The 57233-nt window shown below is 61.5% G+C and carries 54 protein-coding genes and 1 pseudogene (1 of these 55 only partly in view); 42 read left to right on the top strand and 13 right to left on the bottom strand.

All coding sequences use genetic code 11. The annotated features are described in order from the left end of the window. Nucleotide 1 precedes the first annotated feature (1 nt). The 5 genes from BMW76_RS24855 to BMW76_RS24875 are packed head-to-tail and all read right to left on the bottom strand — an operon-like array spanning nt 2 to nt 4571. Complete coding sequence (locus tag BMW76_RS24855; RefSeq protein ID WP_090870018.1) at nt 2-778, bottom strand: enoyl-CoA hydratase-related protein; 777 nt, start codon at nt 776-778, stop codon at nt 2-4. Nucleotides 779-821: 43 nt separating this feature from the next. Next, nucleotides 822-1586: a glucose 1-dehydrogenase gene (locus tag BMW76_RS24860; RefSeq protein WP_090870020.1), complete on the bottom strand. Its 765-nt coding sequence runs from the start codon at nt 1584-1586 to the stop codon at nt 822-824. 38 nt (nt 1587-1624) lie between these two features. After that, entirely contained in the window at nt 1625-2878 is a 1254-nt protein-coding gene (locus BMW76_RS24865; protein WP_090870022.1) for a CaiB/BaiF CoA transferase family protein, read from the bottom strand. A 2-nt stretch (nt 2879-2880) separates the two neighbouring features. Beyond that, nucleotides 2881-3357 (bottom strand): MaoC family dehydratase, encoded by a 477-nt coding sequence (locus BMW76_RS24870; RefSeq protein WP_090870024.1) that lies wholly within the window; start codon nt 3355-3357, stop codon nt 2881-2883. A 50-nt stretch (nt 3358-3407) separates the two neighbouring features. Next, nucleotides 3408-4571: an acyl-CoA dehydrogenase family protein gene (locus tag BMW76_RS24875; protein WP_090870026.1), complete on the bottom strand. Its 1164-nt coding sequence runs from the start codon at nt 4569-4571 to the stop codon at nt 3408-3410. Nucleotides 4572-4687: 116 nt separating this feature from the next. Here BMW76_RS24875 and BMW76_RS24880 point away from each other — a divergent pair, with 116 nt between their 5' ends. The 16 genes from BMW76_RS24880 (at nt 4688) to BMW76_RS24955 (ending at nt 20218) form a co-directional block, all read left to right on the top strand. Next, entirely contained in the window at nt 4688-4903 is a 216-nt protein-coding gene (locus tag BMW76_RS24880; protein ID WP_090870028.1) for a hypothetical protein, read from the top strand. A gap of 49 nt (nt 4904-4952) precedes the next feature. After that, on the top strand, nt 4953-5318 hold the full coding sequence (locus BMW76_RS24885) for a Zn-ribbon domain-containing OB-fold protein (protein WP_090870030.1): 366 nt from the start codon (nt 4953-4955) through the stop codon (nt 5316-5318). Between the two features lie 60 nt (nt 5319-5378). After that, nucleotides 5379-6530, top strand: a complete 1152-nt coding sequence (locus BMW76_RS24890) for a thiolase (protein WP_090870032.1) — start codon at nt 5379-5381, stop codon at nt 6528-6530. Between the two features lie 141 nt (nt 6531-6671). Continuing rightward, nucleotides 6672-7472, top strand: coding sequence for an enoyl-CoA hydratase/isomerase family protein (locus tag BMW76_RS24895; protein ID WP_090870033.1), 801 nt, complete (start codon nt 6672-6674; stop codon nt 7470-7472). A gap of 11 nt (nt 7473-7483) precedes the next feature. Beyond that, nucleotides 7484-8290 (top strand): enoyl-CoA hydratase/isomerase family protein, encoded by an 807-nt coding sequence (locus BMW76_RS24900; RefSeq protein ID WP_090870035.1) that lies wholly within the window; start codon nt 7484-7486, stop codon nt 8288-8290. 17 nt (nt 8291-8307) lie between these two features. Beyond that, complete coding sequence (locus BMW76_RS24905) at nt 8308-9123, top strand: enoyl-CoA hydratase/isomerase family protein (protein WP_177200483.1); 816 nt, start codon at nt 8308-8310, stop codon at nt 9121-9123. A gap of 44 nt (nt 9124-9167) precedes the next feature. Continuing rightward, entirely contained in the window at nt 9168-10022 is an 855-nt protein-coding gene (locus BMW76_RS24910; RefSeq protein WP_090870039.1) for an SDR family oxidoreductase, read from the top strand. 3 nt (nt 10023-10025) lie between these two features. After that, nucleotides 10026-11168, top strand: a complete 1143-nt coding sequence (locus BMW76_RS24915; protein ID WP_090870041.1) for a CaiB/BaiF CoA transferase family protein — start codon at nt 10026-10028, stop codon at nt 11166-11168. Nucleotides 11169-11211: 43 nt separating this feature from the next. Next, nucleotides 11212-12411, top strand: coding sequence for an acyl-CoA dehydrogenase family protein (locus BMW76_RS24920; RefSeq protein ID WP_090870043.1), 1200 nt, complete (start codon nt 11212-11214; stop codon nt 12409-12411). Nucleotides 12412-12442: 31 nt separating this feature from the next. Next, nucleotides 12443-13597: an acyl-CoA dehydrogenase family protein gene (locus tag BMW76_RS24925; protein ID WP_090870045.1), complete on the top strand. Its 1155-nt coding sequence runs from the start codon at nt 12443-12445 to the stop codon at nt 13595-13597. A gap of 32 nt (nt 13598-13629) precedes the next feature. Next, nucleotides 13630-14796 carry an acyl-CoA dehydrogenase family protein gene (locus tag BMW76_RS24930; protein WP_090870047.1) on the top strand — a complete coding sequence of 389 codons (1167 nt, stop codon included), beginning with the start codon at nt 13630-13632 and terminating at the stop codon, nt 14794-14796. 18 nt (nt 14797-14814) lie between these two features. After that, complete coding sequence (locus tag BMW76_RS24935) at nt 14815-15621, top strand: enoyl-CoA hydratase (protein ID WP_090870049.1); 807 nt, start codon at nt 14815-14817, stop codon at nt 15619-15621. 19 nt (nt 15622-15640) lie between these two features. Continuing rightward, complete coding sequence (locus tag BMW76_RS24940; RefSeq protein WP_090870051.1) at nt 15641-16510, top strand: MaoC/PaaZ C-terminal domain-containing protein; 870 nt, start codon at nt 15641-15643, stop codon at nt 16508-16510. 54 nt (nt 16511-16564) lie between these two features. Further along, on the top strand, nt 16565-17773 hold the full coding sequence (locus tag BMW76_RS24945) for an acyl-CoA dehydrogenase family protein (RefSeq protein WP_090870053.1): 1209 nt from the start codon (nt 16565-16567) through the stop codon (nt 17771-17773). A 9-nt stretch (nt 17774-17782) separates the two neighbouring features. After that, complete coding sequence (locus BMW76_RS24950) at nt 17783-18916, top strand: acyl-CoA dehydrogenase family protein (protein ID WP_090870055.1); 1134 nt, start codon at nt 17783-17785, stop codon at nt 18914-18916. Nucleotides 18917-18988: 72 nt separating this feature from the next. Continuing rightward, nucleotides 18989-20218: a cytochrome P450 gene (locus tag BMW76_RS24955; protein ID WP_090870057.1), complete on the top strand. Its 1230-nt coding sequence runs from the start codon at nt 18989-18991 to the stop codon at nt 20216-20218. A gap of 93 nt (nt 20219-20311) precedes the next feature. Here the strand turns inward: BMW76_RS24955 and BMW76_RS24960 are convergent, their stop codons facing one another. After that, nucleotides 20312-20971: a TetR/AcrR family transcriptional regulator gene (locus BMW76_RS24960; protein WP_090870059.1), complete on the bottom strand. Its 660-nt coding sequence runs from the start codon at nt 20969-20971 to the stop codon at nt 20312-20314. A gap of 1345 nt (nt 20972-22316) precedes the next feature. Between BMW76_RS24960 and BMW76_RS24970 the strand changes: the two genes are divergently transcribed. From BMW76_RS24970 to BMW76_RS24990, 5 genes are all read left to right on the top strand, one after another. Next, complete coding sequence (locus tag BMW76_RS24970) at nt 22317-24014, top strand: DUF1302 domain-containing protein (protein ID WP_090870063.1); 1698 nt, start codon at nt 22317-22319, stop codon at nt 24012-24014. 14 nt (nt 24015-24028) lie between these two features. Next, nucleotides 24029-25378 carry a DUF1329 domain-containing protein gene (locus BMW76_RS24975; RefSeq protein ID WP_090870065.1) on the top strand — a complete coding sequence of 450 codons (1350 nt, stop codon included), beginning with the start codon at nt 24029-24031 and terminating at the stop codon, nt 25376-25378. Nucleotides 25379-25549: 171 nt separating this feature from the next. After that, nucleotides 25550-26884, top strand: a complete 1335-nt coding sequence (locus tag BMW76_RS24980; RefSeq protein WP_245763368.1) for a DUF1329 domain-containing protein — start codon at nt 25550-25552, stop codon at nt 26882-26884. Nucleotides 26885-27016: 132 nt separating this feature from the next. After that, on the top strand, nt 27017-28081 hold the full coding sequence (locus tag BMW76_RS24985) for a WD40/YVTN/BNR-like repeat-containing protein (protein WP_090870067.1): 1065 nt from the start codon (nt 27017-27019) through the stop codon (nt 28079-28081). Between the two features lie 12 nt (nt 28082-28093). Next, a complete protein-coding gene (locus BMW76_RS24990; protein WP_090870069.1) occupies nt 28094-30577 on the top strand; it encodes an efflux RND transporter permease subunit in 2484 nt (827 codons plus the stop codon). A 137-nt stretch (nt 30578-30714) separates the two neighbouring features. Here BMW76_RS24990 and BMW76_RS24995 read toward each other — a convergent pair whose 3' ends face one another. Together BMW76_RS24995 and BMW76_RS25000 are read right to left on the bottom strand one after the other, a co-directional pair. Next, complete coding sequence (locus tag BMW76_RS24995) at nt 30715-31497, bottom strand: SDR family oxidoreductase (RefSeq protein ID WP_090870071.1); 783 nt, start codon at nt 31495-31497, stop codon at nt 30715-30717. 32 nt (nt 31498-31529) lie between these two features. Continuing rightward, nucleotides 31530-32540 (bottom strand): zinc-dependent alcohol dehydrogenase family protein, encoded by a 1011-nt coding sequence (locus tag BMW76_RS25000; RefSeq protein WP_090870073.1) that lies wholly within the window; start codon nt 32538-32540, stop codon nt 31530-31532. Between the two features lie 137 nt (nt 32541-32677). On the opposite strand from BMW76_RS25000, the gene BMW76_RS25005 reads away from it, so the two are divergent. From BMW76_RS25005 to BMW76_RS25075, 15 genes are all read left to right on the top strand, one after another. After that, entirely contained in the window at nt 32678-33427 is a 750-nt protein-coding gene (locus BMW76_RS25005; RefSeq protein WP_090870075.1) for an electron transfer flavoprotein subunit beta/FixA family protein, read from the top strand. 2 nt (nt 33428-33429) lie between these two features. Next, on the top strand, nt 33430-34362 hold the full coding sequence (locus BMW76_RS25010; protein ID WP_090870077.1) for an electron transfer flavoprotein subunit alpha/FixB family protein: 933 nt from the start codon (nt 33430-33432) through the stop codon (nt 34360-34362). A 158-nt stretch (nt 34363-34520) separates the two neighbouring features. After that, complete coding sequence (locus BMW76_RS25015; protein ID WP_090870079.1) at nt 34521-35876, top strand: aromatic ring-hydroxylating oxygenase subunit alpha; 1356 nt, start codon at nt 34521-34523, stop codon at nt 35874-35876. After that, on the top strand, nt 35876-37585 hold the full coding sequence (locus BMW76_RS25020; RefSeq protein WP_090870081.1) for an FAD-binding protein: 1710 nt from the start codon (nt 35876-35878) through the stop codon (nt 37583-37585). Before BMW76_RS25015 ends, BMW76_RS25020 begins: the two co-directional genes overlap by 1 nt. Nucleotides 37586-37601: 16 nt before the next feature. Beyond that, nucleotides 37602-38588, top strand: coding sequence for a thiamine pyrophosphate-dependent dehydrogenase E1 component subunit alpha (locus BMW76_RS25025; protein WP_090870084.1), 987 nt, complete (start codon nt 37602-37604; stop codon nt 38586-38588). Beyond that, a complete protein-coding gene (locus BMW76_RS25030) occupies nt 38585-39577 on the top strand; it encodes an alpha-ketoacid dehydrogenase subunit beta (RefSeq protein ID WP_090870086.1) in 993 nt (330 codons plus the stop codon). The genes BMW76_RS25025 and BMW76_RS25030 overlap by 4 nt, the downstream gene beginning before the upstream one ends. A 47-nt stretch (nt 39578-39624) precedes the next feature. Then, nucleotides 39625-39855: a biotin/lipoyl-containing protein gene (locus BMW76_RS25035; RefSeq protein WP_090870088.1), complete on the top strand. Its 231-nt coding sequence runs from the start codon at nt 39625-39627 to the stop codon at nt 39853-39855. 51 nt (nt 39856-39906) lie between these two features. Further along, nucleotides 39907-40722 (top strand): 2-oxo acid dehydrogenase subunit E2, encoded by an 816-nt coding sequence (locus BMW76_RS25040; protein ID WP_090870090.1) that lies wholly within the window; start codon nt 39907-39909, stop codon nt 40720-40722. A gap of 33 nt (nt 40723-40755) precedes the next feature. After that, the gene (locus tag BMW76_RS25045) at nt 40756-42288 is read left to right on the top strand and encodes a class I adenylate-forming enzyme family protein (protein WP_090870092.1); all 1533 of its coding nucleotides are present in this window, start codon (nt 40756-40758) and stop codon (nt 42286-42288) included. A gap of 33 nt (nt 42289-42321) precedes the next feature. Further along, entirely contained in the window at nt 42322-43215 is an 894-nt protein-coding gene (locus tag BMW76_RS25050) for a crotonase/enoyl-CoA hydratase family protein (RefSeq protein ID WP_090870094.1), read from the top strand. Between the two features lie 48 nt (nt 43216-43263). Next, nucleotides 43264-44043, top strand: coding sequence for an enoyl-CoA hydratase/isomerase family protein (locus BMW76_RS25055; RefSeq protein WP_090870096.1), 780 nt, complete (start codon nt 43264-43266; stop codon nt 44041-44043). 69 nt (nt 44044-44112) lie between these two features. Then, nucleotides 44113-45315 (top strand): acyl-CoA dehydrogenase family protein, encoded by a 1203-nt coding sequence (locus BMW76_RS25060; protein ID WP_090870097.1) that lies wholly within the window; start codon nt 44113-44115, stop codon nt 45313-45315. A gap of 2 nt (nt 45316-45317) precedes the next feature. Further along, nucleotides 45318-46460 (top strand): acyl-CoA dehydrogenase family protein, encoded by a 1143-nt coding sequence (locus BMW76_RS25065; RefSeq protein ID WP_090870099.1) that lies wholly within the window; start codon nt 45318-45320, stop codon nt 46458-46460. A 17-nt stretch (nt 46461-46477) separates the two neighbouring features. After that, entirely contained in the window at nt 46478-47311 is an 834-nt protein-coding gene (locus tag BMW76_RS25070) for an SDR family oxidoreductase (RefSeq protein WP_090870151.1), read from the top strand. Next, complete coding sequence (locus BMW76_RS25075) at nt 47308-47886, top strand: nuclear transport factor 2 family protein (RefSeq protein WP_090870101.1); 579 nt, start codon at nt 47308-47310, stop codon at nt 47884-47886. The genes BMW76_RS25070 and BMW76_RS25075 overlap by 4 nt, the downstream gene beginning before the upstream one ends. A 22-nt stretch (nt 47887-47908) precedes the next feature. On the opposite strand, the gene BMW76_RS25080 is transcribed toward BMW76_RS25075, so the two are convergent. The 5 genes and pseudogenes from BMW76_RS25080 to BMW76_RS41990 form a co-directional block, all read right to left on the bottom strand. Beyond that, nucleotides 47909-48757, bottom strand: a complete 849-nt coding sequence (locus BMW76_RS25080) for an SDR family oxidoreductase (protein ID WP_245763369.1) — start codon at nt 48755-48757, stop codon at nt 47909-47911. Next, nucleotides 48691-49011, bottom strand: a complete 321-nt coding sequence (locus BMW76_RS25085) for a 2Fe-2S iron-sulfur cluster-binding protein (protein WP_090870104.1) — start codon at nt 49009-49011, stop codon at nt 48691-48693. The genes BMW76_RS25080 and BMW76_RS25085 overlap by 67 nt, the downstream gene beginning before the upstream one ends. Before the next feature lie 22 nt (nt 49012-49033). Next, nucleotides 49034-50296, bottom strand: coding sequence for an NAD(P)/FAD-dependent oxidoreductase (locus tag BMW76_RS25090; RefSeq protein WP_090870106.1), 1263 nt, complete (start codon nt 50294-50296; stop codon nt 49034-49036). 125 nt (nt 50297-50421) lie between these two features. Then, a complete protein-coding gene (locus BMW76_RS25095; protein ID WP_245763372.1) occupies nt 50422-50967 on the bottom strand; it encodes a TetR/AcrR family transcriptional regulator in 546 nt (181 codons plus the stop codon). 3 nt (nt 50968-50970) lie between these two features. Then, nucleotides 50971-51138, bottom strand: a pseudogene (locus tag BMW76_RS41990) (TetR family transcriptional regulator); the annotation flags it as partial. 165 nt (nt 51139-51303) lie between these two features. On the opposite strand from BMW76_RS41990, the gene BMW76_RS25100 reads away from it, so the two are divergent. The 6 genes from BMW76_RS25100 to BMW76_RS25125 all read left to right on the top strand — a co-directional run. Next, nucleotides 51304-52548, top strand: a complete 1245-nt coding sequence (locus tag BMW76_RS25100) for a cytochrome P450 (RefSeq protein WP_090870110.1) — start codon at nt 51304-51306, stop codon at nt 52546-52548. A gap of 114 nt (nt 52549-52662) precedes the next feature. Continuing rightward, the gene (locus BMW76_RS25105; RefSeq protein ID WP_090870112.1) at nt 52663-54264 is read left to right on the top strand and encodes a GMC family oxidoreductase; all 1602 of its coding nucleotides are present in this window, start codon (nt 52663-52665) and stop codon (nt 54262-54264) included. Continuing rightward, a complete protein-coding gene (locus tag BMW76_RS25110; RefSeq protein WP_090870114.1) occupies nt 54261-55031 on the top strand; it encodes an enoyl-CoA hydratase/isomerase family protein in 771 nt (256 codons plus the stop codon). Before BMW76_RS25105 ends, BMW76_RS25110 begins: the two co-directional genes overlap by 4 nt. A gap of 38 nt (nt 55032-55069) precedes the next feature. After that, nucleotides 55070-56236, top strand: a complete 1167-nt coding sequence (locus BMW76_RS25115; protein ID WP_090870153.1) for a serine hydrolase domain-containing protein — start codon at nt 55070-55072, stop codon at nt 56234-56236. Between the two features lie 8 nt (nt 56237-56244). Continuing rightward, nucleotides 56245-57102, top strand: a complete 858-nt coding sequence (locus BMW76_RS25120; RefSeq protein WP_090870116.1) for an FAS1-like dehydratase domain-containing protein — start codon at nt 56245-56247, stop codon at nt 57100-57102. Between the two features lie 64 nt (nt 57103-57166). Next, nucleotides 57167-57233: the start of an HpcH/HpaI aldolase/citrate lyase family protein gene (locus BMW76_RS25125; RefSeq protein ID WP_090870118.1), read on the top strand. Its footprint extends 755 nt past the window's final position; 67 of the gene's 822 nt are visible here — the first part of the coding sequence; the start codon lies at nt 57167-57169; the stop codon falls past the right edge of the window.

The following is a 57233-nucleotide window of genomic DNA, read 5'->3' on the forward strand; positions in this document are numbered from 1 at the left end:
CTTATTTCACGTACTTGCGGAACTCCGGCTTGCGCTTTTCGCGGAAAGCATTGCCTCCTTCCCTCGACTCGTCCGTGTCGTAATACATCGCGAGCGCCTGCATCGCGAATGCGCCGATGCCGCGAATATTCTCGGTGTCGATATTGAAAGAGCGCTTTGCCAGCGCAATGGCGGTGGGGCTCATCTGCAGAATCTCGTCGCACCACTTCTTCGTTTCAGCGTCGAGCTGCTCGGGCGGTACGACGGCATTGACGAGACCCCAGTCGAGCGCCTGCTTCGCGCTGTATTTGCGGCACATGTACCAGATTTCCCGTGCTCGCTTCTCGCCGATGATGCGCGCGAGGTACGCGGTGCCAAAACCCGGATCGACCGAACCCACCTTCGGACCGACCTGGCCGAAGATCGCGGTCTCGGAAGCGATCGCGAGGTCGCAGATCGTCACGAGCACGTTGCCGCCGCCGATCGCGTAGCCGTTCACTCGTGCGATTACGGGCTTCGGAATATCCCGGATGATGCTTTGCAGCTCTTCGATCGGCAGGCCCACCGTGCCGCGCCCGTTGTAGCCGTCGCCGGACTGGTCACCGCCCGTGCAGAATGCCTTTTCGCCGGCGCCCGTGAGCACCACGACGCCGATATCCTTGTTCCATCCCGCGAGACCGAAGGCCTTGATGAGCTCTTCACAGGTGTTGGCGTTGAACGCGTTATAGACGTTGGGGCGATTGATGGTGATCGTCGCGACGCCATCCGCCTCCTTGTAGATAATGTCCTTGAATTCCATGTCGTATTCCAATGTGTTTTGAAGAACAGGTTCGCGGTGCCGTTTAACCGGCCATCGTCAAACCGCCGGACACGCTGATGACCTGGCCGCTGATGAACGCGGCGTCGTCGCTCGCGAGGAAGGCAACCGTGCCGGGGATGTCGCCGGGTTCACCCATGCGGCCAAAAGGCACGGCCTTCACGAGCGCGGCCTTGATGCGCTCGCCTTTCTCGCCTTGCGCGAGATTGTCGAGAAGCGGGGTCGCGGTGGGGCCTGGGCAAACAACATTGACGGGAATCTTCTGACGGGCCATTTCGCGCGCCATCGTCTTCGTGAATGCGATGAGACCGCCCTTGCAGAATGAGTACACTGCTTCCATTGAGGAGCCCACGCGACCCGCATCCGACGAGATATTCACGACGCGGCCACGGCCACGTTCGGCCATGCGTCGCAGCACGGCATGGTGCATGTTCAGCGGCCCGTATAGATTGATCGCGACCACCTTGTCCCAGAACGGCTTCTCGGTTTGCAGAAAGAAGGCACCCATGTCCCAGCCCGCGTTGTTCACGAGAACCTCGATCGGACCGAGCTCTTCCTCGACTTTGGCCACTGCGGCATGCACGCCTTCGTGATCCGTGATGTCGACGCGGTACGCACGCGCCTTGCCGCCCGCCGCCTCGATTTCCGCCGCGACACGGGCAGCGCCTTCTTCGTTCAGGTCGAACAGCGCGACGGTCGATCCTTCCTCGCCGAATCGTCTGCTGATCGCGGTTCCGATCCCGCCTGCAGCGCCGGTGACGACGACGACCTTCTCCTTGAGCCCCTTCATTGATTCCCTCCGTGATGTGCGAGGCGCTTTCGCGCCAGTTAGTCCTTGCTCAGCGCTTCCGTAACGGCTTCGCCTTTTCCCGTGGCACGGGCGACGAGCGCGCCGGCTTCGCCCGCGCTGTAGCCCGCTTCGATCAGGACTTCGATGCTGTGTTCGCCGAGATTCGGCGGCAGATAGCGAACGTTGCCGGGCGACTCGGAGAAGTGCACCGGGATCGAGGTCATGACCATGTCGCCTTCGGTCGGGTGATCGAAACGCTTGAAGAACCCGGTCTCCTTGATATACGCGTCATGCATCAGATCTTTCAGGTCGCGCACGGGACCGTGCGGGACATCCGACGATGCGAAAATCGCGTTCCATTCCGCCGTGGTCTTGTTGCGAATGGCATCGCCGACGATGCGGTACAACTCGTTAATGTTGCGCATGCGTTCTGTCATGTGGCAGAAGCGCGGATCGTCGAGCAGATGCGCCGCATCGATCGCGCACAGCACGCGGCGCCATTGCTCGTTGTTGACCGCGAGCAGGCAGATGTGGCCGTCTTTCGTCGCATAGGGCCGGCGATACGGCGAAAACATGCGCGGATAGCCAAGACCCGTGCCGTCATTGGAGCCCAGCGCGCCTTCCCAAAGATGCTCGAAGAGATTGAATTGCAGCATCGTCTCGAACATCGGCACGTGGACGAGTTGGCCGAGGCCGGTACGCTCGCGGTGGAAAAGCGCCATGCTGATCGACGACGCCAGCACGTAACCGCAGAACTTATCGACGATCACGGTGGGAAAGTAGCGCGGTGAGCCGTCGGCGTCGCGGTTCATCGCCGCAATGCCGCTTTCGCCCTGGATCACGTCGTCGAAAGCGGGGCGGTCCTTGTAGGGGCCGTCGATGCGATAGCCCGCACCCGACGCGTACACGATGCGCGGGTTGCGCGCCCGCACTGCTTCGTAGCCGATGCCGAGTCGCTCGGCTGCGCTCGGTCGCATGCTGTGCACGATGACGTCGGCCGTCTCGACAAGCTTGAGCAGCGCTTCGCGGCACTCGGCATGCTTGAGGTTCAGGATCACGCTCCGCTTGTTGCGGTTCATGATCGTATAGAAGACAGCCATGTCGGGGTTGCGGCCGGGACCGTTCTTGCGGTTCTGGTCGCCTTCGGGCGGTTCGATCTTGATGACGTCCGCACCCATGTCGCCGAGCAGCTGCGTGGCGACTGGACCGAGCACGTTGATGGTCAGGTCGATCACGCGGACACCGGCTAACGGGCCCGTGGCACGTTCGAGAGGTTGTTGTGGATTTTCCATGCTCAGGCCTTGTATTCCTTGCCCTTCACGAGTCTGAGCGGCGTGTACACCATCACTTCCGTGCCGTCCTGCTTGATCACGCGGTTACGCGTGCGTACCAGGCCAAGCCCTGGGCGCCCCTTGCTGGGCCGGCATTCAATGACTTCGCATTCCACATGAATCGTGTCGCCCACGTAGGTGGGGCCCTTGATATCCAGTTCCATGTTAAGGAACGCGAAGCCGACACCCTGCATGGTGGCCTGCGTGAGCAGCCCTTCCATGAGCGTAAACACAAGCGCCCCAGGCGCGACGCGCCCTTTGATAGCGGACTGCTCCCTTAGAAATTCGGTGTTGGTAAACAGCACCTCAAGCATGCCGGTAACGGAAACGAAATTCACGACGTCCGTTTCAGTGACTGTCCGGCCCACGGTCTTGAACTTGCGTCCAACGGGCAGGTCCTCCCAGTGAATTCCCAAACCAACCGTTTCGATTTCTTCCATTACCTGTCCTCTGTTGTTGTAGCTCTCGCTTGTTAGCCCGGCTGTCGTTGTCAGGTTTTCTTGACGCGGCCCAGTACGCTGTCCGCGACGATGTTGCGCTGGATCTGGTTAGTGCCTTCGATGATCTGCACAACTTTTGCATCACGGAAATAACGGTTGATCGAATATTCGTTGGAGATGCCGGCTGCGCCAAATAGCTGCACGGCGTCGGTCGCTACCTTCATGGCGACATCCGATGCGAACATCTTTGCCATCGCAGCCATCGGAGCGAGTTCGCGTCCGCTTACGCCCGCGTCGACGAGCGATGCGGTGCGATAGACGAGCTGGCGCGCGGCCTCCGTCTGCGTAACCATGTCGGCGATCATCCAGCGCACGCCCTGGAAGTTGCTGATGGTCTGGCCGAACGCCACCCGGTCCTGAATAAACCTGACGGCGTGATCGATCGCGCCCTGAGCGATGCCAACTGCGCGTGCCGCAACGATGGGACGGCTCGTGTTGAGCGCTTCCATTGCCACCTTGAATCCCTGGCCGCCCTCCGGTCCGAGACGGTCTTCCGCACGAATGAAGGCGTCGTCGAAGTAGAGAGGGCACGACGCCACGCCTCGCGCGCCCATCTTGTCTTCTTCGTTGCCGATCGTGAGACCGGGCGTGTTGCGATCGACGATGAAGAGATTGATCCCCAGCGGCTGCCCTTCCTCATCGAGCGTTTTTGCCGCGACGAGAATGAAGTCTGCGATATGCGAGTTCGTGCACCAGATCTTTGAGCCGTTGAGCACATAGCCGCCGTCCTTGCGGCGCGCCGTGGTGCGAATGCCAGAAACATCTGAGCCGCTTTGAGCCTCTGTAATGGAGAGCGCGCCACGCAAGTCCCCGGAGGCGAGCCCGGGCAGCAGACGTGCTTTCTGCTCTTCCGTGCCCCCTTCGAGAATGGCGCCAAAGGGCGTCCATTGCACGACCAGCAAATAGCCGGTGTTGTAGCAAACCCGCCCGAATTCCTCGACCGCGATACAGGCCGACATCACGCTGCCTGCGCCGCCATACGCTTCGGGGAAGGGCAACGTGAAGAGGCCGAGTTCCTTGAGCAGTGCGTACATGTCGTGCGGATACTCGGCCGTGCGGTCGATCTCATCGGCGCGCGGCGCCACGCGCTCCCTCGCGACGCGACGGATGAGATCGCGGATCTGAACCTGGTCGTCTGTTAGTTCGTATGTCACTTGGAGCTCTCTTACTGGCGGTTTTCAGGGCCGGACCCAGATGCGTCTTTCGGAGTGGGCAAACGTCGCCCCGCTGTCCACTCCCGAGTCATCCGGGGGCTTCATAATATTGAACAATGTTCGATAAAGTAAACGATGCGCCTGGCAACCGTCAAGCGCTGAAAGCGGCTGCCGCGGGTTTGTCCGAGGTGCGTCCGGAATTTCGCCGGGATGTACTGTCAGCCTTGTGGGGCGGGGCGTGGCAGGGCTTTCCCGCCGTTGACAAAGTGTTTGCGATGCGTTTAAGATTTGGAACAGTGTTCGGTTATTTGTTCGATTTTGGCCCGACGTAACGGCTCGATTCGCGGGAGCCCGAGGCAAAACGATTTGGAGGAGCGGGGAATGGAGTCTCTTTGTCCTGAAGTCGACTATCAGAAGTTTCTGGCCGAGGGCCGCTTGATGATCCAGCGCAGCCGCGGCAGCGGCCGCTATGTGTTCTATCCGCGCGTTGCCGAGCCGGTTACCGGGGCGCGCGATCTGGAGTGGGTCGAAGCCTGCGGGAAAGGCACGGTTTATTCCACCACGGTCGTGCGCCAGAAGTCGCCCACGCCGAGCTACAACGTCGCAGTGATCGATCTGGAAGAAGGTGTGCGCATGCTCAGCTGTGTGGAGGGCATCGAGCCAGAGGCTGTGCGCATTGGCATGCCCGTGCAGGCGAAGATCGTCTACCGGGGGGATGCGGCACTGCTTGTGTTCGAACCAGCCTGACGCCCGCTAACCCGCAGCCGGCCGCCAAGAGCCGGTCGCACCTGATGAAAGGTAGATCGAATGGAATTCAACTTGCGCGGGCGTACCGCACTGGTGGCAGGCGCCACCTATGGGATTGGGGAAGCACCTGGCTTGTCGTCGATGGACCTTGCAGCGCGCGCTTCCGTCGACGCGCTGGCCCAGGCCGGGCTCAAACCCGGCGATGTCGACGGGCTATTCGTGTGCACGCCGGACGACATGCTCTCGGGTCTCACGTTTGCCGAATACCTCGGTATTAACCCAAGGTTCACCGACAACAACCGAAGCGGCGGCTCGGCTTTCGAAATTTACGCACACACTGCTGCGATGGCGTTGTGTACGGGACAAATCGACGTTGCGTTGATCGCCTATGGGAGCAATCAGCGTAGCGCGGCGGGCAAGCTCGTCCAGTCGTCACGTCCCTCGCCGTGGGAGAGCCCGTATAGGCCGATGAATCCGGTGTCGTCCTATGCGCTCGCGGCCGCGCGGCATATGCACCAGTACGGCACGAAACGCGAACATCTGGCCGAGGTGGCTGTCGCCGCGCGCAAGTGGGCGCAGCTTAATCCGGATGCGTACATGCGCACGCCCTTGTCGATCGATGATGTGATGGGCGCCCGTCTGGTGTCCGACCCGCTTTCCGTGCGCGATTGCTGCCTCGTGACGGATGGCGCGGCGGCCGTAGTCATGGTGCGCGCCGAGCGCGCCCGCGATCTGACCGACAAGCCCGTGTATCTGCTCGGCGCGGCCTCGGCCACTTCGCACCGCGAGATCGCGAACATGCCTGATCTCACGGTGACTGCTGCAGCGCAATCGGGCCGGCGCGCGTATGAAATGGCGGGCGTGAAGGCTGGCGACATCGATGTCGCGATGCTGTACGACGCATTCACGATCAACACCATTCTGTTCCTCGAAGACCTCGGCTTTTGCCCCAAGGGCGAAGGCGGCCGCTTCGTTTCGGACGGAGCCATCGCGCCGGGCGGCCGGCTCGCGGTGAATACCAACGGCGGCGGTTTGTCTTGCGTTCACCCCGGCATGTATGGGCTTTTCCTGATTGAGGAGTCGATGCGGCAATTGACGGGCCGTGCCGGCGAGCGCCAGATTCCCGGTGCGAAACTGGCCATCGCGCACGGCAACGGCGGTGTGCTCTCGAGCCAGGCTACGGTGATTCTCGGAACAGAGGAAACACTGTAAGAGAAGCGACCCGCCGGGGCCAGTGTCAACAGCTTTGCATGGGATAAGAGTCAGTGCTTTGCATGGGATCGGAGTAGGTGCTGAAGCGCCAACGCCGATCGACAGCTAAAGCGCCAACTCTGATCGACAGGAGACGGACAGATGAGCGAAGAGACCGGCAGTGACGCAACAGATATCGTCCAGGTCCAGCAAGACGGCGCGATCGCGATCGTCACATTGAATTACCCCCAGCGGCGCAACGCGTTTTCACTGAAGATGCGTGAGACGTTGTACGCGCAACTTTGTCGTCTGATGCATCACGAAGAAAGCTGCCGCGCAATCGTATTGACCGGCGCTGGCAATACGTTTTGTGCGGGTGGCGATATCTCGGAGATGCAGGCGCGCAAGGTGCTCGAGTACCGGCAGCGCAATGAACTGCCCCTCGACATCTTCAGACTGATGGTCGAAGGGCCGAAAGCCGTTGTCGCCGCCGTCGAAGGGTTTGCTTTTGGCGCAGGGCTTTCGCTCGCTGCGGCCTGCGACTACGTCGTCACATCGTCGGCTGCACGATATGCGAGCGCGTTCGTCAAGGTCGGGCTGCTGCCCGATACAGGTCTCTACTGGTCGCTTTCACAACGCGTGGGCGGCGGCCTCGCACGTGAACTCATGCTGAGCGCGCGAGAATTCAACGGCGTCGAAGCCAGTGAGACCGGTTTTGCGAATCAGGTCGTCGAACCCGGCGAAGCGCTGAACGCGGCCTTGAAGGTGGCGCAACAGTACGCGGAATTGCCCTCGGTCGCCACCGCGCATCTGAAGGCCGCGCTCGCGACGGGCATCCGCACGCTCGACGACGCGATCGAGGCCGAAGTCAACCTGCAGCCCATCCTGCGCCGCAGCCGCGAACACCAGGAGGCCGTGAGCGCCTTTATGGAAAAGCGCAAGCCGGTGTTCGTGGCTGACTGAAGGAAGCCATCATGAGCGAAAAGCAAACGGTAGAAACCGAAACGGCATCGCTGATCGAGGTGACCCGCGAGGGGCCGGTCGCGATCGTGACGTTGAACAATCCGCGACGCCGCAATGCGATGGGGCGCCAGATGCGTCAGTTGCTGCGCGACACGATGCATCGTCTGATGGTCGACGATCCCGAATCGCACGCAATCGTCCTCACGGGTGCGGGCGAGCATTTTTGCGCTGGTGCGGACATCTCCGAAATGACGAAGCGCACGATCCTGCAAAGCCGCGAGATTCTGGCGGAATCGTGTGTGGTGGTGCGTGAAATGCAGGCGGGTCCGAAGCCCGTCGTGGCAGCGGTGGAAGGCGTGGCCTTCGGAGCCGGACTGTCGCTCGCAGTGGCGGCCGATTACGTGGTCGCGGCGTCGACCGCGCGCTTTTGCGCTGCGTTTTTGCGCGTCGGCCTCATTCCGGATACCGGCATTCTGTGGACGCTTCCGAAGCGCATCGGCATGGCCCGCGCGAGAGAGATGCTCTCGCTCGCCACCGAGATCGACGGCAACAAGGCCGCAGCGATCGACCTCGCCAACGAAGTGGTTGAGCCGGGCGCGGCGCGCGCCAAGGCGATCGAAGTTGCGCTGAGCCTCGCGGCGTTGCCGCCGCTCGGCGTGGCACTGCTGAAGGAATCGCTCACCAATGCCGCGACGACCATGGAAGGCGCGCTGCGAGCCGAGATCGACTATCAGCCCATCCTGCGTCAGTCTAAAGACCATCAGGCTGCCTGCAAGGCATTTATGGAAAAGACCACACCGGTCTTCACCGGTGAGTGAGCGCGGGGACCCATGCGATGAGTATCGAGCAGAAGGAAAAGGCCGCGGGCGGCGACGAGATCGTGCAGGTGCGCCGCGAAGGCGACGTGACCGTTGTCGTGATGAACTATCCCGAGCGCCGCAATGCGTTCTCCATGAAGATGCGGCTCGCGCTGACCGATGTGTTTCAGCGGCTCATGAACGACGACCCGGATACGCGCGCCATCGTGCTGACGGGGGCCGGCGGTCATTTTTGCGCGGGCGGCGACCTGTCCGAAATGCACGCGGCCACGCCGCCGTTGCTCGCGCTGCGTGAGCGCATTGCTGTGGGCGTGCGTCTCTTCAAGCTGATTTATACGGGCACGAAGCCGGTCGTCGCGGCAGTAGAAGGTACGTGCTATGGAGCGGGCCTCTCGCTGGCTGCTGCCTGTGATGTCGTGGTCAGCGCCGAGACGGCGAAGTACTCGTGTGCGTTCGGCAAGGTAGGGCTACTGCCCGATACCGGGATTCTCTGGACACTGCCGCAAAAGGTGGGTGGCGGCAAGGCGCGTGAACTGATGCTGAAGGGCGATGTCATCGATGCAACCGCGGCGCGCCGCATCGGCCTTGTCAGCGAGGTGGCCGCGAGCGGACACGCGCTCGATGCGGCGATCGAGGCTGCGGCTCGCTTCGCGGGCTATCCGCCGGTGACGCTGGCACTCCTGAAGGCGAGTCTCGTCAACGCGGGCAACTCGATCGAAGACGCATGCCGTCTGGAAACCGATCTCAATCCCCTGACCCGCCAAACGAGCGATCACACGGAAGCCGTGAAGGCCTTCATGGAAAAACGCAAGCCGGTTTTTACGGGTGCCTGAAGCCGCGGTTCTTTGTTGCTGTCTCTACTGGAAGTTCAATGCCAATGTTTACGCCTGACCTGCTGAAGAACAAACGAATCCTGATCACCGGCGGTGGCACGGGCCTCGGCAAGAGTATCGGCCGACGCTATCTCGAACTGGGCGCCGATCTCGTCATCTGCGGCCGCCGTAAGGAAGTGCTCGACGCGACGGCCGACGAGTTTCGCGGCGTAGTGCCAGGCGCACGCGTCACGACTGTGCAGGCGGATGTGCGCAGCGCGGAATCCGTCGAGGCAATGATGGATACGATCTGGCAGGACGGGCCGCTCGATGTGCTGCTGAACAACGCGGCGGCCAATTTCATCGCGCGCACGGAGAGCCTCTCGCCGCGTGCAGTGGACGCTGTGCTCGATATCGTGCTGCACGGCAGCTTCTATTGCACGATCGCGGCGGGCAAGCGCTGGATCGACGCGGGCCACGCGGGCAACGTGATCAGCACGGTGTCCACTCCCACGATGACGGGCTCGGCCTTTACGGTGCCCTCCGCTGCGGCGAAGGCTGGCGTTCTGGCGATGACCCGAAGCCTTGCGGTCGAGTGGGGGCCGAAGGGCATTCGCCTGAACGCGGTGGCGCCCGGACTTTTCCCGACGCCCGGTGCCTGGGAGCAGTTGTATCCGCCTGGCTCGCAGGTCGAACCGCAAGAGCGCTCGGTTCCGCTGCGGCGCTTCGGCGATCACACGGAACTCGCGGATCTTTATGCGTATCTGGCTTCGGACGGCTCCGGCTATATCACCGGCGACATGATCGTGATCGACGGCGGCCGCTGGATGCAGGGCGTTGGCGGCCCGACCTTCCGTGCCATGCAGGATTGGACCGACGAACAATGGGACGCCATGCGTGCCCATGCGCGCAAGGGTTGAACCATGGGTCCGCTCGCAGGAGTTCGAATCATCGAGCTGGCCGGCATCGGACCGGGCCCCATGGCGGCAATGTTGCTCGCCGATCTGGGCGCGACGGTGTTGCGCATCGAGCGTCGCCAGCCGGCCAAGCTCGGCATCGAGCGCCCGCTGCGTTACAACCTGTTGCTGCGTAACCGCAAAACGATCGCGCTCGATCTGAAAGACCCGGAGGCCGTGGAACTCGTGCTCTCTCTCGTGGAGCGCGCCGACGCCTTGATCGAAGGCTTCCGCCCCGGCGTGACGGAACGCCTTGGGCTCGGTCCGCAGGTCTGCCTCGAACGCAATCCGAAGCTTGCCTATGGACGTATCACGGGATGGGGGCAAGAAGGCCCGCTTGCGCAGTACGCGGGGCATGACCTGAACTACATCGCGATCACCGGCGTGCTCAACGCGATCGGCCGCCGCGATCAGCCGCCGTCGATACCGTTGAATCTGATCGGCGACTATGCCGGCGGTTCGCTGTACCTCGCAATGGGACTGCTCTCCGCGATTTTGCATGCGCGTAACGGCGGCACAGGCCAGGTCGTGGATGCCGCGATCGTCGACGGCACGGCGAACCTTGCCACCACGTTCTTCGGCATGCAGGCTGCCGGCATCTGGCGTGACGGGCGCGGGACGAATATCACGGACTCCGGATCACACTTCTACGACGTGTACGAATGCGCGGACGGCAAGTGGATCACGATCGGTCCCATCGAGGACAAGTTCTATCTGGCGCTGCTTCGTCTGCTCGATATCGACCCGCAAACACTCGGCGCTCAGCTTGACGAAAGCAATTGGCCTGCCGCACGCGCGCTGTTTGCGCTGAAGTTCAATAGCCGCACGCGCGAGCAATGGACCACGCTGCTCCAGCATTCGGACGCGTGCTTCGCACCCATCCTGTCGTGGACCGAGGCACCTGAGCATGAGCATTTAAAGGCGCGCGGCACGTTCATCGAAGTCGACGGCATCGTGCAGCCGGCTCCGGCGCCGCGCTTTTCCGCCACTGTGCCCGCGAAGCCGACGGCGCCCGAGGCGCCCGACGCGGCAACGGTCGACGCTGCGCTGGCCGCATGGCTCGAACCGGGCCGCATTGGCAAGCTGAAAGAAGCGGGAACGCTGGCCTGAGCGGCACACGGCAGGCTACCCACAAAAACGTAACGAGACATTCATGGATCTGCGATATACCGACGAAGAGGTGGCGTTCCGCAATGAGGTAAGAGCCTTCTTCAAGGAAGCGCTGCCCGCCGACATTCGACGCAAGGCTGCCTTGGGGCAGCGCTATTCGGCGGCCGACCTGCGCCGCTGGCAGCGCATTCTCTACGAGCGCGGCTGGGCGACGCCGGCGTGGGACAAGGCGTGGGGCGGGACGGGTTGGAGCGCCGTGCAGCAATATATCTTCAAGGAAGAGCTGCACATGGCGCCGGCGCCCGAGACGCTGTCGTTCAACGTGAACATGATTGGCCCGGTGTTGATCGCGTTCGGCAGCGAAGAGCAGAAGCGTCACTTCCTGCCCCGCATCGCGAGCCTCGAATACTGGTTTTGCCAAGGATTTTCCGAGCCGGGCGCGGGCTCGGATCTGGCAGCGCTGCGAACCCAGGCGGTTCGCGACGGCGACCACTATGTCATCAACGGGCAGAAGCTCTGGACCTCGACGGCGCATCACGCCGACTGGATGTTCTGCCTCGTGCGCACGGATTCGAGCGGGAAGAAGCAACAGGGCATCACGTACCTGTTGATCGACATGAAGACGCCGGGCCTGACGGTGCGCCCGATCATCACGATAGACGGCCACCACGAAACCAACGAGGTGTTCTTCGACAACGTGCGCGTGCCGGTTGCCAATCGCATTGGCGAGGAAAACAGGGGCTGGGACTACGCGAAGTATCTACTCGGCAACGAGCGCAGCGGTATTGCACGAGTGGGCGTTTCGAAGATGCGCGTGCGCCACGCAAAAGATCTCGCGAAGCGCGTGCCCTGCGGTGACGGCGTGCTGTGGGACGATCCGCGCTTTCGTGAGCGGGTCGCAGCCGTGGAAGTGGAGTTGAAAGCGCTGGAAATGACGCAGATGCGCGTGATCGCCGAAAGCAGTGCACAAGAGAGCCACGTGCCGGACCCGAAGACTTCGATCCTCAAGATCAAGGGTTCGGAACTCCAGCAACTTTCCGCCGAACTGCTGCTGGAAGTCGCGGGCCCCGATGCGTTGCCGCTCGACATCGACTTCCTGCGCGGTGTTGGCGACGCGGTTCGCGAGCCCGAATGGGCGCTTACGATCGCGCCGAATCACTACTTTGCACGTCACGTTTCGATTGTGGGCGGCTCCAACGAGATTCAGAAGAACATTCTCGCGAAGTCGGTATTGGGACTTTGAGCGACGGTCGAACAGCGGAGAAGCATGGGCTATGGACTTTGATTTCACCGATGAGCAACGCATGCTCAAGGATAGCGTCGAGCGTCTCGTCAAGGACGAGTACGGCTTCGAGCAACGCGCGAAGTACCTTGCGGAGCCGGACGGCTTCAGCCGCGCGCAATGGGCGCGCTATGCCGGGATGGGGCTGCTGGGCCTTTCATTCGACGAGGAGTACGGCGGCAGCAACTGCGGTCCTGTTGAAACGATGGTCGTCATGGAGGCGTTGGGTCGCGGTCTCGCGGTCGAGCCGTACCTCTCAACAGTCGTACTGGGCGGCGGCTTTGTGCGCCTTGGCGGCAACGCTGCGCAACGCGCGGCAATTCTGCCGCAGATTGCGCAGGGCGAACTGCTGATGGCCTTCGCGCACAGCGAAGCGCAGTCGCGGTACGACCTGGCGGACGTGGCGACCACCGCGCGGCGCGACGGCGACGGATGGGTGATCGACGGCGCCAAGCGCATCGTGCTGCACGGCGGCAGCGCCGATCTTCTCGTGGTGTCGGCGCGTGTGTCCGGCGGCAGGCGGGAGCGCGACGGCGTCGGCCTGTTCGTGGTCAGAGGCGACGCGGCGGGCGTGACGCGCCTCGCGTATCCGACGCAAGACCGGCTGCGCGCGGCAGACATCGAGTTGTCAGGCGTGCGCGTTCCAGATAGCGACGTGCTGGGAGTCGCGGGTGCCGCATTACCGCTGATCGAAACAGTCGTTGCGCACGCAATTGCAGCAGTGAGCGCAGAAGCCGTCGGCGCGATGGCCGCCGCGCACGAAGAGACCGTGGAGTATCTGAAGGTCCGCAAGCAGTTTGGCGTGCCTATCGGTTCCTTTCAGGCGCTCCAGCATCGCGCCGTCGACATGCTGGTCATGGTGGAGCAGGCGCGCAGCATGGCGCTCTTCGCAACCATGATGAGCGAAGAGCCGGATGCGGAGCAACGCGACCGCAGCATGTCCGCGGCGAAAGTGCAGATCGGGCGCTCGGGCCGCTTCGTCGGCCAGCAAGGCGTGCAGTTGCACGGCGGCATCGGGATGACCGAGGAGTGCAAGATCGGCCACTACCTGCGACGCCTGAGCGTAATCGATATCCAGTTCGGCTCGACGGAACATCATCTGACCCAGCTCGCCAACGCCGGCGGGCTGATCGATGCAGCAGCGTAAGCCGCGTCCAGCCAAGTATACGGAAACCATTCATGAGCCGAATTTCCACCCCCGATCAATATCAGGAACTGCGCGACGCCCTGCGTGACCTCTCGAAAGAATATCCCGATGAGTACTGGCGCCGCATCGATCACGAGCGCGTCTACCCGGAGGCGTTTGTCGACGCGTTGACGAAAGCCGGTTGGATGGCGGCGCTGATTCCTCAAGAGTACGGTGGTTCGGGCCTCGGGCTGACCGAGGCGTCCGTGATCATGGAGGAGATCAACCGCAACGGCGGCAACTCCGGGTTCTGTCACGGCCAGATGTACAACATGAACACGCTGCTGCGTAACGGCTCGGAAGCGCAAAAGCGCACATACCTGCCGAAGATCGCGAGCGGCGAACTGCGCCTGCAGTCGATGGGCGTGACCGAGCCGACCACGGGCACGGACACCACGAAGCTGAAGACCACCGCCGTGAAAAAGGACGGCCGCTACGTGGTCAATGGACAGAAGGTATGGATTTCGCGCGTGCAGCATTCGGACATGATGATCCTGCTCGCGCGCACCACGCCCTTGTCGGATGTGAAGAAAAAGTCGGATGGACTGTCGTGCTTCCTCGTGGACCTGCACCACGCTATCGGCAATGGTCTAACGGTGCGGCCGATTCCCAACATGGTCAATCACGAGACGAACGAACTGTTCTTCGACAATCTGGAAATTCCTGAAGAGAACCTGATTGGCGAGGAAGGCAAGGGCTTCAAGTACATTCTCGACGGGCTCAATGCCGAGCGCGCACTGATCGCGGCCGAGTGCATCGGTGACGGCTACTGGTTCGTTGACCGCGCATCGAAATACGCCAGCGAGCGTATCGTCTTCGACCGGCCAATCGGTATGAACCAGGGCATCCAGTTTCCGATCGCCGAGGCGTACATCGACGTGCGCGCGGCGGATCTCATGCGCTACAAAGCCTGCGAGCTGTTCGACAACCATCAGGCGTGCGGCGCGGAAGCGAATATGGCGAAGCACCTCGCGGCAACGGCTTCGTGGAAGGCGGCGAATGCCTGCTTGCAGACGCATGGCGGCTTCGGCTTTGCCTGCGAATACGATGTCGAACGCAAGTTCCGCGAAACGCGGCTTTATCAGGTGGCACCGATTTCGACAAACCTGATCCTGTCGTACGTCGCCGAGCATGTGCTCGACCTGCCGCGCTCATTCTGAACATCGAGGGAGGATCTCATGCGCTTCGAGACCATTCTGTACGACGTGAAGGACCGTATCGCGACGATCACGCTCAACCGTCCTGAACACATGAACACCTGGAACGACCAGGTGGCGACGGAGGTGTACGAGGCAATGCAGGCGGCGGGCGCGGACCGCGGCGTGCGTGTCATCGTTTTCACCGGCGCGGGGAAGGCATTTTGCGCGGGTGGCGATATCCACAGCTTCGGTGGCGACCCTGCCGCGCTGATGACCAAGCTGCCGCGCCCGTTCGATATGCGCAAGCGCGCTGACTGGCAGACGCGCTGCTCGTATTACCCAGCCATTCCTAAACCGGTAATCGCCATGCTCAATGGCGCGACCGTCGGCATCGGCCTGATTCACGCGCTCTTTTGCGACATCCGGTTCGCGTCGGAAGACGCCACCATTACCACGGCATTCGCGCGTCGCGGTCTGACCGCTGAATACGGTATGGCCTGGATACTCGCGCGCCACGTTGGCCAGGCACACGCACTCGACCTGCTGCTCTCGGGACGCAAGATCAAGGGGCGCGAAGCCGAGCGTATGGGGCTCGTAAACCGGGCGATCCCGGCGGAGAAGCTGGTCGAAGAGACTTACGCCTACGCGCGCGAAATGGCGGAGTTCTGCTCGCCGCGCTCGATGCGCATCATGAAGGAACAGGTCTGGGACGTGCCGTTCCAGACGCCCCACGAGGCGGTCATGTCCGCTGGTCTGGACATGCCGATCGCCAACCAGTGCGATGACTACAAGGAAGGCATGGCGAGCTTCCTCGAGAAGCGTAAGCCCAACTTCACGGACTACTGAGCACCTACAGGACTACCTCATGCTGAACTACGAAGTCGTCAAGAACTGGCCTATTGAAGATGTCACGCAGACGTACAACGAGCGCGACGTGATGCTGTACTCGCTGGGTCTCGGCCTGGGCGGAGACCCGCTCGACGCCGACCAGCTGCGCTACGTCTACGAAAAGGATTTGCAGGCAATGCCGACTTGCGCGGCTGCGTTTGCGTGGCCGAAATCGTGGATGCGCGACCCGCGTACGGGCATCGACTATCTGAAGCTCGTGCATGGTGAACAGGACGTCCGCTTCGTGCGACCGATGCCGGTCGCCGCGACCATTGTCAGCAAGACGCGTGTGAGCCGCATCTCGGATAAAGGCGCGGGCAAGGGGGCGATCGTCGAGCTCATGCGTGACATCATCGACGCCTCGACGGGTGAGCAACTCGCTGAAGTCCGGCAAGTGTCCTTTCTGCGCGGCGACGGAGGGTTCAGCGCTGAATCGGGCGTGAGCGACGTGCCGCCCGAAGCACTTCCGCCTGTGCCGGAACGTGCGCCGGATGCCGAGTACGTCTTTTCCACCGGTGCCCATGCCGCGTTGATCTACCGCCTTTCGGGCGACGCCAATCCGCTGCACGCGGATCCTGAGGTGGCGTCGAAGGCGGGATTCAGCCGCCCCATTCTTCATGGCCTCGCGACCTATGGCATCGCGGGCTACGCCGCGATTCGCACCTTCGCCGGCAACGATGCCTCGCGTCTGAAGCGACTTGCGCTGCGCCTGACCTCGCCGGTTTATCCGGGCGAAGAAGTGCGTTTCCAGTTCTGGCGGGATAGCGCCGCACGTCTGCATCTGCGCGCGCGCGTGGACGCGCGCGATGTGGTGGTGCTGAACAACGGAATCGCGGAAATTGCGTGAAACCGCGCCTGGCAGCGCCGAAGCGCTTTGCCGGGCAGCCACTGGAGCCTGACGATGGACCTGAGAGAGAGTCCCGCCGAGAAGGGATTTCGCGCCACTGTGCGTGAATTCGTAGCAACCCATTTGCCTGACGATATCCGCGAGCGCGTGCTGAACTTCCGCCATGTGCCGCGCGAAGACTATGTGCGCTGGCAACGCATTCTGGCTGAAAAGGGTTGGGGCGCACCCGCATGGCCCGTCCAATTCGGCGGCGCCGCCTGGGACGCCGCGCAGCGCAACATCTTCGATGAGGAATGCTTCACCGCTGGCGCGCCGCGCCAGATGCCGTTCGGCCTTTCGATGGTCGGACCTGTGATCCAGAAATTCGGCACCGATGCGCAGCGCGAGCGGTTCCTGCCGCGCATCCTCTCGATGGAGGACTGGTGGTGCCAGGGCTATTCCGAGCCGGGCGCGGGTTCCGATCTGGCTTCCCTTAAGACACGTGCTGAACGTGTCGAGCGTGACGGTCAAACGTTCTACGTCGTCAACGGCCAGAAGATCTGGACCTCGTTCGCGCAATGGGCGAACTGGATTTTCTGCCTCGTGCGCACTGACGGCAGCGGCCGCCCGCAGGAAGGCATCTCGTTCCTGCTGATCGATATGTCGACGCCCGGTATCACGGTTAGACCCATTCGCACACTGGACGGCGGTCACGACGTCAACGAAGTGTTCTTCGATAACGTGGAAGTGCCGGTGAGCAATCTCGTCGGCGAGGAGCATCGTGGCTGGTCGATCGCGAAGTATCTGCTCGGACATGAGCGCACCAATATCGCCGGCCTTGGCAACTGCAAGCGTTTCATGCGGCGTCTCAAGGAGATTGCGAGCACCGAGCGTAAGCATGGCAAACCGCTCATCGAGGACGTGCGCTTTCGCGATCGCATCGCCAAGGTGGAGATCGACTTGATCGCTCACGAATGGTCGCTTCTGCGCGTCGTCTCGGCCGAAACCGCAGGGCGTCCAATCGGACCGGAAGCCTCGGTGCTGAAGATCCGCGGTTCGGAGATTCAGCAGGAGCTAACCGAGCTGATCATGGAATGCGCAGGCCCCTACGCGGTGCCTTTCGTGAGCGAAGCGCTGGAGGCGGACTGGCGCGGCGAAACCGCGAACGGCGAACTGCTCAATGCGTTGGCTGCGCACTACCTGGACTGGCGCAAGATATCGATCTACGGCGGTTCGACTGAAGTGCAAAAAAACATCATCGCCAAGCAGGCGCTCGGCATCTGAGGACACGCCATGGACTTCACGCTGGTTGAAGAGGAACAGATGCTGGCCGACGTGGTCGGTCGGTTCGTCGAAAAGGAATACGACTTCGAGGCGAGGCGCCGTCTCGCCGCCAGCCCGCAGGGCTGGTCGGATGCGCACTGGTCCACGCTCGCCGAAATGGGCGTGCTGGCGCTGAACGTGCCGCAGGACCATGGCGGCCTTGGCATGGGCCCGGTGGAAACCATGCTCGTCATGGAGGCCTTCGGCCGTGGACTCGTGCTGGAGCCGTTTGTTTCCTCGGCTGTGATCGGCGCGAAGCTCATTGGGCGCGCGGGGCACAAGGCCCGCAAAGCGGAGCTGCTGGCCGGTATCGCAGACGGTAGCCTGAAGACCGCGCTGGCGACGCTCGAACCCGGCGCGCGTTTCGATTTATGGAACGTTTCGACGAGGGCCGAAGCAACGCGTGACGGTTTCGTCCTGAACGGACGGAAGGGCGTCGTACTGCATGGCGACAGCGCGGACATTCTGCTTGTTTCCGCACGGACCGCAGGCGAGCAGGCGGACAAGCACGGCATCACGCTCTTCGCTGTCGATGCGCGCGCGCAAGGTGTGAGCGTCAAGGGGTTTCCGGCACTCGATGGCCAGCGTGTCGCGGAGGTGGTGCTGAACGGGGTGCGAGTCGACCCGCAGGCGGTGATCGGCACGATCGATCAGGGTTACGCATTGCTCGAATGGACCGTCGATCAAGGCATATTCGCACTGTGCGCCGAGGCGGTGGGTGCGATGTCGCGGTTGAGCGATCTGACCTTTGAGTATTTGCGCACACGTAAGCAGTTTGGTTCGCCGATCGGCAAATTCCAGGCACTGCAGCATCGCGCTGCCGATATTTTGACCGCGGTGGAACATGCGAAATCGATCGTCTATTTCGCGGCCGCCAAGCTTGGCGAGGACGATGACCTTGCCGCCCATCGAGCTGTGACCGCCGCGAAAGCGCTCATCGGGCGCAGCGCGCGCTTCGTCGCGCAGCAGGCGGTGCAGCTTCACGGTGGGATGGGCATGACGGACGAGCTGGCGGTGGGTTGGTATGTGAAGCGCCTCACTTGCATCGACATGACCTGGGGAAACACAGAGCACCATGTCGAGCTATACGGCGCGTTCTTGTAACCGCAACTCATCCAGCAGCAAGATTGATTCCGACTGCCCATACCCGTCTATTCGAAGAAAGGAGACAACCTTATGTCAGCAGCTGGCCATGGCGCAACTCAGGAGCTGGCGCCGGTACCCGCGCACGTTTCGCCTGAGCGGGTATTCGACATCGATATCTATCATCCGCCCGGCGCCGAAGACGACTACCATCTCTCGCTCAAGAAGCTGCACGCCGAAGATATTCCCGACATTTTCTGGACGCCTCGGAATGGCGGACACTGGATCGCAACGCGCGGCGACGACATCTATCACATCCTCAAAGACTACGAGAACTTCTCGTCGAAGCAGCTCACAGTGCCGCTGGTCGAGCATCAGCCGTTGCCGCCGATCTTCTTCGATCCTCCGCAGCACACAGCCTATCGTGCGTTGATCGCGCCCGCGTTCATGCCGCAGGCGATCAGCAAGCTCGAAGAAAAGGCGCGGGAAATGGCGATCGAATTGATCGAGGACTTCTACCCCAAGGGCGAGGTTGAGTTCGTCTCGGGGTTCGCGCAGCATCTGCCGATCGGTATTTTCATGAACATGGTGGCGTTGCCCGCCGAGGATCGCGAGTACCTGCTGGGCCTTGCCGACAAGATGGTCCGTCCAGTGGACGCCAACGAGAAGCTTGCCGCGCTCGGCGCGATTTTCCAGTACCTTGGCGTAAAGATCGCCGAACGGCGCGCGAATCCGGGCGACGATCTCATCAGCAAAATTGTGAATTCGAAGATCGACGGGCGCGCGCTGACCGACGACGAGGTTCGCGGTCTGTGCGGACTTGTACTGATTGGCGGCCTCGATACGGTTGCGTCCGCAATGGGGTTCATCGCGAGCTTTCTCGCTGGGAGCCCCGCGCACCGCAAGCAGCTCATCGATAATCCCGAGCTGACGCAAAAGGCCGTTGACGAGCTATTGCGGCGTTTCCCGGTAGTCAACCAGGGGCGGCGGATCACTCACGATTTCGACTACAAGGGCGTGCATTTGAAAGCAGGCGACATGATCATCATGCCGACTACGCTGCACGGTCTCGACGAGAGAAAGTTCGACGACCCGCTCACCGTCGATTTTGCGCGGCCCACCCCGATTCATTCGACGTTCGGCAATGGTGCGCATCGTTGTCCCGGCTCGTTCCTTGCGCGCGTGGAGTTGAAGGTTTTCCTTCAGGAATGGCTCAAGCGTATTCCGGATTTCCAGATCAAGCCGGGTGAGAAGGCGGGTGTTCATGGCGGCGTGAACGGCACGCTATACCACTTGCCTCTTGTTTGGGAAGTGCTGCGCTGAGCATGTATCTGTAGAAGGCGGTGCGCACGTTGCATGGTGCGCGCCGCTCGCTACATTCGGGCGTGACCCTGGCGCGTGCATACGCACCCCAGGTTATGGAGATGCTTTGCTTAACGCTCGCCAGACGACCTTCATGGCGTGACGGAACGAGTCAGGATCGGGTGTGCTCGCTTCGGACCGGCGAAGAAAGACGACCAGACCTTGTAGATGTGAAAGGAGCAGTGCGCCACGCAGCGTACATTCTCCCGACGCCAAGGTTGGGTTTATCTTTGCGATCAGTTCCGCCAGGAGCTCCTGGAAATTCGCGGTCGATTTCGCCATCAGAGCACGCAGAAAGGGTTCATGCTCTGCCAGGCTCCAGCATTCCAGAACAAAGGCGCTAACGCGATTACCGCCCGTCGCCGTCAGTACAGAGAACGCCTCGTCGACGATGATATCCAGCCGGGCCTCCGGTGGCCGCAGTTTGTCCTCGGCGATCGTCCGATAGTGTTCGAAATAGCGATTCGTGAATGCCTCGATCGCGGCCCGCAATAGTTCTTCGCGAGTGCTGAAGTAATGCTGCAAGGTTCTCAGTCGGATTCCTGCGTCGCTGGCGATGCGGCGTTGAGTGAATCCAGCGTTACCTTCTGACGCGAAGACGTCGATCGCCACTTCGATGATGGCTGGCACACGGGTACTTCTGTTCCCTCGCCGCCTGGGTGCATCTGCTGCCGTGTTGCCGAGATCTGCAGATGAGATAGTCAGGTCTTTCATCTATTGGCCTCTCCTTGGCGATTGCTGTCCCCGCGCGCGTTGTCAGTCCGAAATGTGTAAGCCTGCAGACCATTCCCTGCCTGATACGAGCGTCGTTCGGTTCTGATCGGACAGCGCGACTTTAGTCTGGTACTAGTCAAATGACGAATAAATAGCACGTCAGTAGACTAATTGATTCCAGATAGCGTGCGATATTGTCGCTGCGGCACCGTATATCCTACCTCAAGCAGCTCAGTCGTTTCCACACCAGCATTTCCCCTAGTACAGTTGGCCCTTGATAATGGGTCTACTGACCACTAATATTTAGTCACAAGACACATTTCGGACCGTGCGAGAAGCCAGTGCATGAGATACGCAGCTGTCAGGATTCGCTGGTTAAGATCCCCATTCTGCGTTCGTGGGTGTGGTCGTCCAGGGCGCGCGTAGGGCGGTTGAAGGAGCAGGGCATGAAGCTTGGAGAACGTTCTTTGCGTTCGCTCATCGACAAGTGGCTCGCGCCTACTGCGACCACCCCGGTGCATGTGACCCGATGTACTTTCGCAAATTCGAGCCAGACGAGGTGTGTCCTCGCCCGGTCGACGGCTTCGGATAAGTCCCTTGCCATATTCTTCTTTCGGCACGACGACGGGGCTTGGCGCGTATTCCCACCTTCTCCCCGAAAACCAGAAATGCACTCCTGCGCAGGAACGGGATAACGGTTTTCGCTAGTCGCCGTCCGTGACGAGGATGTACGGAAGGACTGCCCAAGAAGCTGACCCGATCGCATAGGCGTTCTGGCTGCTCCTGCGATTGGTCCTCCTTTCGCGTTCGAATCGTAAGACGAAACGCCGCCTCGTCCGTGATCTGTACCGCGTACGGCACCAGAGTGAAAGTTTCCTGGCTATGTCCGTCCTGCACATCGATTCATGATCCGCGCTGACGGGTTGCCGAAAGCTATCCATAGATTGCATCGCTAGTCCGCGCAGGCGAGGCGGACGCCTCGCAAATGCAAGCGTCGCCAACAACTCATTAGCGCAACGCGCTCTGCACGCAGTTGGAACCGCAGTGGCCCCGGTCATGCACACACCCGCTTCAGTACATCACCGATCTCAAACTTACGTTTGCCCAGAATTTTGAACGACGTTCGAGAAAATGCATCGCATAGGGGTGAGCGAGCGTTGACAGTCAGGTTTCGAGCGTTTATCTTTGCGAACAGCATTCGTATTGTGGTGATGCGGTAGGAGGTGTCAGAGACGCGATGCTGACGAGGTAGGGAGGCCGGTTTCGCTTCATTGCTAAACGTCTGCGGCAGTCCAGCGGCCTTGGCCGTTTCTGCGGCAGTTCGACAAAGGACAAGAGGAGACGAATGAAAAAGCAGAGTCTGAAGCCAAGTGCGATCAGCCTTGGTGTGCACGCGACCTGTATCGCTGCGGTGTGCGGGTTATGGAGCGCGAACGCCAACGCCTTCCACTTCGATGTGCCGAACCCGGACATTGACATGGAATGGGATAACACGGTTCGTGCGGACTACGACATCCGGCTTCAGAATCCGGACCATTTCTATACGAACAGTCCGACCTACGACGAAGGCGATCTGTCGACCCCGAAGTTCAGCACGATCCAGTCGAGGTTGAACCTCTACAGCGAATTCGATTTCAAGTACAAGGAAAAGTCCGGTTTCCGCGTCAGCATGGACGCGTGGTACGACCCGACGTTCAAGAACCACGATACGAGCAATCCCGCATTTCAGCCCAACTATCCCAACAACGAATACACGAGCTACATCAAGAAGTATTACCGGGGGCCAAGCGCGGAGTTGCGTGACGCGTTCGTGTTCAACACTTTTGACGTCGGTGGCCATTCAGTCAACGTCAAGCTCGGCCGAACGGCACTTACCTGGGGGCAGTCCGCGTTCGCAACGCTGGGGGGAGCGAACTCGGTGGCAATCGGTCAGCAGCCGCTCGACCTGATGAAGCTGACACAAAGTCCCAGCGCATCGCTCAAGGAAATCGTGCTACCGACGGCACAGGCAAACGTCTCGGCGAACATCACCGACACGTTCACCCTCGCGGCGCAGTACACCTTCGAATGGAACCACGACCGCCTGCCTGAAGGCGGCACCTATTTCGGCGGTGCGGACCCGATTCTCTATGGGCCGCCCATCGCCAGCTACGAAACCATCCCTGGATTAGGGACATTCGCGCTCCCGCGCGTCGCCCCGACGAAAGGCCAGATTGGCGACATCGGCCTCGACGGCAAATGGCGTGTCGATTCACTCGCGACGACTTACGAATTCACATACCGCCATTTCGCGATGAAGATGCCTTGGGCGGCGGTGCTACTCCCCGGTGCCGGACCGCAACTGTTCCCGGGAACCAACCTCCCTGGTATCACGGCGAAGTACGGCAACAATGTGAACCTGATCGGCGCGGGCTTCAACAGTGCGATCGGCAATGCGGCAGTGGCCGGCGAACTTTCGTATCGCTGGAACATGCCGCTAAACGCCGTCAACACGACGACGGTCAACGACGCGCCGACGGGGCGCACGCTGCATGGTTTGCTGAATGTCACGCAGTCGTTCGGCAAGTCGCCTTTGTGGGACAACATGTTCCTGCAGGCGGAATTCTCGTTCAACCAGCTGCTGAGCGTGCAATCGCATGCGGGGAACTTCGCCAATTCCAGCTATGACACCACTGGCCAATGTTCCGCGTCGGGCAACTCCGCGTTCAACAACTGCTCGACGCGCTTCTGGGCGGGGCTGGGCATTGGTGCGAGCCCTCAGTGGTATCAGGTATTTCCGGGTGTCGATCTGACCATGCCACTGTTCGTCAACCTGAATCTGAAAGGCTATTCATCGGTCATCACGCCAGCGGCCGAAGCACAAGGGCAGAACACCTTCGTGGTCGGGCTTGATTTCACGATCTACAACAAGCATGAGGTGGACATCACCTACACGTATTACATGAACAAGAAGGGGTATTCGACTGCAGGTGCCGCAACTGCTCTCGGGGCACCCTACAGCGACAAGTCGTGGCTCGGCATCACATATCAGACAACGTTTTGATAATGGAGACAGCTGTGAAAAGATTCTCAAGGTTGCTTAAGGCGCTGGCGGTACTCGCTGCAGTTTGGGCTTCACCCTATACGTCGGCCATCGAGAACGGGCTCACGCCGTTCGGAGCGGAAATTGCCGGCAACAAGGACGGCACGATTCCCGCATACACGGGAGGCATCAAGCAGTTTCCGACTGGCTTCAAGGCCGACTCCGGAAAATGGGCGGACCCGTTTACGGGTGAAAAGCCTGTTCTGCAAATCACGGCTCAGAACTATCAGCAATACGCCGACAAGCTGAGCGCCGCTTCGATCGAACTGTTTAAGCGCTATCCGGCTTACCGGATGGACGTCTACCCGACGCACCGCTCCGTTTCGTATCCGGATTGGTATCTTGAGAACTCGGAAAAGAACTCCGAAAGCGCCAAGCTCGAAAAGAACGGTCTCTATATTACGGGCGCGTTCGGTGGCAAACCGTTCCCGGTACCAAAGAATGGTCAGGAGGCGTTGTGGGATTGGGAAATGCACTATGTCGGCACGGCCCAGAAAAACAACGTGAAAACGTGGCTGGTCGATTCGAGCGGCACGCCGATTCTTGCTGCGCAGTTCAAGAGCTCGCTGCTTTATCCGTACTTCGAGCCGAAGTACGAGGCTGAGTTTCGGAAGAAGGGTCCGCTCGCGATCTGGTATCAGGTCTATAACGACTACGCCGCACCGGCTCGTCTGATCGGCGATACCACGCTCTTCTGGTACTTCACAGATTCGGCGGATCACGATCAGCAATCGTGGCAATACAACCCGGGTCAGCGCCGCGTTCGCGTGGCCCCCGATCTTGCCTACGATACGCCGAACCCCGGCTATTCCGGCGCAATTACGATGGACGACATCCAGTTGTTCTACGGGAAGATCGACCGCTGGAACGCGAAGCTGGTCGGCAAGAAGGAAATGTATATTCCCTATAACGACTACAAGCAGCAATACGAAACGCCGGCGAGCAAGATCCTCACGCCGCATTTCGTGAATCCGGACTATGTCCGGTGGGAGTTGCACCGCGTGTGGGTCGTGGAACTGACGCTCAAGCAGGGCGCACGTCATATCTACAGTAAGAAGACGCTGTATTTCGACGAGGACGGCGGCGGCGGAATGATGGACGCGTACGACCAGTCCGGCAAGCTCTATCGTGCTGGCTTCCAGACCACGGTTCCCGCGTATGACTACAAGGTGCCGTATGCGATGGGCAACTGGTTCTACGACTTCAACAGCGGCATCTATATCTTCGGCAGCCATCCGGCCGAATCGCCCGGGATCTTCTTCAACGTGAGCTTCCCGAACGACTACTACACGCCGGAGCGCATGCAATCCGCGGGTGTGCGCTAGTTGCGTGCCGAGTTGACGATAAGGTATTGAGTGAGGGTCCCGCCCGGATTGCCTGGAGGGACGCCTCATTAGCAGTGGCTGGTTTGCGTCGTACGCATCGAAAGTGGCGTTGTTGCTTTTGATATTGGATCAATCTGGAAAGTGATGGAGACAGTTTTGAAGAAGCACCGGATGTTGATTAAGGCGGTCGCGCTTGCTGCAGCAATCTGCGCTGCGCCCATGACTCATGCGCTCGAAAACGGGGTGACGCCTTTCGGGGCGGAGATTGCCGGGAGCAAGGACGGTACGATTCCCGCGTACACGGGGGGAATTACGCAGGTTCCGGCCGGATTCAAGGCCGATTCGGGCAAGTGGGCTGACCCGTTTCCCGGTGAGAAGCCGGTGTTGCAAATCACGGCCCAGAATTACCAGCAATACGCGGAGAAGCTGAGCGCTAGCTCGATCGAACTGTTCAAACGTTACCCGACCTACCGGATGGATGTTTATCCAACGCACCGCTCAGTGTCGTATCCGGACTGGTATATGGAGAATTCGGAAAAGAACGCGCAGAACGCGAAGCTTGAAAAGAACGGCCTGTTCGTTTCGGGCGCGTTCGGCGGCAAGCCGTTCCCGGTGCCGAAGAATGGTCAGGAAGCGCTGTGGAATTGGGAAATGCGCTATGTGGGCACGGCTCAGCGCAATAACGTGAAGACGTGGCTGGTAGACTCGAGCGGCACGCCGATTCTCGCGGCGCAATTCAAGAGCTCGCTGTACTACCCGTATTTCGATCTTAAGCAGGAAGGTGAATTCAGAAAGAAGGGCGGTCTCGCGATCTGGCAATACATCAACAACGATTTCGTGGCACCGGCGCGAATGATCGGCGATACCACGCTCTACTGGTTCTTCACGGACACGGCCGATCACAACCAGCAATCGTGGCAATACAGCCCGGGCCAGCGCCGTGTGCGCGTGGCGCCCGATCTCGCCTACGACACGCCGAACCCCGGCTATTCCGGCGCGATCACGATGGATGATATCCAGTTGTTCTACGGGCGCATCGACCGCTGGAATGCAAAGCTGGTCGGCAAGAAAGAGATGTACATCCCGTACAACGACTACAAGCAGCAATACGAAACGACGGCGAGCAAGATCCTGACGCCGCATTTCGTGAACCCGGATCACGTGCGCTGGGAACTGCACCGCGTGTGGATCGTCGAGTTGACGCTCAAGCAGGGCTCGCGTCACGTGTATGGCAAGAAGACGCTCTATTTCGACGAGGACGGCGGCGGCGGAATGATGGATGCGTACGACCAGTCGGGCAAGCTGTATCGCGGCGGCTTCGAGACCACGGTGCCCGCCTATGACTACAAGGTGCCGTATTCGCTCGGCAACTGGTTCTACGACTTCAATAGCGGCATCTATATCTTCGGCAGCCATCCGGCGGACTCGCCGGGCATCATGTTCAACACGAGCTTCGCGAAGGACTTCTTTACGCCTGAGCATATGCAATCGACCGGCGTGCGATAGCCGGCACCGACGCAAGGAAGGGCGCAGGACGTGCGCCATGCCGGGCAGGCGTGGCATGGCGCACAGCAAGGTTTTCATAAAAGCCCAGGACTGTTCGCGTGATCGATCGCCAGTTACTGTGAAGGAGACGCAATGCGCAATACCCTGTTTCGTTGGCTGGCACTCGTCGCGGCGGCGTGCGCCACGAGCGCCGCGGTCCATGCCGAATTTGCCGACCCGATGCGCTCGCCTGCCGTCATCAACCCGCAGGCCGCACATGAACCGCTCATGGCGCTTGCGCAGACTGGACAGCGTTTGGTCGCGGTAGGTCCGCGCGGGGCGATTCTCGTTTCTGACGATGGCGCCACGCACTGGCGCCAGGTGCAGGTGCCGGTGAGCTCCGATCTCGTGGCCGTTACGTTCAAGTCGGCCGCGCTAGGCTGGGCGGTCGGACACGACGGCGAGGTGCTCCATACCACCGACGGTGGCAATAGCTGGACGCGGCAGCTCGACGGTCAGGAGGCTGCGAAGCTGATGCGCGAGTACTACTCGAAGCAGCAGGGCGATTCGCCCAATCTCAAGGCATCGCGCGAAGAGGCCGAGCGCTTCGAGGCAGACCAGGGGGGGCGTCCTTTCCTCGACGTCTGGTTCGATGACGAGCGCACAGGCTGGGTCATTGGTTCGTTCAACATCATTTTTCACACTGAGGACGGCGGCAAGAGCTGGGTGCCCTGGTTCGATCGCGTCGACAATCCCGACGCATTGAACCTGCATGCGATGCGCCGTATCAACGGGACGCTTTATATCGTGGGCGAGCAGGGGCTGCTGCTCAAGCTCGATCCCGACAAGCAGCGTTTCGTCGCAGTGCCGACGCCCTCAAAGGGCAGCTTCTTTGGTCTCGCTTCCACGGGCAACGCGATGATCGTCTACGGTTTGCTCGGCAGCGCCTATCGCTCCACCGACGGCGGCGCGACGTGGGACAAGATCACGCTGCCGACGGGCGCGAGCATTCTTGCGTCGGGTGAACTGCCGAACGGTCACCTGATTCTCGCTACGCAGGCGGGCGAACTGATCGAGAGCGCGGACCAGGGAGTAACGTTTCATACACTGGGTGCGAGCCAGGCGGGCGGAATCTTCGCCATGGCGCTGCGCGGCGATACCGCAGTGCTGGCCGGGGCGGCCGGTCTGTCGCGGATCGCATTATCGAAGTCGAACTAAGGGGGAGCAGACATGGCTGGCGGCAACAATGCCCAATTCGACAAGATGCCCGTCGTGGCGGATCTTGCCCAGTTCGATTCGCGCTCAGGCAACGCGCTCGAGCGGTTGATCTTCAACCGGCGTCCCTGGCTCATCATCATCTGCGCAATCATCACGGCGGTGCTGGGGTTTCAGGCGATGCGGCTCGATGTGAATGCGAGTTTCGAGAAGATGATTCCGCTCTCGCATCCGTACATCAAGAACTATCTCGCCAATAAGGCGGATCTGAAGGGGCTCGGCAATTCGCTGCGTATCGTCGTCGAGAATCCCACGGGCGACATCTACGATCCGAAGTATCTCGCCGGGCTGCGGCGCATCAACGATGCGCTGTTCCTGATTCCTGGCGTCGATCGCCCGGGCGTGAAGTCGCTGTGGATGCCGATCGTGCGCTGGAACGTGGTGACTGAGAAGGGCTTCGCGGGCGGGCCCGTCATGCCGGACGGCTTTGACGCGTCCGCACAGGCCGTCGCGCAGTTACGCACGAACGTGGCGCGCGCGAACATCGTGGGCAGCATCGTGTCGAATGATCTGCATTCGAGCATGATCCAGCTGCCGCTGCTCGATCACTATGCCGATACCGGCAAGCCGCTCGACTACGCGAAGCTTTCGCACCAGATCGATGAAGTCATCAAGAGCGAAGGCCGCGGCGAGGTGCGCGTGCATGTGGTGGGCTTCGCCAAGCTGATCGGCGATCTGATCGAGGGTCTCAAGCAGGTCGCGATGTACTTCGGCGTGGCCGCGGCGATCGCGCTCGTCGTCATCTTTCTCTACACGCGCTGCTATCGCAGCACGCTGCTGGTGGTGGCGTGTTCGCTCATTGCCGTGGTCTGGCAACTCGGCATTATCCGCACGCTCGGCTATGTGCTGGATCCCTATTCGGTGCTGGTGCCGTTCCTCGTTTTCGCTATCGGCGTCTCGCATGGCGCACAGAAGATGAACGGGATCACGCAGGACATCGGGCGCGGCACGCACCGCTACGTGGCGGCGCGCTACACATTTCGGCGGCTTTTTCTCGCGGGTCTCACCGCGTTGCTCGCGGACGTGGTGGGCTTCGCCGTGCTGATGGTAATCGACATTCCGGTGATTAAGGACCTGGCATTCACCGCGAGCGTTGGCGTGGGCGTGCTTGTCTTCACGAACCTGCTGCTGCTGCCGGTACTGCTCTCGTACGTGGGCGTGAGCCCCTCGGCTGCGCGGCGTAGCGTGCGCGGCGAGCAGAACGACGCGCGCGGCACTTCGTCGGCGGGCGCGCTGTGGAATCTGCTGGACCGCTTCACCGAACGCCGCTGGGCCGTGGCCGCGATCGTCTGTGCGGCAGCGCTCACGGTGTTCGGCTGGTCAATCAGTCAGCATCTGCAGATCGGCGATCTCGATTCGGGGGCGCCGGAACTCCGGCCGGACTCGCGCTACAACCTCGACAATGCTTACACGAACGCGCATTTCGGGCTGTCGAGCGACCTTTTCGTCGTGATCGGGAAGTCGGCACACGGCACCTGCGACGCCAACAACTTCCCTCTCGTGCTCGAAGCTGACCGACTCGAAACCGCACTGCGCGGCGTGCCGGGTGTGCAGACGACGACCTCGGTTGGCGGTCTCTCGCGCTGGGTGACGTCGGGCTTCTACGAGGGCTACCCGAAGTGGTACACGATAGACCGCGTGCCGTCGATTGTGAACAAGACGGTGTGGCAGATCCTGCTCGACCACCCGGATCTGCTGAGCCAGACGTGCGGCACGGCACCTGTCATTGCGTATCTGACCGATCACAAGGCCGCGACGCTCTCGCGTGTTATGGAGACTGCCGAGGTATTTGCAAAGACACATAGCGACGCGGATCACGAGTTCCTGATGGTCGCCGGCTCGGCGGGTATCGACGCGGTGACGAACGTGGTCGTCGCGAAGGCGAACCGCACGATGCTGTTCATGGTGTACGCAGCGGTGATCCTGCTGTGCTTCATCACGTTCCGCAGCTGGCGCGCGGTGGTGGTGGCCGTCGTGCCGCTCGGGATCACTTCGGTGCTATGTGAGGCCCTCATGGTCAAGCTCGGCATTGGCGTGAAGGTGGCGACGCTGCCTGTGATCGCACTGGGCGTGGGGATTGGCGTCGACTATGCGCTCTATCTGCTGAGCGTGCAGCTCGCGTATCAGCGAACGGGGCAGCCGCTGCGCGTGGCTTATCGTCATGCGGTGCAGTTCACGGGCAAGGTCGTCGCGCTGGTTGGTGTGACGCTGGCGGCCGGCGTCGTGACGTGGACGTTCTCGCCGATCAAGTTCCAGGCCGATATGGGCATCCTGCTCACGTTCATGTTCCTCTGGAACATGATCGGTGCGCTGATCCTCATTCCGGCGCTCTCACACTTCCTCCTGCAAGGGATTTCGCGCAAGGCGGTGGCGAAGGGTACGGTGGCCGGTTCGGCGAACGTCGAAGCCTGCAGCGGCGAGGCGACCCTACGGTCGTGATGGTCTAACGCGTGCCGCTTTGCATGCGGCACCGACACCGCTCGCAGCACAAATGAATCGGCCCGCTATCTCCGAAGATAGTGGGCCGATGAGTTTGCACGGCAAGGCGCGCGCCCCTCTGCGCGATGATCGCGAAACTAAATCACGGACATCGAGAAGCTCAGGATTTCCGAGACGCCGCCGTCGACCATCAGCATTTGCCCGTTCATGTAGGAACTCGCTTCGGAGGCGAGAAACACGGCCACGCCGCCGAGTTCCTCGGGGTTCCCCCAGCGCCCGACGGAGATATGCGAGCGCACGATCTCCTTCATTTGAGGATTCGACGTGACTGGCTCGGCCATATCTGTGAGGAAATAGCCGGGGCAGATGCCGTTGCAGCGAATGCCGTGGCGGCCCAGTTCCGCACCCAGTGACTTGGTGAGCCCGGCGACGGCGTGCTTGCTGGCCACATACGCCTGAAGCTTCTCCCGGCCGAGCACCGATACGTAAGAGCCCACGTTGATGATGCGTCCGTGCCCGCGTTCGATCATGGGGCGTGCAACCTCCTGGGCGAGCAAGTAGGCGGCCGTGACGTTGGTATCCATCGTTCGTTGCCACATCTCGATGTTTGACTGCAGAAAATCACTCCACTCACAAATGCCCGCGTTGTTGAGCAGTACGTCGATGCGTCCATGGCGTGTGAGAACGTTGTGTACGCCGTTTCTGATCGCGGCCTGATCAGTGAGGTCGAACGGTTCGATGTCGGCGTTGCCGCCCGTTTTGCGAATCGATTCCGCAGCGGTTTCGAGGCTCGCGCGCGAGCGCGCGCAAAGGATCACGGTCGCACCTGCCGACGCCAACGCGCTCGCCATCGCGAACCCGAGACCGCGCGACGCGCCGGTGACGAGCGCAATCTGTCCTTCCAGTGAAAAGAGTTTCATAGTCTGACTCCGATGGATCATGCGAAAGGTCCTTACTGGTGGCGAATGACGATCTTGCCGAAGTGCTTCTGGCTTTCGAGGTGCCGTAGCGCATCCGGTACGTGCGCAAAGTCATAAACTGAGTCGATGATTGGCCGAAGTTTGTGCAGGCCAATCGCGCGATTCATCGTTTCGAAATCCTGACGGGAGCCAACGCGAATCGGCGCGATCGACAGACCGCGCGTGAAGAATCCTTCGCCGGGAGCAGGTGCACCCGTCAGCAGCCCCACGACGCTGATCCGGCCGCCATCCCGTGTGGCAGCGACGGACTTGCCGAACGTTTGCGCGCCTCCCACCTCTACGACGAGATCGACGCCCAGTCCATCCGTCAGGCGCAGCACGGCGTCATCCCATTGCGGCGTTTCGCGGTAGTTGATCGTGGCGTCGGCGCCTAGTTCTGCGAGGCGTTCGAGCTTCGCATCGCTCGACGAAGTGGCAATCACGCGTGCGCCGAAAAGACGCGCAAGCTGCAGCGCGAAAATCGATACGCCGCCCGTCCCTTGCACGAGGATGGTTTGGCCGGGAAGCAAGGGTGCATGCTGGCACAACGCATTCCATGCGGTGACGGCGGCGCAGGGCAGCGTTGCGGCCTCCTCGTCGGAAAGATGGTCGGGGACGCTTACGAGTTCTTCCTCGCTCAGCACGATCTTGTCGCGCAGCATGCCTTCGACAATCGCGCCGCGGCCCAAGGTGTCTGCGTGTTGCGGGCGCGCGCCGCCGTGCCAGTTTTCCGCGAAATTGGCCATCACCCGGTCGCCGGCCCTGAAGCGCCGTACGCCCGAGCCCACGGCAAGCACTACGCCCGCGCCGTCCGAAGCAGGAATGAAGTTGGGCGCCATCCAGTCGCAAAACGCACCGTTCATCAGCAGCAGCTCGCGGAAATTCAGCGAGCTCGCATTGACCTGCACCAGTACCTGTTGAGCGCCGGGCGGTGGCGGATCAGGTTCCTCGCGTAACACAAGACCCGCAATGCCTTCAAACCTCTCACATCGATAGAGCTTCATTTGTCGTCTCCATGGTGTTGAACGAGAGCGTCGAATTCATTACTGCGCGACGCCTTCTTCATTCTTCTCGTTGACAGCTGCAAAAAGATGAGTTCAGAATATAGAACATTGTTCAACAAAGCGTTCGGAGCGTCAAATTGAAGATACTGGTCGCGGTGAAGCGCGTGATCGACTACAACGTGAAACCTCGGGTGAAGTCCGACGGTTCTGGCGTCGATCTGGCCAACGTGAAGATGGCGATGAACCCGTTCGACGAGATCGCGGTGGAGGAGGCCGTGCGCCTCAAGGAAGCGGGCGTCGCGAGTGAAGTCGTCGTGGTATCGGCTGGAGTCGCGCAATCGCAGGAGGTACTGCGCACGGCGCTTGCCATGGGAGCGGATCGCGCAGTGCTCGTGGAGAGCGATGTAGAACTGCAGCCGCTCGCAGTCGCCAAGCTGCTGGCCGCCGTGGCCGCGCGGGAAAACCCACAACTGGTATTGCTAGGCAAGCAGGCTATCGACAACGACGCGGGCCAAACCGGCCAGAAGCTCGCCGCATTGCTCGGCTGGCCGCAAGCGACGTTCGCGTTCAAGACGGAAGTGGACGGTCAACAACTTCTCGTCACGCGCGAGATCGACGGCGGGCTCGAACGCGTCGCACTCGATCTGCCAGCCGTGGTCACGACGGATTTGCGCCTGAATAGTCCGCGCTATGTGACGCTGCCCAACATCATGAAAGCCAAGAAGAAGCCCCTGGAGACGCTGAGTCCCGAGGCACTGGGCGTTGACGTCGCACCTCGTCTGAAGGTTCTTGAAGTGAGCGAACCACCGGCGCGGAAGGGCGGCGTGATGGTTCCGGATGTTGCAGCGCTGATTGAAAAGCTTCGAAACGAAGCGAAGGTGATTTGATCATGACTATTCTCGTTATCGCCGAACACGACAACGCAACCCTCAAGCGCGCCACGCTGAACGCGATCACGGCGGCGAGCGAAGCGGGGGGCGACATTCATGTGCTGGTGGCGGGCCTCGGCGCGTCGGCCGTGGTAGAGCAAGCCGCGAACGTCTCCGGCGTCGCCGAGGTGCTCGTCGCGGATGCACCGGGGTACGCGCACGGGTTGCCAGAAAATCTTGCCGCACTCGTTGTTTCACTGGCCAGCGGCTATACCCATGTAATTGCAGCGTCCACGGCCATGGGCAAAAACTTCATGCCTCGTGTGGCGGCGTTGCTCGACAGTGCGCAGATTTCCGATGTAGTTGCCTTCAAGGCGCCCGATGTTTTCGTGCGCCCGATCTACGCCGGCAATGCGCTAGCGACGGTGCAATCGTCCGATGCAATCAAGGTCATCACGATTCGTCCAACCGCCTTCGACGCAGCAGTCACCGGTTCGGCCACCGCGCCGTCACGTGCAGTTGCATCGGCAGCCGTTTTCGACAAGGCCCGTTTTGTCGGGCAGGAGCTCACGAAGTCGAGCCGGCCAGAGCTTTCCGCGGCAAACATCGTGGTGTCGGGCGGACGCGGGATGCAGAACGGTGACAACTTCAAGCTGCTCGACGCGCTTGCGGACAAGCTTGGCGCCGCCGTCGGCGCGTCGCGCGCGGCTGTCGACGCCGGGTTTGTGCCGAACGACTACCAGATCGGCCAGACCGGCAAGATCGTCGCGCCCCAGTTGTATATCGCCGTAGGCATCTCCGGTGCCATTCAGCATCTCGCCGGCATGAAAGACTCGAAAGTCATCGTTGCTATCAACAAGGACAGCGAGGCGCCGATCTTTCAGGTGGCCGACTACGGTCTCACCGCCGACCTGTTCGAAGCGGTACCTGCGCTGACTGCGGCGCTCGATTGACGTTCGCCCGGATTGACAGCGATCCGGACGCGAGCCTAACATCCGAACGCCGTTCACGAAAATTGAACCAATAGTTGCATATTGGCTGCTGATCGGGCGGTTGCTAATAAAAAGCCGGAACCGGCGCGTACGCCGGCCACATCACGAAGGAGATATCAATGGGTAACAGAGGTCCCAGTTCGGGCGAACACACGGTCCGACTCGATTTTGTCCCGAAGGACAGTTACCTGTCGAAGCAGTTTCTCGAGCGGGAAAATGAGAGGTTGTGGCCGCGCGTGTGGCAGGTCGCCTGCCGGCTGGAAGAGATTCCCAACGTCGGCGACTACGTGACCTTTGATGTGGCGGGCGAGTCGATCGTCGTTGTGCGAACGGCAGCTGAACAGATCAAGGCCTATTTCAACGTGTGCCAGCATCGGGGCCGTCGTTTGACTAACGGTTGCGGCAAGGCGGCGAAATTCCACTGTGCCTATCACGGGTGGCAGTGGAATCTGGATGGTAGCGTGGCGCGCGTGCTCGACCGTGACGACTGGGCCGGCTGCCCGGAAATGACAGACGGCGACCTGCGTCTGGCCGATGTTCTGGTGGACACATGGGGCGGCTTCGTTTTCATCAACATGGATCCGAACGCGGAGCCGCTCGGAAAATTTCTCGATCCGGTGCCGGAAATCACGAACTGTTTCGAGTTCGAGAAGATGCGCTACCGCTGGTACAAGTCAATTCGCCTGCCGTGCAACTGGAAGGTCGCGCTCGAAGCGTTCAATGAGGGTTATCACGTTGCGGCTACACATCCTCAACTGCTCGACGTAGCCGGCGACGATGTGACGCGCAGCTTCGCCTATGGCCGCCATGGCATGTTCGGCTATTCGACGGCCGCGCGCCTGATCGGCGCGCCATCGCCGCGAACGGGCAAGCCGATGCCGGAGGACGTGCGCCAGGGTCTCGTGAACTTCTTCCGGGTCATGGAAGAGACGCTGAAAGCCATCAATACCGCACGCGACTACGAGGCCGCGAAGCGTCTGATGCACGAAATGTCGCCGTCGGGCAACCAGTTCGAAGTCCTTGCGAAGGCAATGGAATTCCAGCGCGAAGCCGCTATTGCCGAAGGCGCGGGTTGGCCCGAGATCACGTTCGAACAGCTCGGCCGGGCCGGCGCGGACTGGCATGTCTTTCCGAATCTCGTGTTTCTCCCGTACCCCGATGGAGCGCTGTTCTATCGCGCGCGGCCTGACGGCGACAACCCCGACTCGTGCATTTACGACATCTGGTCGCTGCAGCGCTTCGCGCCGGGTGCGGAGCCGCCGCTGAAACGCGAGTTCTATTACGGCGTGGACGACTGGAAAGAGAACGCGCAGGAGAACTTCGGCCTGATCCTGTGGCAGGACTTCCAGAACATGACCAACGTGCAGCAGGGCATGAAGTCGCGTGGCTTCAAGGGCTCGCGCACGAATCCGCTGCAGGAATCGTCGGTGTCGAACTTCCATCGCGCGCTGCGCGAATTCATCGCGGAGGAGTGATGTCGGCGACCTGGGACGCAACCTACGATTTCGTCGTGGTCGGCAGCGGCGGCGGTTCGATGTGTGCGGCGCTCGCCTGTAAGTCAGTGGGCAAGGAAGCGCTCATCATCGAGAAGCTGCCGAAGGTCGGCGGCTCGACCGGTTATTCGGGTGGGGTCTGGTGGCTGCCGAACAATCATGTGATGAAGCGCCACGGAGTGAGCGACTCGTATGAGCGCGCGCGCCAGTACTTCGACGCAGCGGTGACGTATCAAGGCCCGGGCACATCAGAGGCGCGACGCGAGGCTTATCTGCGCACCGGCCCGCAAATGGCTGAGTTTCTCGAGCAGCAGGGCATGCAGTTCGTGTACGCGGATGGCTGGTCCGATTACTACGACACGCTGCCCGGCGGCGAGCCGCGCGGACGTTCTCTGCTGGCGAAGCTGTTCGATGTGAAGGAACTGGGCGATTGGGCACCGCGTCTATCGCGCTACAAGGGTCCGTCGATGCCGGCCAACTCGGACGAGTACCCGCAACTCTTTCTGATGAAGCGGACGTGGGGCGGCAAGCGCAAGGCAATGCAGCTCGGCGGCCGCATGCTCTATCAGAAGATCACGGGCAAAGAGCTGGTCTCCAACGGCGCCGCGATTCAGGGGCGCATGCTGCAAATGGCACTGCGCGCGAACGTGCCGATCTGGACCGACACGCCGGTGCGTGAACTCATCGTCGAGGACGGGCGCGTGACCGGCATCGTTGCAGTGCGCAGCGGCCGAGAGTTGCGCGTACGCGCTCGGGAAGGGGTCCTGCTCAATACGGGCGGCTTTTCGCACAACGCGGAAATGCGCCGCAAATACCAGCCGCAGCCTTCATCGGCAGATTGGACGAACGCCAATCCAGGCGATACCGGCGAAATCCTCGAAGCCGCCATCGCGCTCGGCGGCGCGGTGGACTGCATGGAGGAAGCGTGGTGGGTCGTGACGTCGCTCGGCCCCAACGAAGAACTGCCGGAGGGGGCCCGCGCACCCGACGGTTCGCCGCTGCCCTTCATGCATCACCTCGATCTCTCACTGCCGTTTTCGATCATGGTCGATCAGGATGGCGAGCGCTTCTGCGACGAAGCGGGCGCCTACATGGAAATCGGCCAGCGCATGTACCAGCGCCACAAAGAGACGGGCAAAGCCGTGCCCGCCTGGGTCGTCATGGACAGCCGCCAGCGCAAGTACTACCCCTGGGGCACCGCGATGCCGGGTCAGATTCCGCAGAAGTGGCTCGACAGCGGCTACATGATCAAGGCCGACACGCTCGAAGAACTGGCCGCGAAATGCAATATCGACCGTGCGGGCCTGCTCGAAACGGTCAAGCGCTTCAATGTCTTCTGCGAGACGGGCGTGGACAAAGACTACGGCCGCGGTTCGCGCGCATTTGATCGGTGCCATGGCGACCCGACCATCAAGCCGAACCCGAACCTCGGGCCGATCGAGGAGGGGCCGTTCTACGCCGTGCGCATGTACCCCGGCGATGTGGGTACGGCAGGCGGCCTCGTGACCGACGAATACGCCCGCGTGCTCAGGGAAGACGGTTCGCAGATACCTGGACTGTATGCCACCGGCAACTGCACGGCATCTGTGGTCGGACGGTGCTACCCGGGCGCCGGCAGCAGCATCGGAGCGTCCTTCGTATTTGGTTACATCGCGGCGCTTCATGCGAGCGGTGCACAAAAGATCTGGTGACACTGGAGAGTTACGAATGAATGCCTATCAGCCACCCAGCAGTGAAGTCCTGATCGATATTTACCGGCGCATGGCACTCATCAAGCAGAACGATGAGCGCTTTCGTGCCGTCATCAAGGCCGGCAAGCTGGTGATGCCGTACTACTCGCCACGCGGCCAGGAAGTGATTCCTTCGGCGATGTCGGCGTGTCTCACCGACGACGATTACATCTGCACGATCTACCGCGGCGTTCACGACATGATCGCCAAGGGCGTGCCGCTCAAGGAGCTGTGGGCCGAACTCGGCGGCCGCGTGACGGGCACGTGCAAGGGCAAGGGCGGCCCGATGCACGTTACCCATCCCGCTTCTGGCGTCATGGTGACCACAGGCATCGTGGGCAGCTCGATGCCGATCGCGAACGGTCTCGCGCTAGCAGCGCAGATCCGTGGAGAACCGCGGGTCGCGGTCGCCTATTTCGGTGACGGCGCGTCGAATATCGGCGCATTTCACGAGTCGCTGAATATGGCGTCTGTATGGAAGTTGCCGGTGGTCTTCGTGTGCCAGAACAACGGCTATGCGGAGCACACCAAATACGCCTATGGCACGTCCGTAGCGAATATCGCCCAGCGCGCCGTCGCGTATCAGATGCCCGGCGTAACCGTCAACGGCAACGATCCCATCGCGATGCACAAGGCGGCACGCGAGGCGGTCGATCGCGCGCGAAACGGCGGCGGCCCGACGCTTATCGAAGCGAATACTTTCCGCTTTCAAGGGCACGTGTTCGGGGACCCCGACGCGTATATGGACAAGCACGAAAAGGCGGCCTGGGTTGCCAGGGACCCGGTGCCGCTCTTCCGGCAGTGGCTCATCGACGCGAAACACGCAACAGAAGAGCAACTGGCCGCGATGGAATCCGATCACGAGGCGCAGATCGATGCTGCTGTCGAATTTACGTTGTCGAGCGAATATCCCGATGTTGCGGAGCTTCGGCGCGACATCTTCAAGGACGAGGTGATCGCATGAGCCAGGCACCCACCAGCATCAACACCATCCAGGCTGTCAACTTTGCGCTTGACGACGCAATGGCCGCCGACGCCAACGTGATCGTGCTCGGTGAAGACGTCGCTGACGGCCAGGAAGGCGGCATTGTCGGCGTGACGAAGGGACTGTCTTCGAAATACGGCACGTCGCGTGTGCGATCGACGCCGATCTCGGAGCAGGCCATCATCGGTGCTGCTATCGGCGCATCGATGGTTGGCATGCGTCCCGTGGCGGAAATCATGCTGATGAACTTCACGACGGTTGCGATGGACATGATCGTCAATCACGCCGCGAAGTTGCGCTTCATGTCGGGCGGACAGACCAACGTGCCGATCGTCATTCGCACCATGACGGGCGCAGGATTCGGCACGGGTGGACAGCACGCCGATTACCTTGAGGCATGGTTCGCGCACGTTGCAGGTATCAAAGTCGTCGCGCCGTCGAACCCTGCCGATGCCTATGGCCTGATGCTGTCCTGTATCCGCGACGACGACCCATGCCTTTTCATCGAGAACATGCCGTCCTACTGGAATCCGGGCAATGCGCCGGAGCGCGGCGTCGCGATTCCGCTTGGGAAGGCTAATGTGGTGCGTGCAGGCTCCGACGTGACGGTGATCAGCTACAGCCGCCGCGTACAGGAAGTCATGCTTGCCGCCGAGGCGCTTGCCAAGGACGGCATAGCCTGTGAAGTGATCGATTTGCGCACCGTATCTCCTTTGGATACCGAGACGATTCTGACGTCCGTTGCGAAGACTGGGCGCGCGGTCGTCGTGCATGAAGCGGTCAAACCGTTCGGCGTGGGCGCGGAAATCGCATCGCGCATTTACGAAGCCCTTTTCCGCGAACTCAAGGCGCCCGTGCAGCGAGTGGGTGCGCAATTCTGCCCTGTGCCGTTCTCAAAGCCGCTCGAAGACGCATTCGTTCCGGGCGTGGCCGAAATCGAAGCGGCGGTTCGCGCCACGCTTAAATAGCAGCGGCGCACCCTTCCCCGGATTCTTAACATCACTAGAGCAAGGTCATGACCACACAAGTTCTGCTTCCCAAACTGGGCTTTTCGATGAACGAAGGCACGCTGGCCGAATGGCTGGCCGAAGATGGCGCAACCGTCAGTGAAGGGCAGATTCTCTATGCGCTCGAGAGCGACAAATCGATTCAGGAAGTCGAGTCGCCGGCGTCAGGCACGTTGCGCATCGTTGCTCAGGTGGGCGAAGTGTACCCCGTCGGCACGCTGCTGGCAGAAATCGGCTGACTGGCCACGGGCCATCACGCTATCCAAGAGTCGTTCGAAGAGGCATCCGCGATGAGTGTCGATTCCGTTGCTAACCAGCCGCAGGCCAAAGCGATTACCGGACCCGGTGAGCCCTCAACCCCTGCATTCGGTGCAAATCTGCCACCTTGGCCGCAAGTCGATTTCGCCGAATTCGGTGAGGTGGAGATCAAGCCGGTGTCGCGCATCCAGAAGCTCACAGGGGCCTTCCTCTCGCGCAACTGGCTGACGATTCCGCATGTCACTCACCACGACGACGCGGATATCACGGCGCTGGAAAGCTATCGCAAGGCGCGCAACGAGGCGAATACGGCCGTGAAGCTCACGCCGCTCGTCTTTCTCCTCAGGGCCGTTGTACGGGCTTTGCAGGAATTCCCGCAATTCAATGCGTCGCTCGACGGGGATGGCAAGAACATTGTCCTCAAGAAGTACTTCCACATTGGGGTTGCCGTGGATACTCGCTTTGGATTGCTTGTACCGGTGCTGCGGGATTGCGACAAGAAGAGCGTTGAAGAACTCGCGTTCGAACTTGCAGCGATTTCGCAGAAGGCGCGCGAAAAGGGACTCTCGATGGCGGAGATGTCGGGCGGCTGTTTTTCGATCAGTTCGCTTGGCGGATTTGGGGGCACGGGCTTTACGCCTATCGTCAACGCGCCGGAGGTGGCGATTCTCGGTGTGACTAAAGCACGGCTCGCGGCCGCGCCCGGGGATGACGGCGGCGTTAGCTGGCGCAAGCTGCTGCCCCTTTCGCTCAGCTATGACCATCGCGTCATCAATGGAGCAGACGCGGCACGCTTCGCTGCATTCATTGGGACGGTGCTGGCCGATCCGCAGACGCTCGCTGGCTAAAAAACGGTGTGACAAAACAAGGATGGGATTGAAATGAGAACCCTTGGCGAGATGATTGAGCGAAACGCTCGCTTGCATGCCGATCACACCGCGCTCGTGTACGCCGAACGGCGTCTGACGCACAGTCAACTGGCAGAGCGTGCGCGCCGTTTTTCGGGAGCGTTATATGAGCGCGGCCTAAGGCGCCAGGACCGGGTTGCGATCCTCGCGATGAATTGCGCGGAGTACTACGAGAGTTACCGCGCATGCGAGTGGGCTGGTTTCATTCTGGCAACCGTCAATTTTCGGCTGGCGCCGGCAGAGATTCTGTTCATTCTCAAGGATGCGGCCCCTAAGGCGCTCGTCTTCGAGGCACAGTATGCCGATGTCGTGGATGGGCTTCGTTCTCAACTGCCAGAAATCGAGCAGTACATCTGCATCGGAGACGCGCCGGAATGGGCCGTTTCATTCGAGACGATGATGGAAGACGGTCCCGCGGAAGGGCCGCCGATCCGTTCGAATCCGGAAGACTACGCCTATCTGATGTACACAAGCGGCACCACGGGGCGTCCGAAGGGCGTTGTGCGCACGCACCACGCGATGTGTGTCACCGCGGAAAGCTGCGCGCTCGTCACTGAATTTTCCGGTAACACGCGCGTGCTGCAAACGACGCCGGCGTTCCATGTCGGGGGAATCGGCTTCGTCAATGCGGTGGCATGGATGGGGGGCACGACGGTCGTACACCGGGGCTTCGAGCCGAAGCAGATGCTCGAGACGATCGAGGAAGAGCGCATCACCTTCACGTTCATGGTGGCCGCCATGCTACAGGCGGTGCTCGACGTACCGGAGCTGTCCACCTACAACGTATCGAGCATTGAGAACATCGTCACTGCTGCGGCGCCTGTTCCCCCGCATTTGCTCTCGCGTGGAATTCATGTACTCGGCCCCGTGTTTTCGGTCCAGTACGGCATGACTGAGAGCAACGCCTGCTGGTTGCCTTCGCACGAGGTCATGCCGCACGGTTCGCCCGCGCAGATACGGCGCCTCGCTTCCGTAGGGCGGCCATGTCCCGGCATTGAACTGCGCATTGTCGACGATCACGGCAATGATCTGCAGCAGGGCCAGACGGGCGAGGTCTGGCTACGCTCGCAGACGCAGCTGAGCGGCTACTGGAACAACAGCGTCGCGACGGTGGAAGCGCTGCGCGACGGCTGGTACCGCTCGGGTGACATGGGCTACCAGGACAAGGATGGCTACGTCTTCCTCGTCGACCGCAAGAAGGACATGATCATTTCCGGCGGCGAGAACATTTACAGCCGCGAAGTCGAGGATGCGTTGGGGTACCACCCTGCCGTCATCGATGTGGCCGTTATCGGCGTGCCACACGAGAAGTGGGGCGAATGCGTGAAGGCGATCGTGGTACTGCGTCGCGGCGAGCAGGCGAGCGAGGGCGAGCTGATCGAGTTCTGCCGCGACCAGATCGCGAGCTACAAATGCCCGAAAACCATTGCGTTCGTCGACGAACTGCCGAGGCTGCCCACGGGCAAGGTCAGCAAGGTGCTTCTGCGCAAGCAGTTTGCCCAGTGAACCGGCACCCGCCTTATTCGGAGAGAATCAAACATGGCCAAATGGCTCAAGACCACAGAGTGCGTGAAGTTTGAAGTGGCGGAGCGCGTTGCTCGCATCACGCTGAACCGGCCGGATAAACGCAACGCGATCAACAATCCGCTTTTGCAGGAGCTCAAGGCGGCATTGCTCGAAGCCGACGACCTGAAGTCGGTCAACGTGATCGTGCTGTCGGGAGCGGGCCGCGACTTCTGCGCGGGTTACGACCTCGTGACGACGTATACGGACCGTGCGGCGGAAGCCGTCGATCCCGGCGACTATCGCGGCACGATTCGCAGTTTCGACGACGACTGCTGGTCGATGGAGCGCCAGGCGGAGACGGTCAATATGATGGCCGAGATTCACAAGCCGATCATCGCGCAGGTCCACGGCAATTGCCTTGCCGGTGGCACGGATCTCGCGCTTGCATGCGATATGGTGCTCGCTGCCGACAGCGCAAGGATCGGCTTTCCCGCCACGCGCGCTAACGGGTCGCCGCCCGCGCATATGTGGTTCTATCATGTCGGCCCGCAATGGGCGAAGCGGCTCCTGCTGTCTGGCGACTCGCTGACGGGCCGCGACGCGGCGAAGATCGGTCTCGTCATGGATGCTGTGCCAGCCGACCAGCTCGAAGCAGAGGTGGGCGAGCTGGCGCGCCGTTTGTCGTTTGTTGATGCCGACCTGCTGGCGGCCAACAAGCGCATCGTCAACCTCGGGCTGGAGCTGGCCGGTTCGCGCGTGCTTCAGCGGCTCGCAGTGGAGAACGATTCACGGGCTCATCAGAGCCAAGGGCCGCGCCGCGCGCAGTTCAAGGCGGACATGGAAGCCGTTGGCCTCAAGGAAGCGCTCAAGCGCCGCGACGAGCCATTCGGCGACGGGATGATCCGCCTGCACGCTCGCGGCAGTTGACCAGGCCGTCGAAGGGACGCACCAAACTCAAACGAAGATCGGAACATCATGGATGTCGAACTTACATTGAACGGCGCGGTTGCAACGCTGTGCCTGAACCGCCCTGAGAAGCTCAACGCGCTGACGCCGGAGATGCTGGAGCTAATCCTTGGCCATCTCGATCGCATCGAGCAGGACCCGGAGATTCGCGCCGTCATTTTCACCGGCGCAGGCCGTGCTTTCTGCGCGGGTGCCGACATCAAAGGCAGCGGCGCCGCGCCGCCGCAGATGAGTGTTGCGCATGCGCGCGCTTCGATGGCGGTGTATCAGAAGATCGCGCTCAGGCTGTACAACCTGAACAAGCCGATGGTCGCGGCGGTACGCGGCGTCGCAGTCGGCATCGCATGGAGCTTCGCGCTTTGTGCGGACCAGTTGATCGTCTCCGATTCGGCGCAGTTCATTCCCGCATTCCTGATGCGCGCGACGCTGCCCGAGGGCGGCATGGTGTATCTGCTTGCGCGTCATTGCGGCGAGTTTCGCGCCAAGGAAATCATGTACCTGAATCGCAGGCTGACTGGCAAGGAAGCGCTCGACATGGGCCTCGCCAGTCACTTCGTCGAGGACGGCTACCTCGATGCGGCAGCCGTGAAGCTGGCCGGCGAACTGGCGGCTGGCCCGACTTTTTCGCTTGGTCTGACGAAGCAGTTATTCCGGTTGAATACGGGCAGCATGGAAGAGTTTCTGGCTCAGGAACTGAACGCAGTGGCACTCGCGGTGAATTCGGAAGATGCAGCGGAGGGCCGGCTGGCGGCGAAAGAGAAGCGAGCGCCTGCTTTTAGGGGCCGCTAGACCGAACGGGAGCGCGGCGAGGTCCGGCCGGTCCGGAACACGCATTCGTAAGAGATTCAGGAGTCAGGCATGCGGTTTGACTATAGTAAGGAAGACGAAGAGTTTCGTCGTGAAGTGAGGCAGTTCTTCAGGGAGCATGCCCCCGCCGATATTTCACGCAAGTGGCGCGTCGGGGCGCATCCGCCGGCGCGCGACGACATTCGCCGGTGGCAGCGGATTCTGTACGAACGTGGCTGGGGTGCGCCTCATTGGCCGGTCGAGCATGGTGGCACCGGCTGGAGCGCGCTTCGCAAGCACATCTTCATGGAAGAGCTGTACAACGCCGATGCCATGGACTACGGGTGGCAGTCCACGCAGATGGTGGCGCCCGTCATCATCGCGTTTGGCTCCGACTGGCAGAGGGAACGCTTCCTCGGGCCTATTCTGCGTGGCGACGAGTTTTGGTGTCAGGGCTTTTCGGAGCCGAACGCAGGTTCGGATCTGGCCGGGCTTAAGACGACAGCGGTGCTTGACGGCGACGAATACATCATCAACGGCCAGAAGATCTGGACCAGCGACGCGACGATTGCCGATTGGGGCTTCTTCCTCGTCAAGACCGATACGACCGTCAAGCCGCAACGCGGCATCTCGTTTCTGCTTGTCAAAATGGACACGCCGGGCATCACGGTGCGTCCGATCGTCTCGATCGAGGGCGGCAAGGGGCTGAACGAGGTGTTTCTGGAGAACGTGCGCGTTCCGAAGGCGCATCTCGTGGGCGAGGCCGGCATGGGGTGGACCTATGCGAAGTATCTGCTCGAGAAGGAGCGCACGGCGAGCGCCTTCCTGTATTTCAACAAGCGGGAGTTGCAGCGCGCGAAGGATATTGCCGCTCAGGAGTTGGTCGACGGCGTACGGCTGATCGATACACCCGCGTTCGCGCGCAAGGTTGCGGATATCGAAGCGGATCTCATGGCGCTCGAATGGTCCGTGCTGCGCATCCTTGCCGAAGAGAAGAGCGAGCGGAACCTCGATGCCGTCGTATCCGCGCTGAAGATCAGCGGATCGGAAATGCAACAGCGTGTGACGCAGCTCCAGATGGATGCGCTCGGTCCCCGCGTGATGCGCTTCGACGACCACGGCGAAGGGCATGGCGACCTGGTGGTCGATGAAAGCTGGCCAGATTACGTGGGCGGCCGCACGTCGGGCTATCTCATCGCTCGCGCATCCACCATTTATGGCGGCGCGCGCGAAGTGCAGAAGAACATCATCGCCAAACTCGCATTCGGACTGTAGCCATGGACTTCAACTTCTCCGAAGAACAATTGATGCTGAAGGATGGCGCTGAGCGTTACGTCCAGCAGGAGTATGGATTCGAGGCACGCAAGCATATCGCGGCGCAGCCAGAGGGCTTCAGCCGCGAGCATTGGCGCACCTACGCCGAGCTTGGCTGGCTCGGGCTGACCATGCCGGAAGACGTTGGCGGCCTTGGGTGCTCATTTGTCGAAATGGCGATTCTGATGGAGGCGCTCGGCCGCGGCATGGCGCTCGAGCCGGTCGTGCAAACGGCGCTGCTTTGCGCCATGATCGTCGAACGAGGCGACGCGCAGACACAGCGCGAGACGCTGCTTCCCGCTGTCATCGAAGGCAAGTTGCTGCTTTCGCTTGCGGATAGCGAAGCAGGCAGCCGATACAAAGTGGGTTGCCATGCACGAACCCATGCTCGCAAAACGGCCAGGGGTTACCTGATCAGCGGCGCGAAGACGCTGGTAGTGGCTGGTGAGTCGACAGATCAACTGCTCGTGACCGCGCGAGTGGAAAGCGCATCGCAAGGCGTAGGCGTCTTTCTTGTCGACCGTCGCGCTGCGGGCGTCACGTGCCGGTCGTATCGCTTGCTCGACGGCTCACGTGCCGCGGATATCGAGCTGCACGACGTAGAGGTCGGCGACAATGCGCTGATCGTCGGATCGGAGCGTGCGCTAGAAGTGCTCACGCAGGCAACGGAACTCGCCATTCTCGCGAGCGTGGCCGAGAGCCTCGGCATGATGGAAGCGGTGATGGCCATCACCGCGGAGTACATCAAGGGACGCTCGCAGTTCGGACAGCCCATCGGCAAGTTTCAGGCGTTGCAGCATCGCATGGCCGAGATGTTCGTCGCCACGCAGGAGGCGCGCTCGATGTTGTACTGCGGGATCGCGCATCTCGACCGGCCGGCAGCCGAACGTAGCCGCGCCATCTCGGCGGCCAAGGCGGTCGCCGCGCGCGCCAATCGCTTCGTTTGCGCGCAGGGGATCCAGTTGCACGGAGGCATGGGGCTCACCGAGGAATATCCGGTTGGCCATTACTTCCGCAAGATGACGATGATGGAAAAGATGTTCGGCGATATCGACTTTCATCTCGACCGCGTTGCGGCAAGCAACCGGAAACCGGTGACGGTGTGATCCGGGAGGAGCCGATCGTGCAACGCGTGAAGGATAAGATTGCGATTGTGACCGGGGCCGCATCCGGTATCGGCGCTGCCTGTGCCGCGAGGCTCGCGCAGGAAGGCGCCCTGGTGGTGGTGGCGGACCTGAATTTAGAAGGCGCACAAGAGCAGGTTCGCCGTATCAAGGATTCGGGCGGCCAGGCGGTGGCGGCGCGAGTCGATATCGGCGACGAAAGCTCGATCGATGCGTTGTTCGAGCTGACGCTGAAGACCTGGGGCGGCCTCGATATCCTGCACAACAACGCCGCCGCCACGTCGCTCTCCAGTACGGTCGATGCGGCGATCGAGGCAATCGACGTCGCAGTCTGGGACGACACGATGCGCATCAATCTTCGCGGCACCATGCTGGCTTCGCGGCGTGCGCTGCCCGTCATGCGCGCGCGCGGTGGCGGTTCGATCATCAATACCTCGTCGGGCTCCGCTCAGGCGGGTGCCTTGGGCTATAGCGCCTATGGTGTCTGCAAGGCCGGTATCGAAAATTTGACACGCTACATCGCCGCGCAACACGGCAAGGAGGGCATACGCTGCAACGCGATCGCTCCCGGGCTGATCGTCACGCCGGTGACTCAGGCGTACTACGCGGGCGAACTCGGGGAAATGATGCTGAGTCACCATCTCACGCCTCGCCTCGGGCAGCCCGAGGACATTGCGCACGCGGTCGTGTACCTCGCTTCGGATGAAGCTGCGTTCGTGACGGGCCAGGTGTTCAACATCGACGGCGGACTGCTTTCGCACCAGCCGTACTATGCCGACGAAATCCGCGCGCGCGCGGCCGCCGCGGCGAACGCGACGAAGGGGGTGGCATGACGACGGATTCCACACTTCTTGCACGTATCGAACGCGTCGAGGCGCAGCTCGCCATTCAACAGTTGCCGGTGCGATACGCGCTTGCGGTCGATTCGCGCGATCTGGAGAGCCTCGTGCAACTGTTCGCCGAAGACGTCAATTGCGGCCGATGGGGCGTGGGGCGCGCTGCGTTGAAGACGTTCTACGGTTCCGGGCATATTCTGCGAGGCTTTTATCGCAGCATTCATCAGATCTGCGGCCACGCGGTCGATTTCATCGATGCCGACCATGCGACGGGAAGCGTCTATTGCCGTGCGGAGCACGAGGACAACGGCTCGTGGGTGGTGATGGCGATCTGCTATTTCGATCACTATGTGCGGCGCGACGGGCAGTGGTATTTCGAGCGCCGCGAAGAACAGCACTGGTATTCGACGGACTGGCTCGCACGTCCCGGTGCGCCGTGCTTCCAGAACTGGCCCGGCAAGTATGAGGGCGAACGGTATCAGCCGCGGCTTCCGCAAGGCTTTCCGACGTGGACAGCGTTTTGGGGCAACAGCGAACAGCACGCCATCGACGCGTTGACGAAGGCGCCGTAAGCGCCTTGCTTCCGCGTGCGTGTTACAGCGCCGCTTCCCCACGCAAGAGCACGTCGGCGCCGCCGTCGACGAACGGAACCTGGCCCACCATGTAGCCGTTGGCTGGACTGGCGAGGAACGCAAGGAGCGGAACGATCTGTTCAGCGGTGGCGTAGTCTCGCACGACGGTGGGCACGCCAGCCGAAAGCGCCTCGCGGCCCTCGGCTGTTTCCAGCAGCGGCGCGACCATTGGCGTCTTCACGACGCCTGGGGCGATCCCGTTGAGCAATACACCCGCGTCGGCCCAGCCGGGCAACGCGGCCGTGCGCCGTATCCATTGCGTCAGCGCGCGTTTGGACGACGCATAACTTGGTGCGCCGATGTTCGCCGCCTGCTTCCGCGCGGCGAATTCTTCGCCCGCGAGGCACATCTCGACAAGGCGTGTGTCTATCGGATGAAGCGAGGCGAGTGAGGAAATCACCACCGCACGCGGCTGCCTTCCGCGTTGCAGGAGCGGCAGCAGCCGCGGCAGCAGGTCGGCAACGCCGAAGTAGTTGACCGACACCAGCGTATCGCCGGCCACGGGGGGCGACACCCCAGCGCACATGACCACTGCGTCGAGCGACGGCGTAATTTTCTGCACACGCGCGACGAGCGCTGCGCGTTCCGCCGGAACAGCGAGGTCCGCGCAAATATCCGCGTTGCTCAGATCGACGCCAATCACCCGTTCGCCAAGTGCGGTCAAATGCCGGGCGAGCGCTGCGCCTATCCCGGATGCAGCGCCAGTGATCAGCGTCGTGCGGACAGCATTTGTGCTCATGACGCTTAAACGGCCGAACCGGGCAGGCGCACCACCAGGCCGTCCAGTTCCGGCGTCATGAAGATCTGGCATGTCAAACGGCTGTTTTCGCGCACGTCCATCGCGCAAGTGAGCATGTCGACTTCATAGGACTCGGCCGCCGGCATGTGGCCTCTCCAGGCATCGTCGACGTAGGCGTGACAGGTCGCGCAACTGCAACTGCCGCCACAATCGCCAAGAATGCCGGGGACCTGGTTGTTCACGGCGGTTTGCATGACCGAGTCGCCAACGTTGGCGCTCACCGCGGCTTCGTTGCCGTCCGGCTGGATGAATCGAATGAGGGGCATGGCTACTGGACCTCTGAATAAATTAGTTGGACTGGGGAAGCAGACTTTTCAACGGGACTGACTCGTCGGCGAGATCCACCGCGCGAACCGGAATTTTCTCGGCAACGAACCGCTTGGCCAGCATGAATTCGGGCGCGCGACTGACCGTATCGGCTGCGAGCATGACGCTGTCCTTGAGATAAAACGCCGAGAACGAGCGGGTATCGGGACTGCCGCGCAGGACAAACTCGTCGTAGCCTTGGGACAGGCCGACCATCTTGAGCTTGAGATCGTATTGATCTGACCAGAACCACGGCACGCTGTTGTAGACGCGCTCCTTGCCGCACAACGACGCGGCTGCGGTGCGGGCCTGCTCCAGGGCGTTGGGCACCGACTCCAGACGCAGGCGGCGGCCGAGGGTCCGGTTGGGGTGGTTGGTGCAATCCCCGACCGCAAAAATGTCCGGATCGGACGTGCGCGTGTGCTCGTCGACCACAATGCCGTTGTCGACAGCGAGACCCGCCGCTTGCGCGAGTTCAGTGGCGGGCTCCAGTCCCACGCCGACGATGACCAGATCTGCTGCGACGCGCGCGCCGTCTGCGCAGGATACGGCGGCAACGGCGTCGCCGGATGCGTCGAGTTCGAATCCAGTCACGATTGCATTCGTGCGGATGTCGACTCCGGCTTCGCGGTGCACTTTCTCGTAGAACGCGGAAAGCTCCGGGGCCGTGACGCGCGCGAGCACGCGCGGCAACGCTTCGAGCACGGTGACGTGCAAACCGCGCTTCACGGCTACGGCAGCGACTTCGAGACCGACATATCCGCCGCCGATGATCACGAGGCGCGAGCCCGCGTGAAAATGATTTCGAATGCGCGTGACATGATCGAGCGTACGAAGGTAGTGAAAGTTCTGCAGCTTCTCGATGGCTTCGATACCCGGCAACGCGAGACGCCGCGCGCGGCCGCCGGTGGCCAGAACGAGCTTCGCATAGCTGATTTCGCTGCCATCGGAGAGCGTGACCCGCTTCGCGTCCCGGTCGATGCGCTCCGCGCGCGTATTGGGCATGAACTCGACGCATGCCTTGTCGTAAGTCGAAAGCGGCTTCAGGTAGAGCTGCTCGGCGGTCGATTCACCCGACAGGAACGCCTTGGAAAGCGGTGGCCGCTGGTACGGCAAATGCGGTTCTTCTCCCACCATCACGATGCGCCCCGTCCAACCCTGCTCGCGGATCGCGGTCGCGCATTCTCCCGCGGCGTGACCCGCTCCGACGATCAGCGCGGTGTGTTCTGCATCTACAGGTGCCATAAGGCGAACTCCGTCTCGCACGGCCGTGTACTTGTCGCCGGCCTTAATATGTGAATGATGTTCTAGATTGTGAACGACGGCCGACGCGGCTGTCAATGCTCATCAACCCCCGCTCCCGAACTCCATCAGGCTGATGCGGAGTTGACCATCGCCTCGATGCCGCCAACTGCGAAGCGGATCAAATAGGTGCGCATGCGCTCGATATGTTGCCCCGTGAGAGCGCGCGCTCCCGATCGTGCTTCCTTCGCGTACAACTCGTTGAGCACCAGATGAAACACGGACTCGACGAAATGCTGCACCAGTTCGACCGTTTCCCGCGTGGCGCCAGGCAGCGCCCTCGCGAAGGCGTCGCGGTAGCGCGCGGCAGCCGGCGCGTACTGGCCATAGAACGGCGCCGTGAGGTCGGGGCGTTCCAGAAGGCAGCCGATCTGGGTCAGAAGGCGCAGGTAGTTTTGCCACCCCGGATCGCCGCTTTTCAGGTGCGCGAATGCAGGCGCTGAAAGCGCGGTCACGATTGCCTCGACGTTGGGAGGCTCACCGTGCAACGGAGCGAGCACCGCCTCCAGCGATTCGATCACCTGCAGGCTGATCACGGCCGCGCGTCGGCCGATCGCCTGCTGGAACAGGGCGTCCTTGCTGCCAAAGTGGTAGCGCGCGAGACTCAGCTCCATGCCGCAGCCCTGCATGATGTCGCGAATCGACGTCCCGAAGTAACCGTGCGTCGCGAACAGCCTTTCGGCCGTATCGAGAATGCGCTCGGGCGTCGTGCCGCGAGCCGAAGCGCGCGGCTCCTTATTATCGGCTGCCGGGTTGCTGGCGGCTTGGGTATTCCTTGACGACATAGTTTCCCTTTCATTGTGTGGCGCGAACCGGGCAAGCGCCGGAAGCCTCTTCAAGCGAATGATAAAACGTTCTTGCACAATCGTGCAAAATCGAACATAGTTCAACTATGGGTACTTGGACAAGACCAGGTGCCTGCGAACGAACGACTAATGGAGACTGGAACCATGGCTGGCGCGCTGCGACTTGAAGACTTCGACGATCCGACGTTCAACCCCTTTTTCGAGGATTCGCTCGCTTACGGAGCCGATGCCAACCCGTATCCGCGCATTGCGGAGCTGCGCGAAAACGGCACGGTGCAGGAAGGGGACTATCGTGTGCTGATGGGCGGTGCGGCGGACCTGACGATGTCCGATGTCGCGCACTATTGCGTATTTGGATACGACGAGGTATCGCAGGTGCTGGGAGATCCGGCCACGTTCTCGAACAGGTCTTATGAGCGCAATATTGGCATTAGCTTCGGACGCAGCATTTCGACTATGGACGCGCCCGAGCACCCGCGCTACCGCCGCATTTTTCAGAAGGCATTTTTGCCGCACACCGTGGCGACATGGGGCGATACGCTCGTCGATCCCGTGGTGAGCGAACTGATGTCGAAGTTCGTGGATCGCGGGCATGCGGATCTCGTCACCGAGTTCACGCTTCACTATCCGTTCAATATCATTTACCGCCAGTTGGCATTGCCGCCAGAAGACGTGAAGATCTTCCACAAGCTGGCGATCGCACAGACGCTGGTTTCGATCGACGTGGCGCACGGCGTGGAGGCGTCGACGAAGCTGGGCGCTTACTTCGCGCGACTCATCGAGGAGCGCCGCAGCAATCCGGGCGACGATCTCGTCAGCGCGCTGGCCACCGCGGAAGTCGATGGCGAATTGCTGCCGGACGAGGTCGTCATTTCTTTCCTGCGCCAACTCGTGAATGCGGGTGGCGACACCACTTATCGCGCAACCAGCGTGCTGCTGCTTGCGCTGCTGCGCGATCCAGCGCAGCTCGAAGCGGTGCGCCAGGATCGCACGCTGGTCGCGCAGGCGATCGAGGAAGCGCTGCGCTGGGACGGCCCCGTGTTGATGCAGTCGCGCATGGCGACGCGTGACGTCACGCTCGGTGGCGTCGAGATTCCCGCAGGCGCATTCCTCGACGTGCTGGCAGGCAGCGCCAATCGTGATCCCAGCCGCTTCCCCGACCCGGACAAGTTCGACATCTACCGCAAACCGGCTCACCGGCATTTTGCGTTTGCGTATGGTCCTCACGTGTGTATTGGTCAACACCTCGCGCGCGTGGAGATGACGCGCGCGCTCAATGCGATTCTCGACCGCCTGCCCAATCTTCGTCTCGATCCGGCCGCCGAGGCTCCGCAGATCAACGGCATCATGATGCGCGTTCCGCATTCGATTCCCGTCGTATTCGGCTAACCAGAACAAAGCCGGCCTCACGTGCTGTGCACGAGGCCGACCGACAAGGCAAGTGCTGCTGGACAGTTCGCACGTTGAGTTGCCCGGCGCGCACAGACGGTGGAGAACGCATTGATGACGGAGTTTGACTATATCGTGGTTGGCGCAGGCGCCGCGGGTTGCGTGCTAGCCAATCGCCTGTCGCAAAGCGGGCGCCATACGGTGCTGCTCATTGAAGCAGGACCGGAGGACCGCAATCCCTTGATCCGGATGCCCAAGGGATTCGGAAAGCTGCTGGGCGATCCGGCTCACGCCTGGTTCATTCCCGTGCAGCCCGACAACGGGAACGGGCACCGCAATGAAATCTGGCTTCGCGGCAAGATGCTCGGCGGTTCGAGCAGCATCAACGGCATGGTGTATATGCGCGGGCATCCTGAGGACTACGACGGATGGAGCGAACTGGGCGTGGAGGGCTGGAGCTGGCAGAACCTGGCGCCCTGCTTCCGGCAGATCGAAGATCACGCGCTCGGTGCCGACGAACTGCGGGGGACAGGCGGCCCACTGAAAGTCTCGCCGTATGCGCAGCGCAACCGTATCGGCGACGCTGTCCTCGAAGCGTGCCGGTCGCTTGGCATTCGGCGCGTGGAGGATATCAACCGGCTCGATCATGAGGGCGTGGCTTATCTGATCTACACGATACGCAACGGGCAGCGGCAGAGCTCGGCGGAAGCCTTTCTGAAACCCGCTCGTTCGCGCAGGAACCTCACAGTCGTTACTGCGACGCAAGCCGCGCGAATCGTGTTTGATGGGTCGCGCGCAGTTGGCGTGCAGTGCGAATGCGCGGGGCAGCAAATCGTTTACCGCGCGCGCCGCGAAGTCGTGCTATCGGCTGGGGCAATTGAGTCGCCGCGGCTTTTGCAGTTATCGGGCATTGGCGATCCCGATCATCTGCAGTCGCTTGGCATTCCTGTCGTGGCGGCAAGTCCGGGTGTCGGACTCAACATGCGCGAGCACTATCTGTATATGGTGCAGGCGCGCCTGCAACATTGGCGCGATTCGCAGAACCGGCAGTTCAGCGGCCTGCGCCTGTGGCGCAACGCGATGCAGTATTTCCTGTTCCGCCGCGGCGTGATGTCGCTCGGCTCGTATCAGGTGGGTGGCTTCGTCAAGACCGCTCCCGACGCCAAGCGTCCGGACGTCCAGCTGATGATGGCGCCGTTCTCGATGGATTTCCGCGCCGCCAGCTATGCCTTCGAGACGTTCCCTGGCATGCAGCTCTTCAGCTATCCACTGCGTCCGCGCAGTGAGGGACATGTGAGGATCCAGTCGGCGGACCCGCGTGTGCCGCCCGAAGTCGTTGCGAACTACCTTGCCGATGCGTACGATCAGCGGATGGCCATCAACGCCTTTCGGCTCATGCGCAATGTGCTGGCCGCCGAGCCGCTTGTGAGCCTGCTCGAAGGCGAGACGCGTCCAGGTTCCGCCGTTCAGACCGACGCTGAGATTCTCGACCTCTACCGGCGCGAGGGGCAGTCCGGCTACCACGCTTGCGGCACCTGCAAGATGGGCTCCGATCCGCTTGCTGTGCTCGATTCGCGCTTGCGCGTGCGGGGCGTAGAAGGTCTGCGCGTGATGGATCTCTCCGTGACGCCCACGATGATTTCCGGCAACACCAATGGCCCGATGATGGCGATGGCATGGCGTGCCGCCGGCCTGATCCTTGAGGACGCGCGATGAGCCGTCTCGAGGACTACGGCAGGCGCTTTGCAAACATCGAATTCGAGCGACGCGATGGCGTTCTACAGGTGCGCCTGCACACGGATGGCGGCCCGCTCAAGTGGGGCGCGCTCGACGGCAGCGTTCACAGCCAGCTAGGCGAGGCTTTTTATCAGATCGCACGCGACCTCGACAATCGCGTCGTGATCCTGACGGGCACCGGCGATGCGTTCTGCAATGCCATGAATTACGCCGAGCTGCCGCCGGAACCGCTTGCGCAAATCTGGCCACGCCTGCAGCGCGAGGGGCAGGACCTGCTCATGCAACTGCTCGACGTTCCGGTCCCCGTTATCGGCGCGATCAACGGCCCGGCACTCATTCACGCCGAGTTGCTCGTGCTGTCCGATATCGTGCTCGCGTCCAGTCACGCTGAAATCTCCGATCAGGCGCACTTCGTTCACGGCGTCGTGCCGGCGGATGGCGTGCAGATCGTATGGCCGATGTTGATCGGCCATAACCGCGCGCGTCATTTTCTGCTCACTGGCGAGCGTATGACGGCGCAACGCGCCTGGGAGCTTGGCGTGGTCGGCGAAGTGGTTCAGCCGGAAGCGCTGCTCGATCGCGCCTGGGAGATCGCCCGCGACCTCGCGGCGAAGCCGATCGAAACTCTGCGATATACGCGCGCAGTCTTTGCGCAGCCGTTCAAGCGTCGCATGGTCGACGAACTGGGTTACGGACTCGCGCTCGAAGGGCTTGCCGGTATTGCTGCGCAGTCTGGCAAGACGTAGTGCATCAAAGCGACACGTTCACGAATGGGAGACACGATATGAACCTGGCAGTGCAAGCATTATCCGAGCGAAACGCGCTTGTTCAACAGGCGCTCGACCGCGCGACGCAGGAAGGCGGCGAGATCGGCGTGCAGGTCGCGGCCTATCTGAACGGCAAGCTCGTGATAGACGCATGGAGCGGCGTGGCCGATCCGTCCACCGGACGCCTCGTCGACGGCGACACGCTTTTCAACGTCTATTCGGTGACGAAGGCCGTCGCGGCAACCGCGCTGCACGTCCTGGCGGACCGCGGGCTCATAGAATACGATGCGCCCGTGACGCGCTACTGGCCGGAGTACGGTGCACACGGCAAGGACAAGACGACGGTACGCGATGTGCTGACTCACCGCGCCTGTGTGCCGCAGATGCCCGATGACGTGACGCCGGAGCTGATGTGCGACTGGCAGTGGATGACGCGCGCGATCGCGAACCTGGAGCCACTCGCCGAGCCGGGCACGAAGACGCTTTATCTCTCGATGACGTTCGGCTGGATCGTTGGCGAGCTGGTGCGGCGCGCCGATCCGAAGAAGCGCTCGCTGGGCCGTTTCGTCCAGGAAGAGATTGCAAAGCCCCTTGGTATAGACGATCTATGGATTGGCATTCCTGATGAGGTCGAACCGCGCATTGCACGTCTTACCGATGCAATGGTGCCCGTTCCCGCGGAATACCTGCCGCCGCTGTTCCTGCGCTCGATGCCGCAACAGGTCGCATTGACGCCGCACGTGTTCGAGCGCCGGGACGTACGGCGCGCGGAAGTGGCGGGCGTTGGCGGGATCTTCAATGCACGTAGTGAAGCACGTTTCTGGGCGATGCTTGCGTGCGGCGGCGAGCTGGACGGCGTGAGGATACTTTCGAAGGAACTCGTGGCCACGCTGAATATCCCGCGCGCCAACAGCGAAGAACCGGACCCAGTGATGTTCGGCTTTCCGATTCCGATCACGATCGGCGGCTTCTGGTTCGGCGGCAATCATCCGCCCGTGACGGCGGCGCGTTCGCCGCGCGCATTGTGCCATCCGGGGCAGGGCAATTCGATCGGCTGGGCGGACCCGGATACGGGACTCGCGGTGGCAATCTGCCATAACAAGCTGTTCAACCCGACCACGCCGGAAGAAGACCCGCTGCTTCCAATCGCCGTTGCGATTCGCGAAGCGCTGGATCTGGAGTGATCGCAGAAATGGTCATGGATATCGCGCATTTGCAGCAATGGACAGGACGCACGGAGCAAGTGCACGACCAGGTCACTCTCACGCCGATGACGGCGCTCGGCGCCATGCTCGACCGCGACGACCCACCCGCGGCGCCTGGGGATGATCTGCCGCCGTTGTGGCACTGGCTTTACTTTCTGCCGGTTCATCGTCAGTCGATGGTCGAGGCGGACGGCCATCCGAAGCGCGGAAGTTTCCTCCCGCCGGTCGACTTGCCTCGCCGCATGTGGGCGGGCAGTCAACTCGGGTTTCTGCGGCCGCTGAAGGCAGGCAGCGCGATCACGCGTCTTTCGTGCATCGAAAGCGTTGCGCACAAGCAGGGGCGCACCGGCGACCTCGTGTTCGTCAAGGTCAAGCACGAGGTCAGCGACGTGGCCGGCCTCGCGATCGTCGAACGCCAGGATATCGTGTATCGCGACCATCCCGCTGCAAGCGAAAAGCCGGCAGCGTCACAGGCCGCGCCCGCGGGTGCTCAATGGGCACGCGAAGTCATTCCCGATCCCGTGCTGCTGTTTCGCTATTCAGCGCTTACCTTGAATGGTCATCGTATCCACTACGATCGGCCATATGCGATCGGCGAAGAGGGATATGAGGGCCTCGTCGTGCACGGCCCGCTGCTCGCCACGCTACTCATGGACTCGCTGAGATCCGAGTTGCCGGGTGCGCGAGTGGGATCGTTTTCGTTCCGCGCGATCAAGCCCGTCGTGGACACGTCGCCTTTCTATGTCTACGGGAAGCAAGACGAATCGGACCCAGGCAAGGTGAATATGTGGATCTCGGGGAGTGACGGATCGTTGCGCATGGAAGCATCGGCCGTGCTCGCCTGATTTGTTGAATCCGATCCGCCAACGTGTTTGATCGTCGGCGGACCGGGCTCTGAACTGGAGATTTATGCGTTCGTTTCTTTTTGTGCCTGGGAGCAAGCCGGAGCGATTCGCCAAGGCGCTCGCGGCAGGCG

It is taken from the genome of Paraburkholderia diazotrophica (assembly GCF_900108945.1).
GTDB lineage: Bacteria > Pseudomonadota > Gammaproteobacteria > Burkholderiales > Burkholderiaceae > Paraburkholderia > Paraburkholderia diazotrophica.

What these genes read in the sequence shown, in the direction of transcription:
- BMW76_RS24855 (WP_090870018.1), bottom strand. Translation starts at nt 778, where the DNA reads ATGGAATTCAAGGACATTATCTACAAGGAGGCGGATGGCGTCGCGACG.
- BMW76_RS24860 (WP_090870020.1), bottom strand. Translation starts at nt 1,586, where the DNA reads ATGAAGGGGCTCAAGGAGAAGGTCGTCGTCGTCACCGGCGCTGCAGGC.
- BMW76_RS24865 (WP_090870022.1), bottom strand. Translation starts at nt 2,878, where the DNA reads ATGGAAAATCCACAACAACCTCTCGAACGTGCCACGGGCCCGTTAGCC.
- BMW76_RS24870 (WP_090870024.1), bottom strand. Translation starts at nt 3,357, where the DNA reads ATGGAAGAAATCGAAACGGTTGGTTTGGGAATTCACTGGGAGGACCTG.
- BMW76_RS24880 (WP_090870028.1), top strand. Translation starts at nt 4,688, where the DNA reads ATGTTCGATAAAGTAAACGATGCGCCTGGCAACCGTCAAGCGCTGAAA.
- BMW76_RS24885 (WP_090870030.1), top strand. Translation starts at nt 4,953, where the DNA reads ATGGAGTCTCTTTGTCCTGAAGTCGACTATCAGAAGTTTCTGGCCGAG.
- BMW76_RS24890 (WP_090870032.1), top strand. Translation starts at nt 5,379, where the DNA reads ATGGAATTCAACTTGCGCGGGCGTACCGCACTGGTGGCAGGCGCCACC.
- BMW76_RS24895 (WP_090870033.1), top strand. Translation starts at nt 6,672, where the DNA reads ATGAGCGAAGAGACCGGCAGTGACGCAACAGATATCGTCCAGGTCCAG.
- BMW76_RS24900 (WP_090870035.1), top strand. Translation starts at nt 7,484, where the DNA reads ATGAGCGAAAAGCAAACGGTAGAAACCGAAACGGCATCGCTGATCGAG.
- BMW76_RS24905 (WP_177200483.1), top strand. Translation starts at nt 8,308, where the DNA reads ATGAGTATCGAGCAGAAGGAAAAGGCCGCGGGCGGCGACGAGATCGTG.
- BMW76_RS24910 (WP_090870039.1), top strand. Translation starts at nt 9,168, where the DNA reads ATGTTTACGCCTGACCTGCTGAAGAACAAACGAATCCTGATCACCGGC.
- BMW76_RS24915 (WP_090870041.1), top strand. Translation starts at nt 10,026, where the DNA reads ATGGGTCCGCTCGCAGGAGTTCGAATCATCGAGCTGGCCGGCATCGGA.
- BMW76_RS24920 (WP_090870043.1), top strand. Translation starts at nt 11,212, where the DNA reads ATGGATCTGCGATATACCGACGAAGAGGTGGCGTTCCGCAATGAGGTA.
- BMW76_RS24925 (WP_090870045.1), top strand. Translation starts at nt 12,443, where the DNA reads ATGGACTTTGATTTCACCGATGAGCAACGCATGCTCAAGGATAGCGTC.
- BMW76_RS24930 (WP_090870047.1), top strand. Translation starts at nt 13,630, where the DNA reads ATGAGCCGAATTTCCACCCCCGATCAATATCAGGAACTGCGCGACGCC.
- BMW76_RS24935 (WP_090870049.1), top strand. Translation starts at nt 14,815, where the DNA reads ATGCGCTTCGAGACCATTCTGTACGACGTGAAGGACCGTATCGCGACG.
- BMW76_RS24940 (WP_090870051.1), top strand. Translation starts at nt 15,641, where the DNA reads ATGCTGAACTACGAAGTCGTCAAGAACTGGCCTATTGAAGATGTCACG.
- BMW76_RS24945 (WP_090870053.1), top strand. Translation starts at nt 16,565, where the DNA reads ATGGACCTGAGAGAGAGTCCCGCCGAGAAGGGATTTCGCGCCACTGTG.
- BMW76_RS24950 (WP_090870055.1), top strand. Translation starts at nt 17,783, where the DNA reads ATGGACTTCACGCTGGTTGAAGAGGAACAGATGCTGGCCGACGTGGTC.
- BMW76_RS24955 (WP_090870057.1), top strand. Translation starts at nt 18,989, where the DNA reads ATGTCAGCAGCTGGCCATGGCGCAACTCAGGAGCTGGCGCCGGTACCC.
- BMW76_RS24960 (WP_090870059.1), bottom strand. Translation starts at nt 20,971, where the DNA reads ATGAAAGACCTGACTATCTCATCTGCAGATCTCGGCAACACGGCAGCA.
- BMW76_RS24970 (WP_090870063.1), top strand. Translation starts at nt 22,317, where the DNA reads ATGAAAAAGCAGAGTCTGAAGCCAAGTGCGATCAGCCTTGGTGTGCAC.
- BMW76_RS24980 (WP_245763368.1), top strand. Translation starts at nt 25,550, where the DNA reads ATGTTGATTAAGGCGGTCGCGCTTGCTGCAGCAATCTGCGCTGCGCCC.
- BMW76_RS24985 (WP_090870067.1), top strand. Translation starts at nt 27,017, where the DNA reads ATGCGCAATACCCTGTTTCGTTGGCTGGCACTCGTCGCGGCGGCGTGC.
- BMW76_RS24990 (WP_090870069.1), top strand. Translation starts at nt 28,094, where the DNA reads ATGGCTGGCGGCAACAATGCCCAATTCGACAAGATGCCCGTCGTGGCG.
- BMW76_RS24995 (WP_090870071.1), bottom strand. Translation starts at nt 31,497, where the DNA reads ATGAAACTCTTTTCACTGGAAGGACAGATTGCGCTCGTCACCGGCGCG.
- BMW76_RS25000 (WP_090870073.1), bottom strand. Translation starts at nt 32,540, where the DNA reads ATGAAGCTCTATCGATGTGAGAGGTTTGAAGGCATTGCGGGTCTTGTG.
- BMW76_RS25010 (WP_090870077.1), top strand. Translation starts at nt 33,430, where the DNA reads ATGACTATTCTCGTTATCGCCGAACACGACAACGCAACCCTCAAGCGC.
- BMW76_RS25015 (WP_090870079.1), top strand. Translation starts at nt 34,521, where the DNA reads ATGGGTAACAGAGGTCCCAGTTCGGGCGAACACACGGTCCGACTCGAT.
- BMW76_RS25020 (WP_090870081.1), top strand. Translation starts at nt 35,876, where the DNA reads ATGTCGGCGACCTGGGACGCAACCTACGATTTCGTCGTGGTCGGCAGC.
- BMW76_RS25025 (WP_090870084.1), top strand. Translation starts at nt 37,602, where the DNA reads ATGAATGCCTATCAGCCACCCAGCAGTGAAGTCCTGATCGATATTTAC.
- BMW76_RS25030 (WP_090870086.1), top strand. Translation starts at nt 38,585, where the DNA reads ATGAGCCAGGCACCCACCAGCATCAACACCATCCAGGCTGTCAACTTT.
- BMW76_RS25035 (WP_090870088.1), top strand. Translation starts at nt 39,625, where the DNA reads ATGACCACACAAGTTCTGCTTCCCAAACTGGGCTTTTCGATGAACGAA.
- BMW76_RS25040 (WP_090870090.1), top strand. Translation starts at nt 39,907, where the DNA reads ATGAGTGTCGATTCCGTTGCTAACCAGCCGCAGGCCAAAGCGATTACC.
- BMW76_RS25045 (WP_090870092.1), top strand. Translation starts at nt 40,756, where the DNA reads ATGAGAACCCTTGGCGAGATGATTGAGCGAAACGCTCGCTTGCATGCC.
- BMW76_RS25050 (WP_090870094.1), top strand. Translation starts at nt 42,322, where the DNA reads ATGGCCAAATGGCTCAAGACCACAGAGTGCGTGAAGTTTGAAGTGGCG.
- BMW76_RS25055 (WP_090870096.1), top strand. Translation starts at nt 43,264, where the DNA reads ATGGATGTCGAACTTACATTGAACGGCGCGGTTGCAACGCTGTGCCTG.
- BMW76_RS25060 (WP_090870097.1), top strand. Translation starts at nt 44,113, where the DNA reads ATGCGGTTTGACTATAGTAAGGAAGACGAAGAGTTTCGTCGTGAAGTG.
- BMW76_RS25065 (WP_090870099.1), top strand. Translation starts at nt 45,318, where the DNA reads ATGGACTTCAACTTCTCCGAAGAACAATTGATGCTGAAGGATGGCGCT.
- BMW76_RS25075 (WP_090870101.1), top strand. Translation starts at nt 47,308, where the DNA reads ATGACGACGGATTCCACACTTCTTGCACGTATCGAACGCGTCGAGGCG.
- BMW76_RS25080 (WP_245763369.1), bottom strand. Translation starts at nt 48,757, where the DNA reads ATGCCAGATCTTCATGACGCCGGAACTGGACGGCCTGGTGGTGCGCCT.
- BMW76_RS25085 (WP_090870104.1), bottom strand. Translation starts at nt 49,011, where the DNA reads ATGCCCCTCATTCGATTCATCCAGCCGGACGGCAACGAAGCCGCGGTG.
- BMW76_RS25090 (WP_090870106.1), bottom strand. Translation starts at nt 50,296, where the DNA reads ATGGCACCTGTAGATGCAGAACACACCGCGCTGATCGTCGGAGCGGGT.
- BMW76_RS25095 (WP_245763372.1), bottom strand. Translation starts at nt 50,967, where the DNA reads ATGGAGCTGAGTCTCGCGCGCTACCACTTTGGCAGCAAGGACGCCCTG.
- BMW76_RS25100 (WP_090870110.1), top strand. Translation starts at nt 51,304, where the DNA reads ATGGCTGGCGCGCTGCGACTTGAAGACTTCGACGATCCGACGTTCAAC.
- BMW76_RS25105 (WP_090870112.1), top strand. Translation starts at nt 52,663, where the DNA reads ATGACGGAGTTTGACTATATCGTGGTTGGCGCAGGCGCCGCGGGTTGC.
- BMW76_RS25110 (WP_090870114.1), top strand. Translation starts at nt 54,261, where the DNA reads ATGAGCCGTCTCGAGGACTACGGCAGGCGCTTTGCAAACATCGAATTC.
- BMW76_RS25115 (WP_090870153.1), top strand. Translation starts at nt 55,070, where the DNA reads ATGAACCTGGCAGTGCAAGCATTATCCGAGCGAAACGCGCTTGTTCAA.
- BMW76_RS25120 (WP_090870116.1), top strand. Translation starts at nt 56,245, where the DNA reads ATGGTCATGGATATCGCGCATTTGCAGCAATGGACAGGACGCACGGAG.